Source organism: Alteraquisediminimonas sediminicola, assembly GCF_019740335.1.
Taxonomy (GTDB): domain Bacteria; phylum Pseudomonadota; class Alphaproteobacteria; order Sphingomonadales; family Sphingomonadaceae; genus Alteraquisediminimonas; species Alteraquisediminimonas sediminicola.
In genome coordinates this window covers 1,026,365-1,083,312 of sequence record NZ_JAHXZS010000001.1, presented here as the reverse complement: position 1 = coordinate 1,083,312, position 56,948 = coordinate 1,026,365, and the positions used below count along the sequence as shown (strand labels likewise).

Genomic DNA, 56,948 nt, shown 5'->3' with positions numbered 1-56,948 from the left:
CTCGATGAAAATGCGCAAGCCCATGGCAAGGATTTCTTCCGGCTGGGCGCGTTGGTCGTGTCGCCGGATGGGATGAAGCTGGCATGGACCTGCGACGATAGCGGGGCCGAGCGTTTTACCCTGCGGATTCGCGATCTTGCGACCGGGCAGGACAGCGCGACCGTGATCCCCGGCCTGTTGGGCGGCGTGGTCTGGTCGGCGCAATCGGATGCGGTGCTATATGGGCTGGTCAATGATCATTGGCGGATTGACCGGATCATGCGCCACCGGCTGGGCGACGATCCGGCGCAGGATCGTCTGGTCTATCAAGAGACCGACGAGCGTTTTCAGGCGGGGGTGGGGCGCACCCAATCGCGCCGGTTCCTGACGCTTTCCACCGGCAATCATGAAACTTCTGAATGTTGGTTGATCCCGGCGGATGATGTGGATGCTGCGCCCATATTAGTGTCGCCGCGCGTGGATGGGCGGCAATATGAGGTGGAGGAGCATGACAATACGCTGTTTATCCGCACTAATGATGCCCATGTGAATTTTCGCATCGTGACGGCCTCGCTCGATGCGCCGGGGGTGTGGCAAGAATGGCTGGCCGGATCGGAGCGCATCTATTTGCAGGACATCACCTGTTTTGCCGATCAGATGGTGTTGCAGGGGCGTGAGCAGGGCTTGGATCAGATCTGGATCACCGGTTACGCCGCGCCCGATCTTGCCCCCATCGCCTTTCCAGAGGCGAGCTATACCGCAGGGCTGGGCAGCAACCCCGAATATCGGGTTGGCACATTGCGGATCGGCTATCAGTCGATGGTCACGCCCGCGACCGTGTTTGATTATGATCTGGCGACGGGTGCGTTGGACACGCTGAAGGTCCAGACGATCCCGTCCGGCTATGATGCCCGCCAATATCGCACCGAACGGGTGATGATCGAGGCGAGAGACGGGAAGATGATCCCGGCGTCCATCGTCTATCGCACGGATTATCCGAAAGACGGCAGCCAACCGCTCCATCTCTATGGCTATGGCGCTTATGGCATTGCGATCCCGCCCGGTTTTTCAACCGTGCGGTTGAGCCTGCTGGATCGTGGCTTTGCCTATGCCATCGCCCATATTCGGGGCGGGGACGATCTCGGCTATCAATATTATCTCGACGGCAAGTTGGAAAAGCGCACCAACAGCTTCAACGATTTCGTCGATGTGACCAAGGGCCTTATCGCGCGCGGCTTTGGCGCGGCGGGCAAGGTCTCGATTTCCGGCGGATCGGCGGGTGGCGAATTAATGGGGGCGGTGATCAATCAGGCGCCCGCCCTTTATGGCGCGGTGGTGGCGCATGTGCCGTTCGTCGATGTGCTGAACACGATGCTGGACGCGAGCCTGCCGCTCACCCCCGGCGAATGGCCGGAATGGGGCAATCCGATCGAGGATGCGGCGGCGTTCGATCTGATCCGATCCTATTCGCCTTATGATAATGTGACGGCGCAGGCCTATCCGCCGATGTTGGTGACCGCCGGGCTGCATGATCCGCGTGTGACCTATTGGGAGCCTGCGAAATGGGTCGCTAAATTGCGGGTGACCAAGACCGACGACAATGCGCTGTTGCTCAAGACCAATATGGCGGCGGGGCATGGCGGCAAATCGGGGCGCTATGAATCGCTGCATGAGGACGCGGAGGAACAGGCGTTTATCCTGACGCAATTGGCGGGTTAGGTTCGGCGAGGAGAATAGTCCCGCCATCGTTGGCCGTGCGTCAGACAACAAAAAAGGGCCGCCGAAGCGACCCTGTTCCTGTCCCGACCGAATCGGTCAGAAAAGCCAGATTACTTGATCTTGGCTTCTTTGAAATCGACATGCTTGCGCACGACGGGATCGTACTTGCGGAACGACAGCTTTTCGGTCTGGGTCCGCGGATTCTTCTTGGTGACGTAGAAAAACCCGGTGTTTTCCGAGCTCACCAGCTTGATTTTCACTGTGGTCGGCTTCGCCATGACCCAATTCCTTGCTTCAAACGGTTGTGGCGCGCCCCAATCGAATCGCGCTAAAAAATCAAAGGACGGCCCGAAGACCGCCCGTTCGTGCAGCGCATTTGCCGATTGCGCCTGTAAAAGTCAAGGGCATGGGCGCAGCCTTTGCCTTGACGCATTTTCAAGCTAGAGCCGTCCCGCTTCTTTTACATGATTCCGGAAAGATACGCATCATGATCACCGTTTCCGCCTTGCAGCTTGCCCTTGGGGGCAATGTGGACGCCAATATCGCTGCCGTGTCCGCTTTAGTGCGGGAAGCCGCGGGTGATGGGGCACAGGTGATCTTGCCGCCGGAATTGTTCGAAGGGCCGTATTTCTGCCAGACGCAGGATGAACGCTGGTTCGAAACCGCGCGCCCGACAGCCGTGCATCCCTCGGTGCAGGCGATGCAGGCGCTGGCGGCGGAGCTGAAAATCTACATCCCGACCAGCTTTTTCGAACGTGACGGCCAGCATTATTACAACAGCCTCGCGATGATTGATGACGGTGGCAATATCATGGGCGTCTATCGCAAGAGCCATATTCCGGATGGCCCCGGCTATACCGAGAAATTCTATTTCCGCCCCGGCAATACCGGCTTCAAAGTCTGGCCGACCAAGCATGGCGTGATCGGTGTCGGGATTTGCTGGGACCAATGGTATCCAGAAACGGCCCGCGCGATGATGCTGATGGGGGCGGATATCTTGATGTACCCGACCGCGATTGGCGATGAACCGGCGTCCGAGGATCTCGATACCTCGCGTTTGTGGCGGCGCGCGATGGTTGGCCATGCGGTGTCGAATGTCGTGCCGGTGGTCGCCGCCAATCGGATTGGCACCGAAGGCGAGCAGAGTTTTTACGGCCATAGCTTCATCTGCGATGAGCGCGGGGACATGGTGGCCGATTATGTCGATGGCGTGACGGGCGTGCTGACCGCCAGCTTCGATCTGGAAAAGATCCGCAAGCATCGCGCGACCTTTGGCTTTTTCCGCGACCGCAGGCCCGATCTCTACGGGCGGCTGGTCGAGGATGTTTGAGGCTTGACCTTCACCGCGCAGATATTGACGCTCTATCCGGAGATGTTCCCCGGCCCATTGGGCACGTCCTTGGCGGGGCGTGCGCTGGCCGAGGGCAAATGGGCGTGCAATCCCATTCAGATGCGCGACTTTGCGACCGACAAGCATCGCAGCGTCGACGATACGCCCGCAGGCGGCGGGGCCGGGATGGTGTTGAAGCCGGATATTCTCGGCCTTGCGGTCGATCATGCGCTGGCGCTGGCGCCCCAAGCCCCGGTGATCGCGATGACGCCGCGCGGCAAGCCATTGACGCAAAAGCTGGTGCGGGAACTGGCGCAAGGCCCGGGGGTCACGATTTTATGTGGCCGATTCGAAGGATTTGACGAGCGGATCTTCGCTGCGCGACCCATTATCGAGGTCTCGATTGGCGATTATATCCTGTCCGGTGGCGAGATGGGCGCGCTTGTTTTGCTCGACGCTTGCATTCGGTTGCTGCCCGGCGTAATGGGCGCGGCTTCTAGCGGTGATGACGAGAGCTTCGAATCGGGGCTTTTGGAATATCCGCAATATACCCGACCTGTTGAATGGGAAGGGCGGATGATCCCTGAAGTGTTGCGATCGGGGGATCATGCGAAAATCGATGCGTGGCGGAAACGTCAGGCGGAAGATGACACACGGCTACGGAGGCCGGACCTTTGGGAGCGCCATATTGGCGCTCGGGTTCAACCTCCCTCTGGTGCGCGACGACAGACGAAGGAAAAGAGGCATGAACCTCATTCAGACGATTGAAGCGGAACAGATTGCAAAGCTGACCGCAGACAAGAAAATTCCGGAATTCCGTCCGGGTGACACGTTGAAGGTCGGTGTGCGCGTTGTTGAAGGCGAACGCACCCGTATTCAGAATTACGAAGGCGTGTGCATCGCCCGGTCCAACAAGGGCATGGGTTCGAACTTCACCGTCCGTAAGATGAGCTTTGGTGAAGGCGTTGAACGCGTATTCCCGCTCTATTCGCCGAACGTCGAATCGATTGATGTGGTCCGCAAGGGCGTCGTCCGTCGCGCCAAGCTGTACTATCTGCGTGGCCGCACCGGTAAACGCGCGCGTATTGCAGAACGTCGTGACAATCGTCCGGCTTCGGAAGCCGCAAAGGGCTAAGCCTCACCGCTTCAGCTTCAAGCTTTCGAAAAGGCCGGGACCGCAACAGGTTCCGGCCTTTTCTATTTTACCTCATATCAGATCACAGGAAACATCATCATGGGTTATCGTGTCGTTGTTGCGGGTGCCACGGGCAATGTGGGCCGCGAAATGCTCAACATCCTTGCCGAGCGTGAATTCCCGATTGACGAATTGGCGGTATTGGCCTCGGCCCGCAGCCAGGGCGACGAAATCGATTTCGGCGAAACCGGCAAGAAGTACAAAGTCCAGAATATCGACAATTTCGATTTCACCGGCTGGGACATGGCCCTGTTCGCCATCGGTTCGGATGCGACCAAGATCCACGCCCCGCGCGCGGCGGCAGCAGGTTGCGTCGTGATCGACAACAGCTCGCTCTATCGCATGGACCCGGATGTGCCGTTGATCGTGCCGGAAGTGAACCCGGACGCAATCGATGGCTACAAGGTCCGCAACATCATCGCCAATCCGAACTGCTCGACCGCGCAGATGGTGGTCGCGCTGAAGCCGATCCATGATGCCGCCACGATCAAGCGCGTCGTCGTCGCCACCTATCAATCGGTGTCGGGCGCGGGCAAGGCCGGGATGGACGAATTGTTCGAACAGTCGCGTAACATTTTCGTGGGCGACAGCGTCGAGCCGCACAAGTTCACCAAGCAGATCGCGTTCAACGTGATCCCGCATATCGACAGCTTCCTTGACGATGGCTCGACCAAGGAAGAATGGAAAATGGTCGCCGAAACCAAGAAGATCCTCGATCCGAAGATCAAGCTGACCGCGACCTGCGTGCGCGTGCCGGTGTTCGTGGGCCATTCGGAAGCCATCAACATCGAAATGGAAAATGAACTGTCCGCCGAAGATGCGCAGAAGTTGCTGCGTGAAGCGCCGGGCATCATGCTGGTCGATAAGCGTGAAGATGGTGGCTATGTCACCCCGATCGAATGCGTCGGTGATTATGCGACCTTTATCAGCCGCGTCCGTGACGATTCGACCGTGGAAAACGGCCTGTCGCTCTGGTGCGTGTCGGACAATCTGCGCAAGGGTGCTGCACTGAACGCAGTGCAGATTGCCGAATTGCTGGGCCGTCGCCACCTGAAAAAGGGCTGATAGGCTTTAGCCTCGATTGCATGAAAAGCCCTCGCGCAAGCGGGGGCTTTTTTGTATCCGTCTCAGGCATCGGCGCGGGCATACGTCCGCTAAGGTTTTCCTCGCCCAATAAGCTCGGGCGCGCGTTCGCGCTTGCGGCGACGATGTCGTCGTTGATGGTAATCTGTCAGCGGCTGGCGATTATTCTTCCGTCATCACCAGAACGAGTTCGCCGATCATCAAGAACAGCATGAACGGCGCCCAAGCGGCGAGCCAGCCCGGATAAGCGCCGAGATTGCCCATGGCGAGGGCGAAATTGTCGGCGACGAAATAGGCAAAGCCCAGCCCCATGCCGATCACCGCGCGCAGAAATAATTTGCCGGATCGGGCAAGGCCAAAGGCGGCGACGCCAGCCAGCAAGGGCATCAGGGTGATCGACAGCGGCCCGGAAATCTTGTGCCACAGACCGGCCCGTAGCGCGCTGGTGGGGCGTCCGGCGCGTTCCAGATTGTGGATAGCGCGGAGCAGGGGGCGGAAGGCGTTCTCATCGGCCTTGATGTTCGACAAGGCGAATTGATCCGGCGTAATGCCATCGCCAAAATGCGGCGTAGTGCGCGGCACCGGCACGCCTCGGATAACGTCGAAGCGATCCATCGCGCCCGTCAGTCGCCAGCCATTGCCATCGCGCACCGCGCCTTCGGCCTTGGTGGTCGCGATCAGTTCGCCGCCATTGCGCTCGAAAATCTCGATATGCGTGATGCGGGTGTTGTCGCCCCGACCCGTGACTGTCTCGGCATGAACGAGGTCGTCATTATCGCGGACCCAGATATTGTTGATGGTCAGGCTGCCGCGCGGCACCGGGCCATAATCGGCGGCCTCCCAGTCATTCAGCGCCTTGATCGAACGCACGACCACGCGATCGTTAAAGGCAAAGGCGATGATCGCGATGCCAAGGCTGGCCACGACCAACGGCGCCAGAATTTGATGGGCGGAAATCCCCGCGCCCTTCATCGCGATGATTTCGCTGTTCTGGTTGAGCGTGGCGAGCGTGATCAATGTGCTCAGCAGCACCGAAAATGGCAGGAATCGTGCGATGATCTGCGGCACGCGCAGGCCTGCATAACGCCATAATTCCGCATCGCCATTGCCTGCATAGGACAGGATTTTTCCGGATTCGCCCAACATGTCGAGGGTCTGGAGAATCAGGACCAGCCCGCCGAGCACCGCAATGGTGCGCACGATGAACAGCCGGGCCATGTACCAGCTGAGGGTGCGTGATGGAAAAAACTGTGTCTGTCCGGACATCAGCCATGATCCTTTTGCAATTTCGCGCGGACCCGCGCGGCAAACGAACGTAGCTTGCCGGAGATGATGGCGAACAACCGTTCCAGCGCGCCGATGGGCTGACCGCCGGGGTGATGGGCGAGGATGTGGTAAATCCACACAATCAGGCCCGAAAATGCGATGAACGGTAGCCACAAGGCGACCCATGGCGGCACCGTGCCGATGGAACCCAGCGCCTCGGCATATTCATTGACCTTGTGATAGGTCACAACGATGATGATCGAGAGAAAGACGCCCAGGGCCGATGACGAGCGCTTGGGCGGCACCGCGAGCGCGACCGCGAGCAGCGGCAACAGCATCATCATCGCCACTTCCACCAGTCGGAAGTGGAAATTGGCGAGGCTTTGGCGGCGCGTTTGCAGATCAGTCTTGGGATCATGTCCGACGCGCACCAGTTCCGGCATGGTGAGTTCCAGATCTCTGCCGCCGCGATGGCGGAAGGTTTCGACCTTGGGGAGGTCGATTGGAAGGTCATGGCTTTCAAACGCGAGCACGCGCGGCGCGCGATAATGGGGGTTGCCATGGACCAGTCGCCCATTTTTCAAACGCAGGATGATTGTGTCTGGATCGTCGGTGGCGAGGAACGTGCCGCGTTCGGCGGTGACCGCCAATGTCTTGCCATCCTTGCCGTCCGCCATCAGGAATATACCACGTAGGTCGCGCCCTTGATCCCGGCTTTGTTCGATCCTCAGGGTCATGTGCTTGCCAAGTTCGGTGAACTCACCAATCTTGATCGACGCGCCGAGCGCGCCAGAACGCAATTCGAAGCGCAGCCCTTCATAGGCGTAGCGGGAATAGGGTTGAATGAAGCCGACGATGGCGAGATTCAGCAACGCCAGACCGACGGCATACATATAGGGCACCCGCAACAGCCGGCCATAAGAATAGCCGACGGCGCGCAGCACATCCAATTCCGACGACAGCGCAATTTTTCTGAAAGCGAGCAAAATGCCGAGCATCAGGCCAATCGGGATGCCGAGGGACAGATATTCCGGCAACATATTCGCCAGCATCTTCCAGACGACATCTACAGGGCCACCTTCGCGCGCGACAAAGTCGAACAATCGCAACATTTTGTCGAGGACAAGCAGCATCGCGGCGATCGTCAGCGTCGCCATAAGCGGCACGGCAATCAACCTGGCCAGATAGCGATCGATGAGCTTCAGGTTGGTCAAGTCGCCGCCCATATTTTTAATTTTCACTATTCGCCGCTGCTTCACCATTTTTTGGCCTCAAAGCCAAACGATTTATAGCCTGTGGTCGCAGAATTTGACGAGTCAGATCACAAGTTGGCGTAGGTCGCATAAGGATCGGAAGAAAATGTCCATACAGAACATGTGGTTCGGTGGAATTTTGCATCATTTGGGTTTGGGTGGACGCAGTGCGTTGTCTGTCGCATTCTTGCCGGTTTTGCTGGTGGTGACGGCCTTGTTGGCGTCACCTGAGACGGCAGCTGCAAATGTGCTTGGTCCCCATGCCACCCGATGTGGGGCGGGTGCGACTTCTGCGGTGCTGGTCGAGGTCACAGGGTTGAAGGTGCGTCGCGGGTCATTGCGGGTCCAATCCTATGGCGGCAATCCGGCGACATATTTCGATAAGGGCGCTTGGCTTGAACGAATCGACGTGCCGGTCCCGGCGATGGGCGGTGTATCGATCTGCGTGCCGGTACCTAAGCCCGGCATCTATGCGATTTCGGTGCGTCACGATCTGAACGGCAATCACAAGTCGGACATGTCGGACGGGGGCGGCATGTCGGGCAATCCTGAAATCTCGCTGATGGACCTGATTATGAAGAGCAAGCCATCACCCAAGGATGTGGCGTTCAATGTTGGTCAAGGGACTCGGGTGATCACGGTGGTCATGAATTATGTGCAGGGCGGCTCTTTTCGCCCCGTGCGGGTCGTATCGAGATAATCCATGCTGATTAAGGTCGCACTCATCTCCAATCCCCGGTCCAGCGGCAACAAGGCGTTGCTGCCGCGCATCCGGCGTTATTGCGCCGATCACCCGGAGATTTTCCATTATGAGGTGGAGCATGTCGACCAGATCGCCGAAGCCATGGCGACGATTGCGCGGGTCAAGCCGCGCATCCTTGTCGTCAATGGCGGCGATGGCACAGTGCAGGCTGCGCTGACGGAATTGCATCTCGGCAATCATTTCGGAGATAATGTGCCGCCGGTGGCAGTGTTGCCTAATGGCAAAACCAATTTGATCGCGCTCGATCTCGGCGCGCATGGTGATGCGATTGCGGCGCTGGGCCGGATCATGGCGCTGGCCGATACCGATTTCGCCGATCATGTTGTCGCGCGCGAGCTGATCTCGTTGACGGATGGCCATGTCGGCACCCGTCCGGTGCTGGGCATGTTCCTTGGCGGGGCAGGGCTAGCCGATAGCATCCTTTATTGCCGTCACAAATTATACCCGACCGGCCTGCCCAATGGTCTGTGTCATTTGCTGACCTTCTTTGCGGTGCTGGCGTCGCTGATCCTGCGGGTGAAGGCCCGGTTCCTGCCGCCACAGCCAAGCCCGGTGCGCGTGTCATTGTTGCGCGATGGGCAGTTGCAGGGCAAATTCGCCTTTTTGATCGTGACCACGCTGGAAAAACTGTTGTTCGCCAGTGCGCCCAAGGCATCGGGTTCGATGCGTTTTCTCGCGATTGACCAAAGCCCGGTGGTGTTGGTGCGGGCCTTGTTTGCGGGCCTGTTCGGCAAGCTGGGGCGTGATCGCATGGCCGGGGTCTATGTCGAACGCGGCGACACGATTCAGATCGACGGCGATTGTTCCAGCGTGATTCTCGACGGCGAGATTTTTCAGGCGCGGCCCGGCTTCCCGATTGTGTTGCGCTCCACCGAACCCGTATCGTTCCTGCGCCTCGCGGCGTGAGTGGATTGCGCGCCCTTGTCGCGGCTGAGCTTGGCCAGCCGGTCGATCCGCGCGTCGTGGCGTTCGCGGCGGATATTGCGGGCCGTTATGGCGCAGCCGCCGAGGCGGTGCTGTTTTACGGCTCCTGCCTGCGCGAGACCAAGCTCGATGGGCTGATGCTCGATTTCTACCTGATCGTGAACGACTATCGCGCGGCCTATCCGCAGGGCTGGATGGCGGTTGCGAATCAGTTGGTGCCGCCCAATGTGTTTCCCGCCAGCCATGCCGGGCTGATCGCCAAATATGCGGTGCTGTCGGTGGAGGATTTCGCCCGATTGAACCGGCGCGAGACGTTGAACGTGTCGGTATGGGCGCGATTTGCCCAGCCGAGCCGCCTTGTCTGGCAGGCGAATGAGGCGGCGGGCGAGCGGGCGGTGGATGCCGTGGCGGAGGCTGCGCCGACCCTGTTGGCGGCGGCGTTGCCCTTAACGGCACAAGATGATGGCGATCCGCTGGCGATTTGGCGGATGGCCTTTGCGCTCACCTATGGCGCGGAATTGCGCGCCGAGCGCAAGACGCGGGCGGGGTCGGTCGTGGATGCCGATCCGGCGCGTTATCTGCTTTTCACCCCGGACGTGCTGGCGTCGGCGCGATTGGGACGGCTGGATAGCCCGGTGGCGGCGCGGCGGCGCTGGCGACTGCGGCGGCTGCAAGGTAAGTCGTTGACGGTGCTGCGGCTGTTGAAGGCGAGCCTGACCTATGCGGGCGGGATTGATTATCTCGCGTGGAAGATCAGCCGTCATAGCGGCCATGCCATCGTGATCCGCCCTTGGCAGCGTCGCTGGCCGATCCTTGGCGCAATCACGCTGTTGCCGCGCCTCGTGAAGCACGGCGCGGTGCGTTAAGCACCGGCCCACAAAGGCACGCGGTGCGTTCAGTGCCAGCCTTCAAGGCTTCGCGCTCAATCCTTGATCCATTTGCCGCTGTCGCGATATTTTTCGACAATGTTGGACTCTGGTGTCCATTGGCTCGCGACCGATGCAGGTGTCGGGGCGGGCGCGGGTGTGTGCTGGGTCAAGGCCGGATAGGCGGTGCCTGTGAACAACGGATCGACGGGCGGGGTTGGGTCGACGGCGCGGGGATGCGGGATGGGGAGCGGTTCCAGCCCAGTGTAGTGCGCATTAAACGCGGCGGCCTCGCCCGGCTGTCCCGGCCAGCGATAGAAAATATGCGCGCCGATGATCCCGGCCTTCCTGAGACTGTTGCCCCAATAAGGCGCGACGGCCAGCGTGTGATAATGGGTCGCCAGCCCGATGGGCGTATAGACATAGCCATTCAATGCCTCCATCGCATGGCGGCGCGCGCGCGCCCAAGGGGTGCTCACCGGCACACGGGCGGTTGAGCCATCGCAACTGAAGGTGAATTGGCAGCCGGTCGCGCGTTCGGACCCTTGATACACGACATCGCAAACATTGTGGGGGTAAGCGGGGTGGCGCACACGGTTGAGCACGACCTGTGCGATAGCGCGCTGGCCATCATCGGGTTCGTTCGCGGCTTCATAATAAATGGCGCTGGTCAGGCACAAGGTGGCGCGAAAACGGGTCAGGGCGGACATGCCCCGCATCGAAAATGCCGCCGCCGCTGGGCCGGGATCGAAACCGCTTTGCGATATGAAGGCAGCGGGTTGCGGACTGTGAGCGGCAGGGCTGTCGGGCGCGTTGTCCGCAGTCAGGCTGCGACCGTTCAAATCACTGGCAGAAAGCCGGTGCGGTTCGGCGTGCAAACCATAGGTCAGTTGCAGGGCAATCAGGCACAGACAGACCAGTGCCGCCGCAAAGCGCCGCTGCAATTTGCGCCGTCTGCGATAATATTGGATCGGCTGACGCCGTTTGATGGTCCAACTCGTGCTGATCAACGCAACTTACTCAATCTCTATTATGACGCAGGTTTTACAGGATAAACTTCCCGTTGGCTCCCCCTATTTTGCACCTGTCCCTTTGTGAGACGAGAGAGGGGGCTGACACTTAGTGCTGCGGCCACATGGGGTTGGCGGCGCTGGAGATAAGGTGCGCCACTTCTCTCATTATCTCGTCATCCCCGCTCAGGCGGGGATGACGATAAGAGATACGGTCGGCACAGCCGCAAGTGCCATCGACAGCACGGACGAGCGCAACAATGTGCGGGGCATCTAAAGAATAAGGATCAGGCGGCGTCGCCCGCTGCTTCCTTGTCCTTTTTGGCATAAACCAGCACCGGTTCCTTGCGATTTTCGGCGACATCCTTGTCGATGATGACTTCATCAATGTCGTTGTTGCCGGGCAGATCGAACATGGTGTCGAGCAAGATCAGTTCGAGAATCGAACGCAGACCTCGCGCGCCGGTTTTGCGTTCGATTGCCTTTTTCGCGATGGCCGACAGCGCATCCTCGGTGAAGGTGAGCTTGGCCTCCTCCATTTCAAACAATTTCTGATATTGTTTGACGAGGGCGTTTTTCGGCTCCGACAGGATCTTGACCAAGGCCGGCTCATCCAGATCTTCCAGCGTCGCGATGACGGGCAGACGACCGACGAATTCGGGGATCAGGCCGAATTTCAGCAAATCTTCCGGTTCGCACTGGCGCAACACTTCGCCCGCACGGCGTTCGTCCGGTCCGGCGACATGCGCGCCAAAGCCGATCGACTTGCCCTGCATGCGATCACCGATGATCTTTTCCAACCCGGCGAACGCGCCGCCGCAGATGAAGAGGATATTGGTGGTATCGACCTGCAGGAATTCCTGTTGCGGATGCTTGCGCCCGCCCTGTGGCGGGACGGAGGCGACGGTGCCTTCCATCATCTTGAGCAGGGCCTGTTGCACGCCTTCGCCCGAAACGTCGCGGGTGATCGACGGGTTTTCGGCCTTGCGGCTGATTTTGTCGATTTCGTCGATATAGACGATGCCGCGTTGGGCGCGTTCGACATTGTAATCCGATGCCTGCAACAGCTTCAGAATGATGTTTTCGACGTCTTCGCCGACATAGCCGGCTTCGGTCAGAGTCGTGGCATCGGCCATGGTGAACGGCACATCGAGGATACGGGCGAGGGTCTGGGCAAGCAAGGTCTTGCCGCAGCCGGTCGGCCCAACGAGCAGGATGTTCGACTTGGCCAGTTCGACGTCGGCACCCTTGCCGCCGTGATTCAACCGCTTGTAATGGTTATGCACCGCGACCGAGAGAACGCGCTTCGCCTTGGACTGGCCGATCACATAATCGTCCAATACCTTGCAGATCTCCTGCGGCGTCGGCACGCTGCCGTCACGTTTCGCCGCGAGACCACCTTTGGTTTCCTCGCGAATGATATCGTTGCACAGCTCGACGCATTCATCGCAGATGAACACCGTCGGCCCGGCAATCAGCTTGCGGACCTCATGCTGGGACTTCCCGCAAAAGGAACAGTAGAGCGTGCTCTTACTGTCACTGCCGCTCAATTTCGTCATGCCGTCTTCCTTGTGGTATAAGGACTGTCTCGCCCTCAAGTTTCACCTTAACCCGGCTTTATAACTGAGGACAATGAGCAAAATGTCACCTTTCCGTCATTTTCGATGCAGGACGTTGATATGGATGCTTTAGACAAAGCAGTAACACAGATGTTGCGCCATGTGGCGGAGCGGATCATCCTGCCCCGGTTCAGGACGCTCGCAAGCCATGAAATCAGCGAAAAAACGCCGGGTGAGGTAGTGACTATCGCCGATCGCGAGTCGGAAGAATGGCTGACGGAACAGCTCGCTACGCTCATTCCGGGTGCGCGGGTGGTGGGCGAAGAGGCCTGCGAATTTCAACCCGAATTGATGACGAAACTCGATAAAGGCACGGTCTGGCTGGTCGATCCGCTGGATGGGACTCGGAATTTTGCGGCGGGCCTGCCGCATTTTGCGGTGATGATCGCATTGGTGGCGGAGGGCGAGACGCAGGGCGGCTGGATTCTGGATCCGGTCACCGCGCGGACGTGCCGGGCGCGGCTGGGGCGCGGGGCCTATATCGATGGGGTGCAGGTCAATGCGAGGCCCACCGGGCGACCGGGCTTGGTCGGGGCGTTGCCCAATCGCTATGCCGATGTGGCGGGTCGGGCGCGGCTGGAGCGGCTGGCGGATGAGCTGGAACAGGCTTTGCCCGGCCTGATGTGCGCGGGGGCCGATTATCCGCGCTGCGTCGATGGCACGCAGGATTTCGCGATGTTCTGGCGCAGTCTGCCCTGGGACCATGCGGCGGGCGCGTTGTTCCTCGAAGAAGCGGGCGGCAAGATCGCCTGGCCGGATGGGCGGGCGTATCGGGTGGGCGATACCAGCCCTGGCCTCATGGCGGCGGCGTCGCCTGCGATCTGGGAACAGGCGGCGCGGATGGCAGAGGGGTGAGGGGCTGATAAAACTCTCTATCACCCCACTGGATGATAAAAATCATACACGATCCCCGCGACGGTGGCGGAGATGCCGGGGACGCGTTGGAGTTCTTCCAACGTCGCTTCGCGCACTGAGCGGGCCGAGCCGAAGTGGAGCATCAGCGCCTTTTTGCGCGCCGGGCCGATGCCGGGGACTTCATCCAACGGATTGGTGATCTGGGCCTTGGTGCGCTTGGCGCGATGGGTGCCGATGGCGAAGCGATGGGCCTCGTCGCGCAGGCGTTGAAGGTGGAACAGCACCGGGTTGTTGACCGGCAGCGTTAATTCGCGGCCGTCGGGGAAGTGAAAGATTTCGCGTCCGGCATTGCGGTCCGGTCCTTTCGATACGCCGATCAGCGCGACATCTTCGATGCCGAGTTCGTCCATCACCGATTTGACCGCGCTCACCTGTCCCTTGCCGCCGTCGATCAGCAGCAGGTCCGGCCATTGGCCCGCCGAGCCTTGCTTGGCCTCGCGGTCCGGGTCTTCGTCGTTGAGGCGGCGGAAGCGGCGTTCGAGCACTTCGCGCATCATCGCGAAATCATCGCCGGGGGCGGTGTCGGCGCGTTTGATGTTGAATTTGCGATAAGCGTTTTTGCGAAAGCCCTCTGGTCCCGCGACGACCATCGCGCCGATGGCATTGGTGCCTTGGATGTGGCTGTTGTCGTACACCTCGATCCGGTCGGGCGGGCCGTCGAGCGCGAACAGATCGGCCAGTTCCTCGAAAATACGGGCCTGTGTCGCGGATTCGGCCATGTGGCGATCAAGCGCATCGACCGCATTCCGGCTGGCTTGGGCCACAAGCTGGACCTGATCGCCGCGCTGGGGCTTGCGGAGCGTGACCTTGCGGCCTGCGCGTTCGGTCAGGGCGTCGGCGATCAGCACGGCATCCTCCAGCGCGCGATCCAGCAGGATCAGGCGCGGCGGTTCGGCCTGTTGATAGAATTGCATCAGGAAACCGGCGAGGATCTCATCTTCCGCCACATCCGATACATGGGCGGGGAAATAGCTTTTATGGCCGCGATGCAGGCCGTCGCGGATGAAAAAGGCCTGAATCGTGACCTTGCCGCTTTTGCTGGCGAGGGCGAAGATGTCGGCATCTTCCATGCCCTGAAAGCCGATGCTCTGCCCGGCCTGCACATGATTGAGCGCGCGCAGCCGGTCGCGATAGAGCGCGGCCATTTCATATTCCATGTCCGTTGATGCCCGTTCCATCTGGCGGGCGAGCTTTTGCTGGACGCTGGCGGATTTGCCGGAGAGAAAGGCGATGGCGTCATCGACGCTGGCGGCATAATCGGCCTTGCTGATCCGCTCGACACAGGGGGCCGAGCAGCGCTTGATCTGATAGAGCATGCACGGGCGGGAGCGATTGGCGAAAAAACCGTCGCTGCAAGAGCGCAGCTGGAAGATTTTTTGCAGCGCATTGAGCGTCTGGGTGACGGCGGCGGTGCTGGCGAACGGGCCGAAATAGCGCCCCTTGGTCCGCCGTGCGCCACGATGTTTGAGGATTTGCGGGAAATCATGATCTTCCCGCACCAGAATATGGGGAAAGCCTTTGTCATCGCGCAGCAGCACGTTGAACGGCGGGCGATAATGTTTGATGAGCTGGGCTTCGAGCAATAACGCCGCGCGTTCATTCTCGGTGGTGACGATCATCATCGACCGGGTCTGCGCGATCATCCGCTGGATGCGTTTCGTCAGGCCATTCAATTGGGTGTAATTGGTGACGCGGTTTTTCAGCGCCTTGGCCTTGCCGACGTACAGAACCTCGCCCTTGGCATCGAGCATCCGATACACGCCGGGGGCAAGCGGCAATGTCCGAACCATGTCGCGGATCACCGCCAGCCCGGCTTCGATGTCGGGCTGGTCGCTACCGCGCACAAGGCCTGCGGACTTTTCTTCTTGGAAGCGGTCTGGATGCTGATCGGATGACATAGAGCATTCTCCATGCCGCAACCTGTAGCGACGCACCAGCCCTTGAGGGGAAAGGGATACGCAAAGCAACGAAAACGCGCTTGGAGGGATGCTACGCTACGTCAATTCTTGAGACGCCGGCGTTGGGCAACCGGCGCTCTATCTTCATCTTCAGCAGCGATTGTCCGAGCGGTCGATGGCGCGTCCGGCGACAGCGCCAATGCCTGCGCCAAGGATCATGCCCAAGGTGCGATCACCGCCACGACCGGCGAGTTCATGACCGGCGAGGCCACCTGCGACCGCGCCGATCACGGTGCCGCCCGTGCCTTTGTCGCAGCCATTATAGCTATAGCCACGGCCCCGGCTGCGACCATAATAGCGCCGGTCGCCGCGATATTCGCGATAACGCCGATCATCCCGGTCGCCATAATAGCGGTCGCCATCATAATAATTGCCGACCTGATAGGGGCGATAGTCGCGATAGCCGCGATCACCATGAGCAAGGGCCGGTGCGGTCGCAGTGGCCGTCAGGGCGATGGCAGCGATCATGGTGGAATTGAGTATCTGCTTGAGCATGGTCCCGGCTCCTGTTCTGTCTGTTGGGCGGGAGGCGGGAGGTCCGTCTCTACATCCGATGCCCCCTTATGCAATCAGCGGGTTGATCTATTGCTGAACATCGCTGTTATCTGGCGTTCATCTGGCTTTTGGGGGTGAAGAAGATTTCCCTTGTTTTTCAGTCATACGCCTTGTTCAAGAGAGGGCGTATCGGTTAGGATCGGCACATGATGCGATTATTGCTTTCGTTCATGTTGATGCTCAGCCTGTCCGCATCGGCCCCGTGGTCGGTGGCGGATCATTATGGCCAGATCCGAATCGAATCGGTGGTGACGCCGCTCGATCTCACCAACCCTTCCCGGCAACAGGTGGGCGCGCTGCAATTTCGCGGGGCTTGGGAGCTGCGCGCGCGTGATCCGGCTTTTGGCGGCGTGTCGAGCCTGCGCGGGACGCAGCATGGCTTTATGGCGGTGGGCGATGCGGGCATGTTATTGCGATTTGCGATGGGTCCCGGCGGCGCGATCTATCAAGCGCGGCTGGATCAAATCGCCATTGGCGCGGGGCGCTCGGATGAAAAGCGCGAGCGCGATGCGGAGTCGCTGGTGGTGGATGAAACAGGCGGGCGTTATTGGGTCGGCTTTGAATTTACCAATATGATCCGCCGTTATGACCTTGCGACCGGGAAGATCACGGCGCAGGTCGCCCCGAAATTGATGAAGGACTGGCCCCCCAATGCCGGGACGGAGGCGATGGTCCGTCTGGATGATGGCCGGTTTCTGGTCTTGTCGGAAGATGGCGGAGACGTGAAGCATTTGTCGTCGGCGCTGCTGTTTTCAGGCGATCCGACAACACCCGGCACGACTGCCATCGGGTTCAATTATCGCCCCCCGGCAGGGTATCTCGTGACCGATGCAGCGCAATTGCCGGATGGCCGATTGCTGCTGCTGCATCGGCGCTTCACGATATTGGATGGCGTGTCGGCAATCTTGTCGCTGGCCGATCCCAAGTCGATCAGGCGCGGCAAAATCTGGACAGCCCAGCCCATTGCCCATTTGGCCCCGCCACTGGCGGTCGATAATATGGAGGGGGTCGAGGTGACGCAGGCGCGCGGGGAGACGTTGGTCTGGCTGATGTCGGACGATAATTTCAGCCCGTTGCAACGTACGTTGCTGATGAAATTTGCCCTCAACCTGAAAGGCAGAGGGGTGACAAAAGGGCGTTAAGCCAGTGCTTGATCAATAGGATGCATCACAACGAAAAACGCCGGACGTTGCCGCCCGGCGTTTTGAAATTCAGCAAGAAACCGGCCCAATCAGGCAGCGGTGACTTCGCCCTTCTTCGCGATTTCGCGCTTGAGGCGACGCGCACGCAGGCTCAGCTTTTCGTCATTGGTCTTCAGCAACCAATTATCGAGGCCGCCGACATGTTCAACCGAACGCAGACCGTTGGTCGACACGCGCAGCTTGACGCCACGAGCGAGTGAATCGGACAGCAGGGTCACATTCTGCAGGTTCGGCAGAAAGGTCCGCTTGGTCTTGTTGTTCGCATGGGAAACGTTGTTCCCAACCAGCCGACCCTTGCCGGTCAGTTCGCAAATGCGCGCCATGATCTTTAATCCCGTCGAATTTTGCGGCGTATAGCCGAATGAAGTGCCGGTCGGTTATCCGATCGATATAGATTCGTCAACCGTTGATGTTTGACGCTTTAGGCAGATGCTAGCCTGCACGACATCTATATCCTACATCTATATAAAGACGGCGCTTGCTGAATTACGCCGTTATCCGTATATGAGGCTCTATGCAATGGCCGCTCCCGTATTGGGGCGGCCCTTTTATTGTCTGGAGAATTCGCAACATGGCTCAGCCTTTGATGCCGCATGCAACCGCCTCATGGCTGGTGGACAACACATCGCTCAGCTTCGTGCAAATTGCCGAGTTCTGCGGTCTGCATATCCTTGAAATTCAGGCCATCGCCGATGATGCCGCCGCGACCAAGCTGACGGGCCGCGATCCGGTGCGCGCACATGAAGTGACGATGGAAGAAATCGAAAAGGGTCAGGCCAATCCGAATTACCGTCTGGTAATGCAGAAAGGGCCGGAACCGGTCCGTCGCACCAAGGGGCCGCGTTATACCCCGGTGTCGAAGCGTCAGGACAAGCCGGATGGCATTGCGTGGATTCTGCGCAACCACCCGGAAGTGTCGGATGGCATGATTTCCAAGCTGATCGGTACGACTCGCACCACCATCGCCGCGATCCGCGATCGTTCGCACTGGAACATCGTCAACATCGTGCCGAAAGACCCGGTGACCTTGGGCCTGTGTTCGCAGCGTGAACTCGATGCGCTGATCAGCAAGGCCGCAAAGCGCGCCGGGATCGAAGCCCAGCCAGATGAAAGCCTGGAAGGCGATCGTGAAGCGCTGATCGAAGAACTGCGCGCCAACCGCGCGGCTTCGGCAGCAGCTGCCGATAAGGCGATTACGCCGGTGGAATATACGTCGGAGACGTTGTTCAAGCACTGATGTGTTATAGAACTCAAACGCCGGGCGACTATGAATGTTGTCGCCCGGCGACTGAGGCTTAACAAAAATGCACATCCAATGCCCGGCCATTATCTGCGGTATTCGTCATCATGGCGAACATGGCGTGATATTGCGGGCGATGACGCCGGATGATGGGTTGGTCGCGGGCTATGTGCAGGCCGGGCGATCAACCGCGATGCGGCCCGTGCTGCAACCGGGCAATCAGGTCGTCATCGATTGCCATGCCCGGTCCGAAACGCAATTGCCGTCGATGCGGGTTGAACTTCATCACAGTCGCGGCCCTTTATTTGCCGAGCCATTGGCGGCGGCCGGGTTGCAATGGCTGACGGCGCTGACTGCCCGTGCGTTGCCGGAGCAGCAGCCCTTTCCTTCTCTGTATCAGGCGCTCGATGCCGCATTGGCGGCGATTGAGGCCGCGCCGAGCGCGCGCGGTTGGGTTGTGGCGCTGGTGCGATATGAATTGCTGACCCTGATTGAATTGGGCTTTGGCCTTGATCTGGAGCGGTGCGCGGTCACGGATGCGGTCGATGACCTGATCTATGTCAGCCCGAAAACGGGCCGGGCGGTGTCGCGGGTGGCGGGCGAGGGCTATCGCGACCGATTGCTGCCATTGCCGGCGTTTCTGCGGGGTGAAGAGGTGCCGGACCTTTCGGCATTGCTGGAGGGGTTGAAGCTGACCGGCCATTTCATTGCGCGGGATGTGCTGCATGGAACGGGGCATGCGTCCGGCCAATCCTCGGGCCAATCTTTGATGGCCGCGCGGGCGCGGTTGGTGGAGCGATTGAACAAGATGGTTGCGTGATACGCTTGCTCAAGGCATGGGCGAGGGCGATTATTATTGACGGAGTTTCCCATGCTGATTGCCCTTTTGCCCGGTGACGGGATCGGTCCCGAAGTCATCGCTGAAGCCCGCCGCGTGCTGGACGCGCTCGCGATTCCCGGCCTGACATTCGAAGAAGCCCCGGTTGGCGGCGCTGCTTATAAGGCATCGGGCCACCCGCTGCCCCAAGCCACGCTCGATCTCGCCAAGCGCGCCGATGCGATCTTGTTCGGTGCGGTCGGCGATCCTGATTGTGACAGCTTGGAACGCCATTTGCGGCCCGAACAGGCGATTCTTGGCCTGCGCAAGGAATTGAGCCTGTTTGCCAATTTGCGTCCGGCGACCTTGTTCAAGGAACTGGCCGATGCATCGGCTTTGCGTCCGGAAGTGGCAACCCAGATCGACATGGTGATCGTGCGCGAATTGAACGGCGATGTCTATTTCGGTGAAAAGGGCATGCGCACGACCAAGGATGGCAAGCGCGAAGGCTATGATGTCATGTCCTATAATGAGGACGAAGTGCGCCGGATCGCACGGGTCGGGTTTGAAACGGCGCGGGCGCGTCGGGGCAAATTATGCTCGGTCGACAAGGCGAATGTGCTCGAAACCTCGCAATTGTGGCGTGATGTCGTGATCGAGACGCATGCGGAATATCCCGATGTCGAACTTAGCCATATGTATGTCGATAATGCCGCGATGCAGCTTGTCCGCAATCCGGGCCAGTTTGACGTGATCGTGACCGGCAATTTGTTCGGCGATATTTTGTCGGATCAGGCGAGCATGTGCGCCGGTTCGATCGGCATGCTGCCATCGGCCTCGCTCGATGCGAACCAGAAGGGGCTGTATGAGCCGATCCATGGTTCCGCCCCGGACATCGCCGGGCAGGGCAAGGCGAACCCGCTGGCGACGATCCTGTCGGCGGCGATGATGCTGCGTTATTCGCTCGGTCAGGCGGAAATCGCCGACAAGATCGATGCGGCGGTGGCCACGGCCTTGGCCAATGGTGCGCGTTCTGCCGATCTTGGTGGCACGATGACCACCACCCAAATGGGCGATGCGGTGCTGGCGGCATTATAAGCGCGGGCAAAATTTGAAGACGGCGCGGGGAGCGAGACCCGCGCCGCGTTAGGTTATTCCTGCACCCCGTCATTCCCGCGTAGGCGGGAATCCAGAATCACTATCAGATCGAAGGGTGCGCAACCGCGTCGGTTCGTCCTGTCTGGATTCCCGCCTTCGCGGGAATGACGACATTGGGATGTCGGCCATCATCATCGAAAATGCGTGGATGATCTTATCCATCCCCAGATTTTTTATCGCTTTGACGCAATCAGCCCTTGCCCAATAGGGGCATGGCTCGTTATGCGAATCCTCCCATGGCCCGGTATATTTTCATCACTGGCGGCGTGGTTTCCTCGCTTGGCAAAGGTTTGATGGCAGCGTCGCTCGCTGCCCTTTTGCAGGCGCGTGGTTACCGCGTGCGCATCCGCAAGTTCGACCCGTATCTCAACGTAGATCCGGGCACGATGTCCCCCTATCAGCATGGTGAGGTCTATGTGACCGATGACGGGGCGGAAACCGACCTCGACCTCGGCCATTATGAACGCTTTACCGGCGTTGCGGCGCGGCAATCGGACAATGTGACCTCTGGCCGCATTTATCAGCAGATCATCGCCAAGGAACGTCGTGGCGATTATCTTGGCGCGACGGTGCAGGTCATTCCGCATGTCACCGATGCGATCAAGGAGTTCGCGCAGGCCGATACCGAAGGGCTGGATTTCGTCTTGTGCGAAATCGGCGGGACGGTGGGCGATATCGAATCGCTGCCGTTCATGGAGGCGATCCGCCAGCTGCGTAACGACATCGGGCGCGAGAACACGGTGTTCATTCACGTGACGTTGGTGCCGTATATTGCGGCGGCGGGCGAATTGAAGACCAAGCCGACCCAGCACAGCGTGCGCGACCTCACCAGCCTTGGCATTCAGCCGGACATTTTACTGTGCCGTTGCGAAAAGCCGCTGCCGGAAACCGAACGCGCGAAAATCGCGTTGTTCTGCAATGTGCGCAAAGAGGCGGTTATTCAGGCGCTCGATGCATCGAGCATCTATGCGGTGCCGCTGCAATATCACGCCGAAGGGCTGGATAATGAAGTGCTGCGCGCCTTCGGGATCGAGGCGAAGGGCGAACCGGATCTTTCCCGCTGGGACGATATTATCGACCGTCAGACCAACCCGGAAGGCGAAGTGACCATCGGCGTCGTCGGCAAATATGTCGGATTGCAGGATGCGTATAAGTCGCTGCATGAGGCGTTGGTCCATGGCGGGCTGGCGAACCGGGTCAAGGTCAATGTCAAATGGCTCGACGCGGAAGTATTTGAACAAGACGAGGCTGGCCTTGCGGCGAAGCTGGAACCGATGGACGGGATTCTCGTCCCCGGCGGCTTTGGCGAGCGCGGTTCGGAAGGCAAGATCGCGGCCGTGACCTTTGCGCGTGAACATAAGGTGCCGTTCTTCGGTATTTGTCTGGGGATGCAGATGGCCTGCATCGAAGGCGCGCGCAACACGGCGGGCATCAAGCACGCATCGACGACCGAATTCGGCGAGACGACCGAGCCGGTGGTCGGCCTGATTACCGAGTGGATGACGGCGGAAGGCCGCCAGAAGCGCGAAGAAGGCGGCGATCTTGGCGGCACGATGCGGCTTGGCGCTTATGCGGCGAAGCTGACGGGCAACAGCCATGTTGCGGCGATCTATGGCGGCAATGATATTTCCGAGCGCCATCGCCATCGTTATGAGGTGAACGTCCATTATCGCCAGCCGCTGGAAGAAGGCGGTCTGGTGTTCAGCGGCATGTCGCCCGATGGCCAATTGCCGGAAATCGTCGAACGTCCGGACCATCCGTGGTTCATCGGTGTGCAGTTCCACCCGGAATTGAAATCGAAGCCGTTCGATCCGCATCCATTGTTCAAGAGCTTCATTGAAGCCGCGGTGCGTCAAAGCCGGTTGGTGTGATCCGCACCTAGCTAATTGTCCTGCTGGTTATGTCCTGCCGACTGGTTACACAGGTGGCAGAACATAATCTGAGGATGAAGACGCCCCCATGGACATCAGTGAAAAATTATTCGCCATCGAAGAAATCAAGCAGCTCAAGGGCCGCTATTTCCGGTTGATGGATACCAAGCAATGGGACGCGCTTCGGTCCGTTTTTTGCGATGATGCGACTTTCGATGCGCGCGCCTCGCTCAGCATCGATGGCGCAGGCGAGTCCGGTCGCGCTGCCGAGAGCAATGACTGGGTCTATCAAGGCGGCGACAATATTATCGCCTTCATTCGCGGCGCGATTGGCAATTCGCGGACCATCCATCATGGCCATTGCCATGAAGTGGAAATCCTCGCCGATGATGAAGCGTGCGGCGTGATCGCGATGGAAGACCAGATCTTGACCGAAGACGGGAGCGTCCTGACGCTGCATGGTTGCGGTCATTATCATGAAACCTATCGCCGGGTGAACGGGGCGTGGCGCATCCATACCTCACGCATCACCCGGCTTCAGGTCAATTTGGGCTAAGTCTTAACGGCAGCGGATGTCGCCACGGTCGATCGCGCGACCGACCAACGCGCCACCCGCTGCGCCGATGATCATGCCGACAGTGGCATCTTCGCCGCGCGACAATTCACGACCGAGCAGGGCACCGGCGGCTGCGCCGATGATCAGGCCGGTCGAGCCATTGTCGCGCTTGCAATAATAACGCCCATCGCGGCCGCGCCAGATGCGTTCATCATAAGACAGGCGGCGAGGGTCGTAATAACGGCCATAACGATCATATAGGTTGCGCTCCTGCGCGCGGCGGCCATGGGCGGGCGCCCAAGGCGGCGGATCTGCCAGCACGGGCATTGCGGTTGCGGTGACTGTGGCAAGGGCCAAGGCCATGATGAGTTTGCGCATCGCAAAAGTCCTTTTCATTGATGCCGATAAGGCATGACGGGAAAAGATGTAGCAGGCACTGGCTTAACCGCAGGCTAATGAAGCGCAATATTTTAATAAATTAAGGTGTGCAGGGCGTTGTCCTTGGTGTGGCTTGCCCGCCATTTCTGCGCATTGATGAATATAGAGGAGTGGCATTGCTTCCCTGTTGTGTCGTTGAGCGCTAAGGCGATGCCATGCGCTTCATTCTCGCCCGTCATGCCGAAACCGTTTATAATGCCAGCGCCCGGATGCAGGGCCATTTGGGGCATACGCCGCTTACCCGCGATGGGATCGCGCAGGCCGAGGCGATGGGCGCGGGGTTGTTGGCTGCGTTGGGCCATGCGCCGGATGTGGATTTATGGACCTCGCCTGCGGGTCGGACGATGCAGACAGCTGCCATTATCGCCGAGCATCTGGAACGCGACTTTTTCGACTTTCGTCATGATCTACGTTTGCTGGAAATCGATGTCGGCGATTGGACCGGGCGTCATTATGCCGAGATCGTGGCGGATATTGGCCCGATCACCTGCCCCGAACGGCGCGTTTTCACTGTGCCACCGCCCGGTGGCGAATGGTTTCCGGCGATTGCGGCGCGGTTGCAATCATGGCTGGCCGATCTTGATCCGGCGCGCGATGTGCTGGTGATCAGCCATGGTGTCACGCTACGGGTATTGCGCGGCCTGTTGGCGGGTGGCGATCCATATGAAGGGGTGCTGCTGGCCCCTGATGCGCCCCAAGGCACGGTGTTCGACATCCACGATGGGGTGGAAACGGTGTTGCATCAGGGCACAGGCAAGCACAGCATGCGGAGCGTGTGAGGGCTGGAGGTGTTTGTCTGATGGTGCGGCTGCAGGCATCGAAAAGTATTTATAAGATATTGATATAATATTATAATGTTTTAATATATTTGCAATGTACCCCCAAATATACCCCCATACTGCTATCGCTACCCCCTAAACCCATGTGTTTCCCCCTCGCGCGCGCGGGCGAGAAATCTGTATTAGCACACCCTTTAGTGAGTTTAGTCGGTCCCTATATTGTTCCGTGCAGGGATCAATGCCCCCCCCATGCACTGAATCGCGGATGAGGGAAGTTTCGATCATGTGCGGTCCTTTAGCCGGCCGTCTATGGGATTAACCCACCCCTCTGCATTATTGCATACAATGCGACCGCACATTCGGCGTCGAGTTCCTGATAGCGGGCCAGATGACGGTCATAGGTGCGCTGCCACATGCCTTTGGGGCGCGTTGGCCAATTGTCATAGCCTTGCTGGCACCCCAGTTTCTTTTGCAGCCTGAACAGCCTGTCAAAGGGTCGGTCGCGTTCGGAGCTACGTTGCGACTGATAGCCCAATCGCCATGCCGTGCGCGACGCAAACCGGTCCCCGCCACTGGGCTTGTATAGCTTGCTGACCCGAATGCCGTGATAGGGGCAGATCATCCACCATCGTTTCCCGCCATAATGCGGTTCAGTGCAGGTCAGGCGGACTTTCTGCCGGACGCTTTCCTTATTCTCACCAGAACCGTGTGTGTAAGTCAGGAGCAGCTTGGCATTGTGACAGTCTGACATATCAGCCTGATAGCTGATCGAGCCCGCTGGATTATCCCTGCCATAACTCCAACTTAGGGTGCCGGACATAAGCGAGCCGGGGATGGCGTGCCCTGTACGGATCATCCATGCGATATCGACCCGCAGACTTAAATCAGCCGTTGGCCGCCCGTATTGTCGCCCCGATCCATAGCCACCCATGCGCCGATCCTATCCACCCTGATTTACCTAAATCAATAGCAGAATCGGAACATAAAGTGAATCCAATGCCAGCACATCAATCCAGAGGGAGATTGATTTCCTTCATGATTCTGTCGGTTTCAGACAAGATTTTGATGATTTTCTGATAATGACGAATATCATCCCATGATAGTTCGTGGCCCTTGCGGTCTTTTAGCCATTTTTGCGCGGGTTGATAGCCGCCGATGTGAAAGTCCCATGCAATCGCGGGCACGCCATCGAAATACTGGTCGGCATTGACCCAGACTTGCCCGTTCTCATAGCGCGGCTTGTCTAACACGCTGTTGCCGTCTCCGTGGAAGATATAGGGGGTTTCGCCGATGGCGGCGTCTTCCATCAGGTGAAGGCGGCGCAGGGCTTCGCCTGCCTCGCTGATCACGCGGAACGATTCGGGCGAGGCCGGGAAGGGAATGCGGGGGAAGTTGCTTTTCAGGAAATCGGCATAGGTGGCGCGGTAGGCAGGGCAATGCAGTACGCCATAGATGTAATCGAACACTTGCACCTCATCGGGGCGGGTATCGCCGGTCGCCTCGCGGAAGGTGTTTGTCCCATCGGGCGCAGGGGAGGCGAACAGGCCAGCCGCTTTGCGGATTTGGGTGTATAGCTTGGGATCGAAATTGACGCGGATGGTTTGGTCAAGAGTGCTTTCCTCCGGGTAAAGGTAGAGGGGCAAATTGTAGGTGATGTCAAAACCACTGAAAGCTTTGTGTCCCGCGATATTGTTAGATACCAATCCGCCCACTTCATCTTTCGTCTGACCTGTCAGCATCAAATTGATATTGTTGTGGTTGAATAGGTGCTGCATCACGCGGTCGCGGCGATGCACTGCAACATGGGAATTGTAGACGGTATAACGTGTGTCGAATGGTCGATAGGCAATTGGCGTAATGGCCTGCCGCCAAGTACCATCAGCCAGTGCCACCTTCGCCGCCGCATAGTTCCATTGGTTTTGAGAGCATAGCCGAAAAAGCTGGCGCGCTTCTGACTCATCTGCGGTTGCTAGTAGACGCTCCACCTTATCGACTGCCTCTGCCGCGCTCCATGAAATCGCAAATTCGTCATGTGTTGTGACTATACCCGGCGCGGGCCTCCCGTTCGGGGAAAACAGGTCTGCTACGGAAAAGCCCGCCTGATAGATAGCTTCTAGCGCTCTGTCGGTTGGCTTGAAGCGCCAAGGCGTTGCTTCGGGAGAAACGTCATCGAGCATCAATGCGTCGGTCGTGCCATCACACAGTTGCTGATACTTGCTGTCGCGGTCGCCCCACAATTCACCGTGTAGCACTTGGGCGAGTGGCTTTGTGCCTGCACCTTGCCGTCGCTTGACCGCCACGATTATTGCCACACCCTGCTGGATGTCGAATACATTCTTGTCGGGTGAACCGTCGGGGCAGACTTCCTTCTTTTTGGAATTTCCGTGCAGGTCGAGCACATAGATTCGGTCAAAGGTCTGTCGCAAATGGTGGCGCATATCCATAAAGGTTGGGTTGTCGAGATAACCGTGGTTGGTGATGAAGCCCAGCACGCCCTCGCCATTTTGTTCGATCATGTGTTCGGCAAAGCGAAGAAACTTCACATAGTCATCAGACAGCCACTTGGCTTGCGCAGGGCGCTTGAGTTCGGGGCTAACCTTGTAGTCACCCATTAACTTTTCGATCCACGCGCCCTTATTGGATGAGTGGCCCGAATAGGGCGGGTTGCCGATTACGCACATGATGGGAGTCTGGCGCTTGATGTCGCTGGCGGCCTTGGCCTCATTGGCTATAGCGCGAGACAGGCCGAATAGAGTCTGCTCCACACGTTCGCCTTCTTCAAGGCTGTTGGTGAGATAAACCCCAAGGCGCGGCGGGTTGGCTGATGGCTTGTAGCCAAGCCGGGTCAGGATCATGTCCAGCTTCATGTGGCACATGGCATAGCTGGCCATCAGCAGTTCGAATCCATGCAGACGCGGGATTAGATCGCGCTCGATATAGGCCGATAGCTGGCCGGGGGCGACGTCCTTGATCCGTTCGGAAACCAGTTTGACCACTTCGGCCAGAAACGTTCCGGTGCCGGTGGCGGGGTCTAGAATCTGGACGCGGTGGACTTCCTTCTTGATATGCGCGGGTTTGCCGGTCCTGGGATCGTTCTGGCCGGTGTCCCAATCGATGGTGATTTTGGAGGTGTCCGCCAAACCGTCTGGCAGGCCGAATTCTGTTTTTAGCACCTCGTCCACCGCGCGCACGATAAAATTCACTACCGGCTCGGGCGTATACCACACACCGCGCGCCTTGCGCTTGGCGGGGTTATATTCGGCCAGAAAGTTTTCATAGAAATGCAGGAAGGGGTCTTGTCGCGCGGTGATCTTGCCGAAATTGCGCAGCACCTTGTCCATGTCGGTGGCGCAGAACACATTGCATAGCTCATCGATCACTCGGCGCAGACGCTCGTCTAGATTTGGTCCGGCGATGTAGATGAACAGTTCTCGCAGGAATGGGTTGGTCTTAGGCAGCAAGTCCAGCGCTTCGGCACGGGTAAAGGATTCGGGCGTTTCATCATGCAGTCGCGCGGCGAACAGGCCGTAGGCGATGGTTTCGGCATAGATGTCGGCAAATTCCTCCGCCGAGATGTCATGGATCAAGCTTGCCTTGAACGCCTCATACTGGCCGATCAGGTCGGTTGCCGTGCCGGTGGCATCCTTGGCCTTCATATCCGCCACAAGGGCGCGGCCCATGATGTCCTTTATGATTGCGGCCTTGCCCGCCATCATTTCGGCCAGCCGTTTGGATGACGTGATGCTGAGAGGGGTAACATGCACGAAATCGCGCAGCCGGTTTTCCAGCAGGGGGAAATTGCCCGTCCGTGCGGGCAGCGTTGGGATCAGGTCCGCAATGGAAATAAAATCCACCACATCGCCTTCGCGGATGAACTCGAAATCTAGCCCGTTGGTGTAGATCAGGTTGGGCAAGCCCTTGCGGTAGCGGTCTTTCTGGCCCTTGCTGTAGTCATTCGCGGCGAACTTCCGGACATCCTTGCCGATGTCCTTGGCTTCGCACCAGCCAATGGCAACATCCCCGCGTTGGAAAACAAAGTCGGGCGCGCCAACATCAGTAATATGCTTTGGCTCATTGATCACAGTCAGCGCGGAATCAATGGATGTAAACAGCTTGGCCAAGGCTGGACGAAAGCTGTGTTCGGTTGTCTGGCCACTTGCGTAGAGCGCACGAATTTCGTTTACATAACCCTGAATATCAACAGCCATAACGCCCCCTGAATGGTGTTAATGGGCATATCGACTTGTAGTCACTTCGCCAACATTTTCCTAAATTATCTAGCTATTTCATTTTTGCCACCGTCCGGACCGCTTGCCATAAATAAGGCTGGACTGCCCCCAAGGCTCATTCCCATAGCCAACCAGACCCAGCTTCATTTCCAACGCCGGATCAGCCGCTTTCATCATGTAACGTAGTCGCCCCATGACATCATAATGATAGAGGGCGCTCGTAATGCCGTTATAGGCCTTGGCGCCTCGGATGCGTTTGGTCTCCACTGCACCATCGAGATAGCCTTGGGGTAATAGTCTCGCCACCCAGCGTCTGGGCATCACGCGGAACAACGGATCAAGCCTTGGCGGTACATGTAGCAGGATATGAACATGCGCCCCATTGGTTGCGCCCCATTCATGCGTCCATGCCCAGTACAACGGGCCATCTTTAGGGCGCATCCAGTCACTTGCCAGTTTGATGAAGTCGCCGGTGGCGATGACGGCTTTACGCTCATCAATGCCGCCATGCTGCCAAAGTATGGTGATGAAGCGATTGAATGGCTTTCCCAGCGCCATGGCCTGATTGGATGCAGACAACAGGGCAAGACAATGCCGCTCTTGCAATGTGTCGCTTGATACATACGGCTGCCGACGTGCCCCGCCATGGGGTAGCAACCGGAAGCGTCTGTTATCAGGGCCAGCTATCATGGAAAGAATGCACCTATAATAGAGGGTGTCCGGTAGTTTTAATCAAGGCACTGATTTATAATTATAATATATGAATTAGGGCTGGCCATCAGCGAACGGCGATGAACGGAGCGTCGCAAGTTTCAAGTGGGCATTGGCGAATATTGACGGCCGGTTCAGGACTACGGGCAAAAGAGAGGGCGAGCCACAATGCAGCCCGCCCTCAATTTATGTCACTTCATTTCCAGCCTTCAATGCCACCCGCTGATTACGAAAGTCGCAATCAGATCGGTTGCAGCGAATCAGGAAATATGCGTTATGCGTAAGTGTCGCCTGCTAGGGATAGACGCTTTCGGGCCTTGAAGCGGTTGCTGCCGTTTTGAGGCCCTTTGCATTTCGCAAAGGTTATCAGGCGTGATTATCGTTGTCGTTGGTTTTGGCTTCAATGAGTGCCTTGATACTCGCGATAGTTACCAACCGACGACGACCGATTGAAAATGCCTCAAGTGCACCTGTCTGCATCAGGCCGTAAATTGTGGTCCTTCCTAATCCAAGTATTTCCCCGGCATCCTTGATAGAACAGGTCAATTGTTGTCCAAATTTCATTAATTCAAACTCCCTTCTGTAATTCATGGGGATTCGCGATCATTCGCAAAGTTTAGGGTGCCGCCCCCTGAGCGACACCACCTAACTTGGCGGAATTCACTTCCCACACAAGAGGGTATTTTAAAAAATACGGGCGTTACTGTGCGTACAGATGGAGTGGAGCCAATTTCGCTGGGATTACCCTGCTTTGAACAGTGGAATGATGTCTGCACCGGCTTTGAGTGTATCAAGGAAGTCGCTCCACCATTGTGCCATTGCCACCCGCTCATCCCAATAGGGGGTGCGATTATATGCGCGGCGCGATTGGCTTTTCTCAGCATGTGAAAGGGCGCGCTCAATGGCGTCTGGATTCCACTTGCCGCTTTCGTTTAACAACGAACTGGCAGTGGTGCGGAAGCCGTGCGCTGTCATTTCGTCGTTGGCATAACCTAGCCGCCGCAAAGCTGCATTGACGGTATTTTCAGACATAGGACGTGCAAGTGAACGGATAGACGGAAAGACATATTGTCCCGATCCGGTCAAAGATTTCATATCCTGCAAGATCGATACCGCTTGCCGCGACAAAGGAACGAAATGCGGCTGACGCTTTTTCATCTGCTCGGCGGGTATTGCCCAGACGGCGTTGTCCAGATCAATATCTGCCCAGCGCGCTTTTCTAACTTCACCGGGCCGCTGGAAAATGTGGGGCGTAAGTTGTAGCGCCTTAATAGTGGCGGGATGGCCTTCATATCCATCAATCGCTCGCAATAGCGCTCCAACCTCTTTGGGATCAATCAACGCGGCGTGATGCTTCACCACTGGCGTCAACAGCGCCCCCTTCAATAAGGCTGCAGGATCATGCGAAGCCCTTGCTGTTGCAACAGCGTAGCGGAATGTCCTGCCTGCCAAGGCGCGGGCCCTCCCAGCGGATTCAAGATTGCCACGCCGCTCAATCTTTTTCAAAGTCTCTAACAACTCTTGAGGAGTAATCTCGCTAATAGGACGCTTACCTAAAGCCGGTTCCAGCAATGATAGAAGCCAACGCGATTTCCGTATTGTCGCATCTGCCCTGCCTTCATTTTCGGTCTTGTCGATATATTCGTGGGCCACGCTGCCAAAGGTGGTGGCGGCACTGATCGCAGCCGCGACTGCGGCACGCCTTTTTTCTGCACTTGGATCAATGCCATCTGCCAGCAGGGTACGTGCATCATCACGTCTCGCCCTTGCTGTCGCCAATCCAACTTCGGGATAGCTACCTAATGCCAGCAGCTTCTCCTTGCCCTGATAGCGATACTTAAAGCGCCATAGCTTAGAGCCGGACTTTGTGTGGAGAAGAAACAGCCCTTTTTCATCGGCAATTTTGGTGTCGCGTTCAGGCTTTTTCAAAGTGCGTATTTTGACGTCGGATAAAGCCATTTGGGGGTATCCTTCCTTTGGCCCGGATACCGTACCCCAATTTATACCCCTATTTGGGGGTATCTGCTGGCACACATGGGGAAACATCCCCGGACATTGAAGGGAAGTATTTATCAGATTTTCAGGGATTTTCTAGTCATTGGCGGATGATGATGGATGCCAATATGGTGCCGGCTGCAGGAATCGAACCCGCGACCCCCTGATTACAAATCAGGTGCTCTACCAACTGAGCTAAGCCGGCCCTGTGTCGGGCATGTGCCGACAGGCTTGCTGCCTATTGGGGCAAGCCTGTGCGAATCTCAAGCCAAAAAGGGCGGGACATTGCTGGCCCGCCCCTTTCTTATCTGCGTGATGTTGCCCAAGCGGCGTTATTTATGGTCTTCGAGCCATTTCGCGAGAACCTTGGCAGCGGCTTCGCGGCCGCCGATGCCGAAGGCCAAGGCGCAGGCGATCGAGACCGAGCCGAGAATCAGGCCAAAGGCGAGGTTCACGATTTCATTCGCAAGGCCCATGAAACGCAGGCCCATCGCTACCGCCAGCGCGATGATCGCATAGCGCAAGACCGCGACGGCCATGCTGTCATGGCCCGATGAATTGGCGACAAGACCCGCAACGATATTGGCCAGTACCGCGCCCACCGCGATGATCGCGCTGCCGAACAACACCCGTCCGCCAAGATCGGTGATCTGGACGAGGATGATCGTCAGTTCGTCGAATTCGAGCATTTGCGTGGCTTCGATCGCGGCGAAGATCATGATCGCGGTCAGCGCCAATTTGCCAACTACCGCCGATGGCGTGGTGGTCGACGGGACAACGTTCAGCGATTGCAGCGCCTGATCAAAGCCGAGCGACGGCAGGATCGTGGTGGTGAGGTTCGATACCCAGCGGCCAATGAAATAGGCGATGGCGAGCAGCACCGCCGCCGCAATCAGGCGGGGAATGGCGTTGGAGACGGTGGTCAGCACATTGACCGCCGGTTCGGTGATCGAGGAAATGCCAAGGGTTTGCAACGCGGCAATGCTGAACAGAATCATCACCACGGCGCACAGCAATGTGCCGATCGTCTTGGTGATGCCGCCTGTGCGACGACCATCATCGCCGGTGATCTGCTGCAGCCCGGCCTTGGCGGCCCAGCCGTCGAGATCGGCCGTTGCGAGCGTGGTTTCCGTGATCTGGCCGACAATACGCGCGACCACGGTGCCGATGAAGAAGATTACCACCGCGCCGACGATTTGCGGCACAAAGGCAAATGTCTGATCGACCAATGTCTGCAATGGCGCGATCACCCGATTGAGGCAGAGCTGTTGCAGCACCGCGATCAGGCCGAGCAGCCAGATCAGCAGAGAGACAATCTTGCCAAGCGACAGGCCGACGGATTCACCCGAACCGGAGGTGCGGCGCAACAGGGGAATGCCGTCGACCAGCTTGGCAAAGCCCCATTTGCAGGCGGTTGCGCCACCCCAGGTCACGATCAAAATACCAAGGACGCTGAGGCCGACAACGGCCATGCGCTGAGCCTCGACCCAGTCGATCAATGAAGTGGAATTGGTCAGGTCCATGGCAATACTCCCCGGAAATCTCGTTAAAGAGAGCGGGAATCCTAGTCAGGAACCTTGGCAATTGCGAGATAAATCTTGGAAGGCCGTGGCGCATCCAGCCAATCGGAAAATCGCTGGCATGCGCCGACCTGTGAGGTTTGAGCCTGTGAGACTCATCCCTGTCAGGCTCGAGCGAGCTCTTCCTTGATGACGAGCTTTTCCTTTTTCCATCGCTGGATTTGGAAATCGTCGGGATTGGGGCGTTGCATTTCCCGGCTGATATTTTCCTGTAGCCGGTTATGTTTATTGAGCAGTGCGTGCGGACGTGATTGCGCCATTGCGAGTCGCTCCTTTGCTATGCAAGTTGACAGCGGTTAGAGAGTGCATCGCATCTTATGCCTTGGCAATCCGCTTCGCGGTGAACCGAAGGTAAACAGAGATCAGCCCAAAGCGTATAGGGATAGCTTCATGCAGGAATGCGAAATCGTAGAACGGCTGTCGATCTTGCGGATCGAGCATCGCGATCTTGATGCAGCGATTGAGGTGATGTGCCTGACGGAATCCTTCGATCAGTTACAATTGGCCCGGATGAAGAAGCGCAAATTGCGGCTGAAGGACGAAATCCTACAAATCGAAAGCCAGTTGATCCCGGATATTATCGCTTGAGAGGGAGGGCTCATTGTGGGCCGTTTACCTTCTTGCATGGTTTCCAAAAAGTTTATGCCATGGCAGTGATGATGGAATGTTGAAGATTGATCCCGTTTCCCCAATTGCCCCCCGGCTGGTGTCGTCACTGTACACCGAAGCGCTGGTGATGATGGACGAATCGCGTTCCTATTTCGAGGCGGATACGCTGGCTGAGCGCGATACGCTTGGCCCGGTGGCGCGGGTGGCCTTTGCGTGTGAGTCGTTGCGGGTGACAACACGGTTGATGCATATCGTCGCGTGGTTGATGGCGCGGCGGATGCCGGAACAGGGCTTGGCCCGGTTGAACGATGCCGGTGCATTGATGTCGCCTTTGCCCGTGATTGCACCAAGCGAGGACGCGCATCTGGCTTTGTTGCCGCCTATCGGCCAGCAGATCGTCCGCGCGAGCATGGACCTGTATGAACGGGTGCGCCGGTTGGACGATGAGGCGCAAGACGATGCACTGCCCCTAACGCGCACCAGTCCGGCCCGCAGCCTGATGCAGCGCCTGCAACGAGTATATTGATGACCGTTTGACCGCAGGCGGGTTGCACAGGTAAAGCATCCCCCCATGTCATCCATCCGTCCTTGGCGCGATATCGCCCGCCGCAAATCCCGTCAGATCATGGTCGGCAATGTGCCAGTGGGTGGCGACGCCCCGGTCTCGGTCCAGACCATGACCAATACGCTCACCTCCGATCCGGTGGCGACGATTGATCAGATCCGCCGTTGCGAAGAGGCGGGGGTGGATATTATCCGCGTGTCCTGCCCGGATGAAGAATCGACCAAGGCGTTGAAACAGATCGTCCGCGCCGCCCGGGTGCCGATCGTGGCGGATATTCATTTTCATTATAAGCGCGCGTTGGAAGCGGCGGATGCGGGCGCGGCGTGTTTGCGGATCAACCCCGGCAATATCGGGTCGAACGACCGGGTGCGCGAGGTGGTGCAGGCAGCCAAGGCCAATGGCTGCGCGATCCGCATTGGCGTGAACGCCGGGTCGTTGGAAAAGGATTTGCTGGAGAAATATGGCGAGCCTTGCCCCGAGGCCTTGGTTGAAAGCGCGCTCGATCATATCAAACTGCTGCAAGACCATGACTTTCACGAATATAAGGTCGCGGTGAAGGCATCGGATGTGTTCCTTGCGGTCGCGGCCTATCAGGGGCTGGCGGATGCAGTCGATTGCCCGTTGCACCTCGGGATTACCGAGGCGGGCGGATTGATCGGTGGCACGGTCAAATCGGCGATTGGCATCGGCAATCTGCTATGGGCCGGGATTGGCGATACGATCCGGGTGTCTTTGTCTGCCGAGCCGGAAGAAGAAGTGCGCGTCGGCTATGAAATTCTGAAAAGCCTTGGCATTCGCAGCCGGGGCGTCAGGGTGGTGAGTTGCCCCAGTTGCGCGCGTCAGGGCTTTGATGTGATCCGCACGGTGCAGGCGCTGGAAGAACGGTTGCAGCATATTCACACGCCCTTGTCTTTATCGGTGCTGGGCTGTGTCGTGAATGGCCCGGGCGAGGCGCGCGAGACCGACATCGGCGTGACCGGCGGCGGCAATGGCAAGCATATGGTCTATCTGTCGGGGGTGACCGATCATCATGTCCAAGACCCGGATTTGATCGAACATATCGTCAAATTGGTCGAGGCCAAGGCCGCGGAGATTGAGGCCGCGACCAGCGATGCGGGCGTTGTTGCCGGGGGTGCGGGGCATTGAGCATGATTGACCGGGCGCATTGGCGCATCTTGTTTGCGTCCATGGTCGGCACGGCCATCGAATTTTACGATTTCTATATTTATGCGACGGCGGCTGCCTTGGTGTTTGGGCCGCTGTTCTTTCCCTCCCATGATCCGGCGCTGCAATTGCTCTCGGCTTATGCGAGCTTTGGCATCGCCTTTGTCGCGCGGCCTGTCGGTTCGGTGGTGTTCGGGCATTTCGGGGACCGGATCGGGCGCAAGTCGACCTTGGTTGCCTCGTTGATGCTGATGGGCCTGTCGACGTTCCTCATCGCCTTTTTGCCGACCTATCAGATGGTCGGTTGGGTCGCGCCTGTTTTGCTGTGTGTGCTGCGCTTTGGTCAGGGCTTGGGCCTTGGTGGCGAATGGGGCGGGGCGGCGCTGCTGGCGGTGGAGAATGCGCCCAAGGGCTGGAAAGGCCGTTATGGCACGGCGCCGCAATTCGGCGCGCCGGTCGGGTTCATCGCCGCCAATGGCCTGTTTCTGTTGATCGGCCTGTGTCTTAGTCAGCAGCAATTCCTCGATTGGGGCTGGCGCATTCCGTTTTTGTTGAGCGCGGGGCTGGTGATCATCGGCCTTTGGGTGCGGCTACGCTTGACGGAAACGCCGGATTTTCTCGCGGTGAAGGCCGAGCACAAGACAGAGCATGTGCCGATTGCGGCCTTGTTCCGCAATCATAAATGGGCGACATTTTGCGGTATCTTTGCGGCGGTCGCCTGTTTTGCGTTATTCTATATCGCCACGGCCTTTGCCCTTGGCCATGGGACGAGCGTGCAGGGCCATAGCCGCAATGCCTATCTGTCGATCCAATTGGTCGCGATCCTGTTTCTGGCACTGGGCATTTTGGTGTCGGGTATCTGGTCGGACAAATCGAGCCCGGGCCGGGTGCTGGTGATCGGCAGCGTGGCAACCATCATTATCGGCCTGTTGATGGGCGTGATGATGGGAGCGGGCGGATTGTTGCCGACCTTTATCTATCTGTCAGCGGCACTGTTTGTGATGGGATTGGTCTATGGCCCGCTGGGCGCGTGGTTGCCGGGGCTGTTCCCGGCGCGGCTGCGGTATACCGGGGCATCGGTTGCCTTTAACGCGGCGGGCATATTGGGCGGGGCGATGGCCCCGATTGCGGCGCAATATCTGGCCGATCATGGCGGGCTGGGGATGGTCGGCCTGTATCTGTCGACTGCCGGGTTGTTGAGCCTGATTGGCCTGATGGGATTGCGTAAACGCGGATAAGGGATTTTGCGCCCTTGCGCATCTGCGGGGCTGGGCCAATATCTCTCCTATAAGGAGAGATATATGCCCCAATATACCCCGCCGTTGCGCGATACGCGGTTCGTGCTCGATCATGTGGTTGGCCTGTCGAACTATGCGGACCTGCCCGGTTTTGCGCAGGCGACGCCCGATCTTGTGGCGGCTGTGCTGGAAGGCGGCGGGCAAATTGCGGCGGAGATACTGTTTCCCCTCAATCAGATCGGCGACAAACAAGGCTGTACCCGTCATGAAGATGGCCGGGTGACGACCCCGGACGGGTTCAAAACGGCCTATGATCAATATGTCGCGGGCGGTTGGACCACGCTTGAATGTCCGGAAATTTATGGCGGGCAGGGCTTGCCCAAGGTCATTGCCACTGCATTTGGCGAATATGTATTATCGGCCAATCAGGCGTTTGAAATGTATCCGGGCCTGACTGGCGGGGCGATTGCGGCGATCCTTGTGAAGGGGAGCGAGGCGCAAAAATCGACCTATCTGCCGTCGATGGTGGCGGGCAAATGGTCCGGCACGATGAACCTGACCGAACCGCATTGCGGCACTGATCTCGGCCTGATCCGCACCAAAGCCGTACCGCAGCCGGATGGCAGCTATCGCATCACCGGGACCAAGATTTTCATTTCGGCGGGCGAGCATGATCTGACCGAAAATATCATCCATCTCGTGCTGGCGAAGACACCGGATGCGCCGGACAATGTGAAGGGCATTTCCTTGTTCATCGTGCCGAAGTTTCTCGTCAATCCAGATGGGAGTTTGGGCGCGCGTAATGAGGTTAGCTGTGGCGCGATCGAGCATAAAATGGGGATCAATGGTAGCGCAACCTGCGTCATGAATTATGACGGGGCGACCGGCTATTTGATCGGCGAGGAGAATAAGGGCCTTGCCGCGATGTTCATCATGATGAACTCGGCGCGGCTGTCGGTGGGCTTGCAAGGGTTGGGACAGGCAGAAATCGCGTATCAGAACGCGGTTCATTACGCCAAGGACCGCCGTCAGGGCCGGGCGTTGACCGGCCCGAAGGACCCCATGGAAAAGGCCGATCCGTTGATCGTCCATCCGGATGTGCGCCGGATGTTGATGGAGGCCAAGGCCTTGACCGAGGGCTTGCGCGCCTTGTGCCTGTGGGGGGCGTTGCAGGTCGATCTGGTGGAAAAGGCGGCCAATGAGGAAGCCCGTGTCGCGGCGGATGATATAATCTCGCTGTTGACCCCGGTGATCAAGGGCTATGGCACGGACAAGGGGTTTGAGGTCGCGGTCAATTGCCAGCAGATCTGGGGCGGCCATGGCTATATTCGCGAAAATGGTATGGACCAATATGTCCGCGATGCGCGTATCGCCCAGATTTACGAGGGCGCGAACGGGGTGCAGGCGATGGACCTTGTCGGGCGCAAATTGGCGATGAACGGCGGGCGGGCGATCCGCGCGTTTTTCGCACTGGTCGATCATGAGGCGAGCGCGGCCAAGGCGGAAGCCAATGGTCAGGCGGCGATCACCGATCTCGCGACCCGGCTGGAAAAGGCGAATGGCGAATTAAAGGCCGCGACGATGTGGTTGATGCAAAACGCCATGGGTAATCCCGACAATGCCGGGGCGGGGGCGATGGCCTATCTGCATCTGATGGGGATTGTTGCGGTCGGGTTGATGTGGCTGCGGATGGCGCGGGCCGCCGCCGGGCTGTTGGCGAAGGGCGAGGGGGATCGGGCCTATCTTGAGGCGAAGCTGATCACCGCGCAGTTTTTTGGGGAACGCTTCATGCCGGATGCGGGCGCATTGCGGCGCAAGCTGGAGGCCGGGGCCGGCACGATGATGGCGATGCCTGCTGATAGTTTTTAGGCCGATAGTTTTTAGGTGTTGGCCTGTGCCTCATCCCCGGCCAAGGATCGCGCGGCGCTTTCCAGCAAGAGCAAGACAATGGGGATGAGCGCGAAGCTCGATAACAAGGCGGTGCCGAGCGACCCGGTCGCATCGCTGATCAGGCCGACGAGATAGGGGCCAAGGCCAAGGCCGATCAAATTGACCCCGAGCAATTGCACGGACGTTGCCGTGCCGCGCAGATGGGCGGGGACAAGGTCCTGACAACTGGCGGATACCGGGCCGAGCCACATGATCATCAGGCTGTTGGTGACGCATAACAGGATCAGGAACAGCGCGTAATTGTCGGTCTGATATTGCCACAGGCCGGAGATGGTCGCGCATAGCACCGCGAGCTGGACCAAGCGCACCCGGCCATCGGGGCGGATTTTCTTCGCCCAATCGCCGATGATCCCGCCGGAAATCGTGCCGAATGCGCCGGTCAATGTCATGATCACGCCGATAGTGAGGCCGGTTTCCGGGCCTTTGGCAAAATGCGCCTGCACATAGGCAAAGAGAAATGCGTTGATCGAATAGCCGATGCACGAGATCAGCCCGCCTGCAATCGCCAGCCGTGCAAAGCTGCGAGAGGCGAGGCGGCGGAAATTGTCGGGCGCGGCACAACGCAGGGACTGAAGCCAGCTTGCGGCGGCATAGCTGCCCAGCGCCATCGCCGTCCATTGTACGCCATTGGTGGTGATGTGGAGGCCGAATATGTGCCCGATGACCGGGCGTTTGGCGGCGGAAAGCCATGGATTGGTCAGCGCAAACATCCCGATGCCGCCGCCAAGGCAGGTCAGCAAAATCGCGAGGTTCGCGCGCAATTGGCCGTTGCGGTGATGGTGGAAAGGGATCATCCGCGCCAATTCGCCCCATACCAAACGCAGCGGCGAGATTGCGGGCAGGGTGCGGGGTGGTTCCTTGATCGTCAATTTGGCCAAGAGCGCGAGCAATATCCCCGGCAGGCCAAAGGCGATAAAGGTCGCCTGCCACCCGGCCAGCCCCAAGGGTGCCGCGCTGGAAATGAAATGATGGTCCCAATAAGTGATGATCGATCCGCCGATCACCAATGCGAGGCCGGAGCCGATATAAATCCCGCTCGAATAGAGCGACAGCGCAGTGGCGCGTTGTTTTTTCGGGAAATAATCCTGCAACAGCGAAAAGGCGGCGGGCGAGACGCTCGCTTCCCCCACGCCCACGCCGATGCGGGCGAGCGATAATTGGGTGAAATTGCCCGACAGGCCGGACAAGGCCGTCATCCCTGACCAAAAGCCAAGGCCGATGGCAATGGTCGACACCCGGTTCCAGCTATCCGCCAGCCGTGCGAGCGACAGGCCCATCAGGCCGTAGAACAACGCAAAGGCCGTGCCGAACAACAGGCCAAGCTGGGCATCTGTCAGGGACATGGCGCTTTTCAATGACGGCGCAAGGATCGAGATCACCTGCCGATCAAGGAAATTGACCGCATAGATCAGCATCAACAGCCCCAGCACATAGGCGCGATAGCGGCCGGAAAAATGCGGTGTTGGGCTCGGCCTTGATGTTGTCACGCTGGTTCGGCCTCTTTCCCTTGATCGCGGCGCATGGCATGGCGGCCAAAATCGCGATAGAGTGTTGCGATACCTCGTCGCGCCGGAGAAGAAAATGCCCGACATGCCAGCCGTGCTCTTTGTCTGTCTTGGGAATATTTGCCGCTCGCCCTTGGCCGAAGCGGCATTTCGCGCCGAAGTCGCGCGGCAAGGGCTGGATGTGCAGATCGACAGCGCCGGGACCGGGGATTGGCACCTTGGCCATGCCCCCGATCCGCGCGCGCAGGCGCAGGCGCAACAACATGGGATCGACATCAGCGGTTATCGCGCCCGATTGGTCGAGCCGGATGACTTCCACCGGTTCACCCATGTGTTTGCGCTGGACGAGAAGAATTTGGCCGACCTTGAGGCGTTGCGGCCCGACACCGGCACGGCGGTCTTGTCGTTATTGCTCGATCATGTGCCGGGCAAAGAGGGCACGTCCGTTGCCGACCCTTATTATGCCGATGCCGCCGCGTTTGCGGTGACATGGGATGAAGTGACCGATGCCGCCCGGCGGATCGTGGAAGGGATGACTGCCGGGCGGTTGTGACAAACTGTTATTGCGGCGCGTTGGGGGCTGCTGGCAATGGGGCCGGCGCAGGCGCAACGGCGGGTAAGTCGTCGTCCATCGGATCGATCAATGCCGCCGTTTCGATCCGGTCGAGCGCGTTATGGGCCTGCACATAATTGCGGGCGGCAGTCATCCAGTTGAGGGCTTGCCCCCGTTCCGGCAGGCGGTTGACCTCGATCAGCGCCTGATTGATGTCGCCATCCGCAATCTGCTCGCGCACGCGTTCGACCACTTCGTCCGGGCGGCTGGACGGCTCATTGCCCCGGCGCACGATGATCAGCGCGGACAGTTCATGTTTGAAATTGTCCCACATGCCGCGCTTGATGCCATCGCCTTGCAATTGCGGGGCGATTTTTTCGAAGCTCGCGCTCAGGCTGTCGAGCGTGATTCGCGCACGCGCGCCAGCGATGATCGCGGCCACGGCCTGTGGCTGGCTGTCGCCAAAGCGTTCGCGCAGCAGCGATTCAAGATAGCCCAATTGCACCCCCCGTTCGAGCGCGCGCCGCGCGGCAAAGGCGATCAGCATGCCCTCTGCCCGATTGGCATTGCCGCTGGTCGCGCTGGCTTGCGCGCTGACTCGGTCGAGCCGTTCTTCCAGCGCCTGTATCCGGGCGTGCAGCACCTCTGGTTCGACATTCGGGGTGTTGGTCGTGACAGTGAACTGAGGGGGCAGGCCATGGCCGCTGCCGGTTGCGACGCCCAGTTTTTGGGGGCTGTCTACCAGCCCAAGAAAATGCGCGGCGCGGGGCCATTGATGCAGGCCATAGCCCATCGCACCCATGCCAATGCCAAAGGCGATCAGCGGAAAGGCCAGCTTTCGCGCAAGGCTGCGCCGCTTTTGCGGGCTGCTATCGACATCAACATAGGGTTCACTCACTTGGCGCTTCCTCCAGTACCGGCTTCCTTATTGGCACAGTTGTCGGACGACTGCCAGCATCCCGTCATCATCCGGTTGTGGTGCGATTTTCATGGCATTCCAGCCGGTTCCTGCCGCCGTTGCCGCCGCCGCGCTGATCGCGATGGCCGTGATATGGTGGCGGGCCAGCCCTTGGGCGGTTGCCAGATGGTCGAGCAGCGCACTGCTGCGCGGACTATGGAGGAGGATGAGGTCGAGATCCGGCCATGCTGTGATCAGCGCGGTGCTCAACTGCGAGGCCGGGGCGGCGCGATAGATGATCTGGCGGTCGATCTGAATGCCCATCGGATCGAGCGGGCGCACCTCCGCGCCGCAGAGATGCAGCAGGTGATGGATGTGATCGGTTTTGGCGCGCGCGATCAGCGATTGGCCATTGCCTTCGGGGGCCAAATGGATCGGCTGGTCCGTCAATTCGGTCAAGGCGCGGGCGGTGGCGGGGCCGACGGCGTAAATCGGCAGGTTCGGATATTGGCGGATGGTCTCAGCGCCATGACGCACGGCATTGGCGCTGGTGATCATCAGCGCGTCCGGCTGGGCATCGTTTGATGTATTTGATGTGACCGGTTCAATCGTGAATAACGGCGCGACCACCGGGTCCAGCCCCAGATCGCGCAGATGATCGGCAGTCCTGCTGGCCCCCGGTTCGGGGCGGAGGACGGCGACCTTTCGCGTCATGCCCCGAACAGCGCCCGCAATTCCATGCTGGCGGCGGCAAGCAATTGCTGTGCCATTAAATGGCAGCCATCGGCATCGCCGCGTTGGATGCCGACGCCAAGCGCGACCCGTTCGCTACCATCTTCCGACATGATTTCGGCGCGCAGCAGCAGGCCTTCTTCGCGCCCTTCACCTTCGCGAACAGTCGCATAAGCGGCGACCGGGCTGTGGCACCCGGCGTTCAGCCCGGCGAGCAAATAGCGTTCGGCCATCACGCAATCGAACGTGTCGCGATCATTGATGGCGCTCAAGAGATCGAGAATGTCCTGCCGGTCCGAACGGGCTTCGATCCCGATCGCGCCCTGGCTGGCGGCGGGGAGCATCTCCTCCACCGCAATTGGCGTGCCGACATCGAATCGGCCAAGGCGGACCAGGCCGGCGGCGGCAAGCAGGGTCGCATCGGCCTCACCCTCGGCCAATTTACGCAGGCGGGTGTCGACATTGCCCCGGAACATGACGATGTTGAGATCGGGCCGGATGTGCCGCATCTGCGCGGCGCGGCGCGGCGAGCTGGTGCCGATCCGCGCGCCATGGGGCAGCGCAATGATCGATTCCGCGCCGATCAGCCGATCCCGCACATCGGCGCGGGGCAGCATGGCGGCGATGGTCAGGGCATCGGGACGGATCGTTTCCACGTCCTTCATCGAATGGACGGCAAAATCGATATTGCCGTTCATGATGTCGATATCGAGTTCCTTGGTCCACAGGGCCTTGCCGCCGATATCGGCCAAGGGGCGATCCAAGATTTTGTCGCCGCTGGCCGTGACCGGACAAATTTCAATCGCGTCGCGCGTCCAGCCATGCGCGAGGCATAGGGAATCCGCGACCATATGGGCCTGTGCCATGGCCAAAGGGGAGGCGCGGGTGCCGAGGCGGAGCGGTGCGGATCGTTTCTCAGTCATCTTGCGCTTGCTCTAAACGCGTTCGCGATTAGAGGGAAGGGTGATGACACTGATCCTTGGTCTTGAATCCAGTTGCGATGAAACGGCGGCGGCGCTGGTCGATGACCTGCGCGTTATCCGCGCCCATCGTCTGGCGGGGCAAGAGGCCGCGCATGCGCCTTATGGCGGGGTGGTGCCGGAGATCGCGGCGCGCGCCCATGCCGAGATGATGATGCCGTTGGTTGAGGCCGCATTAAAGGATGCGGGCGTGACACTGAATGATGTCGATGCGATTGCCGCGACGGCCGGGCCGGGCCTGATCGGCGGGGTGATGGTTGGGCTGGTGACCGGCAAGGCGCTGGCGATGGCGGCGAACAAGCCGTTGATCGCGGTCAACCATCTGGAGGGCCATGCATTGTCGCCCCGGCTGGATAATCCGGATTTGCAATTTCCCTATTTGCTGCTGCTCGCATCGGGCGGGCATTGCCAATTATTGCTGGTGTCGGGTGTCGGCCAATATCGGCGGCTGGCGACGACCATCGACGATGCGGCGGGCGAGGCATTTGACAAGACCGCGAAATTATTGCGCCTTGGCATGCCGGGCGGGCCGAAGGTCGAGGCATTGGCGCGGGAGGGCAATCCCAAGGCGGTGAAGCTGCCGCGCCCGTTGTTGAACACGGATGAACCGCATTTTTCCTTTGCGGGCCTGAAAAGCGCGGTGCTGCGCGCGCATCAATCGGGGCTGTATCAGCCTGCGGACCTGTGCGCCTCGTTCCAGCAGGCGGTGGTTGATTGTCTGGTGGATCGCACGCGCCGGGCGTTGGCGGTCGCGGTTGAGGCGACGGCCTTGGTCGTGGCGGGCGGGGTCGCGGCCAATCAATCGATTCGCGCGGCGCTGATGACGCTGGCGGCGGATCATGGCCTGCCATTTCATGCGCCGCCGCTCTGGCTTTGCACGGATAATGCGGCCATGATCGCATGGGCGGGGCAAGAACGTTTTGCCTTGGGCATGACCGATGGGCTGGATGTACCGGCGCGACCGCGTTGGCCATTGGATGCACAAGCCGAAAAGGCGCGGGGAGCGGGAGTAAAGGCATGAAGCTGGGGGTGATTGGCGCGGGCGCATGGGGTACGGCCTTGGCGCAAGTCGCGGCGAACAGCAGCAAGGGCGAGATTGTCCGGCTGTGGGCGCTGGAGCCGGAGGTGACGGCTGCCGTTAATCAGCGCCATGAAAATCCGCTCTATTTGCCGAATATCTCCTTGTCCGACCGGATCGTTGCGACGTCGTTGCTGGAGGATCTGGCCGATTGCGATGCGTTGCTGGTCGTGACCCCGGCGCAGCATTTGCGGACGTCGATTGTCCGATTGCCGGTGCGTGATGTCCCGTTGGTCCTGTGTTCCAAGGGGATCGAGGCCGGGACGATGAAATTGATGTCCGAGGTCGTCGCAGATGTGATGCCCGATGCGCCGATTGCGGTGTTGTCTGGCCCGACTTTCGCGCATGAGGTGGCCAAGGGCTTGCCGACGGCGGTGACGCTTGCCTGTGCCGATCTGGCGTTGCAGCGGCGGCTGGCCGAACGGCTGGCCCAGCCGACGTTCCGCACCTATCAATCGGATGATGTGACCGGCGCGGAAATCGGCGGCGCGGTGAAGAATGTGCTGGCGATTGCCTGTGGCGTGGTCGCGGGGATGCAGCTTGGCCAAAACGCCAATGCGGCGTTGATCAGCCGGGGCTTTGTCGAAATGACCCGCTTTGGCCTTGCGCGCGGGGCGCGGGCGGAAACGCTGTCGGGCCTGTCGGGGCTGGGCGATCTGGTGTTGACTTGCACCTCGACCGCATCGCGTAATTTCTCATTGGGCAAGGGATTGGGCGAAGGGCGCAGCGCGCAGGAATTGATGGCGGACCGCCGCACGGTCGCGGAAGGGGCGTTCACCGCCCCGGTGTTGCAGGCGGCAGGCCGCGCGATCAATGTGCCGATCCCGATTACGGATGCGGTGTGCGGGATGCTCGATGGCTCGCTGACTGCGCGGCAAGCGGTGGATCAGCTCTTGGCGCGGCCTATCGGGTCGGAATTATAAGCGGAGATTTTTTTGTTTGGTCCCTCAAGCGCCGGGCGCGGGCATCCGCCCGCTTGGCTACGCGCCAATAAGGCGCGGCGGCCGTTCGGCCTTGCGGCGCTAAAGCGCCGTTGGTGGCACTATTCGTGGTTTCCCAACCCTCAACAATCCCCATCCCGCCAACGCGGAGAGTGCGGAACCCGCGAACACCCCGAATTTCACCTGTTGGATGAGCGCGGGGTCGTGGAATGCCAGCCCGCCGATGAACAGGCTCATGGTGAAACCGATCCCGCATAATAAGGCGACGCCATAGATTTGCGGCCAGTTCGCATGGGTCAGGCCCGCCGAGAGTTTCAGCCGGACGCACAGCCAGACGCCCGATAAGATGCCCAATTGCTTGCCAAGGAACAGGCCGAGCAACACGCCGAGCGGCAGCGGTTGGAGCAGGGCTGATAATGAGAAACCGCTAAAACTCACCCCCGCATTGGCAAGGGCGAAGAGCGGCAAAATGGCATAAGACACATAAGGGTTCAGCCGATGTTCGATCCGGAGCAGCGTGGAAGTGGACGCATCCGGCGCGCCGGGGGAAGGGGTGAGCGGGATCATCAGCGCCGCCAGCACGCCCGCGATGGTCGCATGCACGCCGGAGTGATGGATCGCCAACCACAGCCCGACTGCACAGAGGATGAAGGGCCATATCTGCGCGATCCGCGCCTTGTTCATCCCCCACATCACGGCCAGCATGACGAGTGCCGCCAATAAGGCGAGGCCGTTGAGATGGGCGGTATAGACCAAGGCGATGATCGCGACCGCGACCATGTCATCGACGATGGCGACGGTGGTCAGGAACAATTTCAACGACGTCGGCACGCGCCGCCCCAATAAGGCCAGCACGCCGAGCGCAAAGGCGATGTCGGTCGCGGTCGGGATGGCCCAGCCGCGCTGCAAGGCCGGTTCTGCCCGGGTGATGAACAGATAGATGAGCGCGGGGACCGCGACTCCACATCCGGCGGCGACCACCGGCAACAGTCGATCATGCCATGTCGATAAATGGCCGTCGACAAATTCGCGTTTGATCTCCAGCCCGACGAGGAAGAAGAAGATCGCCATCAGCACATCATTGACCCAATGCAGCACCGACAACGGGCCGATAGGGCGGTCCAATATCTCGAAATAGGCATCGGCCAGCGGGCTGTTGGCGATGATCAGCGCGGCGATGGTGGCGAGCATCAGGAGAATGCCGCCGCTTGCCTCATAAGCGATGAAGCTGCGCAACGCGGAGATCGGGCGGGTCGGCATCGGGTACGTTAGGATTTTGGCGGGTAGCTGATGGCGATGATCTCATAATCCTTCACCCCCACCGGCAAGCGCACCTGACGCGTATCGCCAATCGCCGCGCCGCGTACTGCGCGTGCGAGTGGGGCATTGAAGCTGATCCGTCCGGCGGTGGCGTCGGCTTCGTCCTCGCCGACAAGGGTGATGACGCGTTGATTGTCGTCTTCATCCGCAATCGTCACGGTCGCGCCGAACCAGACGCGGCTGCGGTCTTCTTGTTGGGCCGGGTCGACGATTTTCGCGATCTTCAATCTTTTGGCGAGATGGGTCAGTTCGCGGTCGATCTCGCGCAATTTCTTGCGACCATAGATATAATCGCCATTTTCCGACCGGTCGCCATTGCCCGCGGCCCAGCTGATGACCTCGACCAATTTGGGCCGGTCGTCGGACAGCAATTGGTGATAACGCGCCTTCATCGCGTTAAAGCCTTGCGGCGTGATGAAGAGCGGCGGGCGTTCGCCTGTGTCGGGTTTATGGCTGGGGCGCATCTGGGATCAGCCCGGTGTCTGCTTGCCGAGATAGCGCGATAGCGGCGTCTTGGGCATCTCGCCGCGCCGGTCGGGGTGGAGCGCATCATAGATGACCGCATTTTCCAGCACCCGATAGACATAGCCGCGCGTTTCGGACAGCGGGATCGCCTCGATCCATTGGAGAATGTCGAGGCTGCCTGTGCGCGGATCGCCATTTTGGGCGATGAACTTGCGGACATTGCCCGGCCCCGCATTATAGGCCGCGACCGCCAGCACATGATTGCCGCCATACATGTTCAGCAAATTGTTGAAATAGGTCGATCCCAACAGGATATTATATTCCGGATCGTTGGTGAGCCGGTTGAAATCATATTCGACCCCGACCTTGCCCGCCGTTTCCCGCGCGGTGGCGGGCATCAACTGCATCAGCCCGCGCGCGCCTGCGCTGCTGATGATTTGCCGGTCGAATTGGCTTTCCTGCCGGGCAATGGCGTGGATCATCGTCCAGCGCGGGCGCAATTGCATCGGCACCGGCAGCTTGGGGAAGCCATAATCAAGATAGGCGCCGCTGCCCCGGTCATCGACCTTGCGCGCCGCCATGACGCCGAGATCAGGCCGGTTCAATTCACGCGACAGCGTGGCAAGCGGGGCCGGATTGGCCCCTTCATCGACCGCATTGGCCAGCGCGCGCAGGAACAAGGACTGGGTTGGCCATGCGCCAAGCTGGCCCAACATGCGGGCGGCTTCCATCATTTGTGGATTGACCTGCCGATTGCCGATCAAGGTCGGATCATTGGTGGGGGTGGGCAGGACAATCGGGCGGCCCAGCCGTTCAAGCGCCAATTGGCCGTGGAAATGATCGAAATAACGCGCGGCAGCTTCATAATAGGCAAGGCCTGCGGCCTTGCCGCTTTCCCGTTCCGCCATGCGACCGGCCCAATAATAGCCCTTGGCGCGCGTTTGCGCGGTGCGGGCGGCATCGCCATAACGCGCATAAAAGCCAGTCGCATCGCCGAATTTATACAGGCGTTCGGCGGCTCTGCCGCCAAGCCACATCAGACTGGTATAATCATCGCGTTCATCCAAGGGCTGATTGCGGATGACAATGTCAGCCGGATAGGCGTCATCGCCGCGCAGCGCGATGGCGGAGACATAGGCATAATTACCTGCAGCGGCTGCTGCTTGTGCGGTTTGCAGCAGATTATCGAGAAAGACCGCTGGGTCTGCCGGGGCGGTATAGGGCTTTTCCGCCGAGGCGACGAGCCGTTGCGCGCTCAACATATCATTGGCGTTGCGATAATAACGGATGCGGTCGATCACCATGCCGGAATCATGACCGGCTTCCTCGCCAATCGCATCGACCTTAGCGAGCGCATCGGGCGCGTTGGTGAGGAGCGCAATTCGGGCCTCAAACATCGGGCGGCGGGCGGCACTCGCATAGCCGAGCAAGCGGGTGGCGGCGGTGGTGTTACGTTGCCACAACAGTCGGTCCAGCCGTTTGTCATAATCCCGCGCATCGAACAGGCCGGGGAAACGGGCGAGCAAGCGGCTTTCTTCATCGCTGGCAAGTGTCCCGCCTGCCCATGCGGCACGCGCGGCGGTTTTCGCCTCTGCCACCCGTCCGAGATCGAGCAAGGCCAAGGCCTGTGCGGTCCGACCCCGGTTGGTTTTCGGCGGATAGGCATCGAAGAAGCGGGCAATTTCGGTCGGCGAATAGCTGTTGACGCTGATCTTCTCTTCCGCCGCCTTGCGCATGACGCTGCTATTTGGCCATTCGCGGTTGGTCAGCAGGAAATTGACGAGGTCGGAAAAACTCGCGGTCTGCGGCTGGCGCAACCGGTCCCAACGCAAGATCGTTTCTGCAAGCGGATTTGGCGTGACGGGCGCAATGGCAATGATCGGCGGGGCGGGCATCGGGCCAGTGCCGGGCGTTTGACCGGTGGTGGGTGGGGTAACAGGCCCAGTAACAGCGGGCATCCCAGAGGGGGCGACAGGCGAAACGACCGGCGGCGCAATAGGCGCGCCCGCGACCCCCAAACGCGCCCGATACCAGACAATCTGCGCCGGGGTGAGCGACGCAGACCATGACGGGGCAGATAACATCATCAGCAAGGCCGGAAATAAGTGTCGTCGCATGCTGGACATGATAGGGGTCGTCTCCTTATCAGACGCTGAATTTATACCCGGCGGTACCGAGTCATATTGGGGTCTTTGGGTATAGAAACTATATTATTGATGAAGCCTATGGCCGATTCTGGTGCCGAGGTGAAGGAGAAGCACATGTTTAGCGGGTCGATTCCTGCTCTGGTGACGCCGTTTCGCGACGGACAGTTTGATGAAGGCGCTTTTCGTCGCCTTGTCGATTGGCAAATCGAATCCGGCAGCAAGGCCCTTGTGCCCTGCGGCACCACGGGTGAAAGCGCGACGCTCAGCAACGCCGAACATCATCGCGTGATCGAAGTCTGCATCGAGCAGGCGGCGGGCCGCGTGCCGATTATTGCCGGTTGCGGATCGAATGACACGACCAACGCGCTGCTGCACATGAATTTCTCCAAGAAGTGCGGGGCCGATGCCGCGTTGGTGGTGGCGCCTTATTATAATCGCCCCAATCAATTGGGCATCATCGCCCATTTCGAATATCTGGCCGCGCATAATGATCTGCCGATCGTCATGTATAATGTGCCGGGCCGTACTGTCACCGACATGGTGCCGGACACGGTGGCCCAGCTTGCCAGCCTGCCGAGCATCATCGGCATCAAGGACGCGAGCGGCAATATTGCGCGCGTCACGCAGCATCGCCGCAGTTGTGGCGAGATATTCTGCCAATTGTCCGGCAATGACGAGACGGCGCTCGCGTTCAACGTATCGGGCGGGGTTGGCTGTATTTCGGTAACGGCCAATGTCGCGCCCAAGCAATGCGCCGAGTTCCAACAGGCCTGTGCGGACAAGGATTGGGATCGCGCGCGCGACCTCAATGACCGGTTGTTCCCGCTGCATCTCGCGCTGTTTTCCGATGCCTCGCCGGGGCCGGTTAAATATGCGTTGAGCCGTGTCATGGCGGATGTGACCGAAGAATTGCGCTTGCCGATGACCCCAGCGTCCGAGGCGAGCCGCAAGGCCGTCGATGCGGCGCTGGAGATTGCGGGCTTGATCTAATTTATGGCCCGTCCGCGTCACGCCAGTTTCGACAAGAAGAAGACGGTCGCCGAGAACCGGCGGGCGCGTTACGACTATGCGATCGACGAAGTGTTCGAGGCGGGCATCGCGCTCACCGGCACCGAGGTCAAGGCGTTGCGTTTTGGCGAGGGGTCGATTGCCGAGAGCTATGCTGAGGTCAAGGGAGAGGAGGTGTGGCTGATCAACAGCAACATCCCCGAATTCAGCCATGGTAATCGCTTCAACCATGAGCCCAAGCGCCCGCGCAAATTGCTGCTGAACCATCGCGAGATTGCCAAGATGTTCGGCGGGGTGTCGCGTCAGGGCATGACCTTGGTCCCGCTGTCGGTCTATTTCAATTCCCGGGGCCGTGCCAAGGTCGAGCTGGCATTGGCGAAGGGCAAGAAATTGCACGACAAGCGCGAGTCCGAAAAGACCCGCGATTGGAAGCGCGAAGCTGCCCGGATCATGCGAGATCGCGGGTGAAACGTCGGGAAACACGCGTTGCCAAATGGGTTCGGTCGCAGGCGCCGACGCGGGAGTCATTCGAGAAAAGCCGTTTTCTCAATCGCTTTGCCCATCGCGTGTTCGCGCCCGAATTATGGCGTTTTACCCGCCGTTCGGTGCCGCGCGGGGTCGCCTTGGGGCTGTTGGTCGGGATTTTCCTGCTGATACCCGGCTTGCAAATCGTCGGCGCGGCGCTGTTTGCCCTGCCGTTTCGCGCAAATATCCCGATTGCGGCGGCGATGACGTTTCTCAGCAATCCGCTCACCACCCCGTTCATCCTCGCGGCGTCGCTGTTTGTAGGCGAGGGGATATTGCAGCTTGGTTCTGATCCGGGCAAGTTGATGGTGATGATGGATCGCGGCGCGTCCTGGTATGATTGGCTGAGCTGGACCTTTTCGGAAGGTGCGCCTGCGTTGCTCGCGGGCCTTGCCACTATTTCGATTGTCACGGCGGCGGTCGGCTATGTGCTGGCGGTTGTGTTGTGGCGGTGGTGGATCAGTCGCAAATGGCGTCGCCGCGGCCATGAATGGATACATCCCGGCGCATGAGCGAGGTCGGCGCCATTCATTCCCACCCGCCTGCTAGCGCATCTGCGGCAAACGGCGCGGACAGGATCATTATATCGCTGGTGCTGTTGCTGGGCCTGATGACGGCTGGCGGTATTTTATGGGTGCTGGATGAAGTGGTGGTCGCGGCGGGCTTTGCGGCGGCGTTTATCACGGCGATGGCGTTGATCGTGCTGCTGCGTCAGGTACGCCCCCGTGCGACGGCGGTGGCGGCGGCAGTGCCCGATATCGCGCTGGTCCACGACCTGATTGCGGTGAGCGATTTTCCGATTGCGCTGACGGATCGTTCGGGCCGGTTGGTGGCGGCGAACGATGGCTATGCGCGGGTGATGACGGGTTATCCGGTGCCGCCAGCGCTCGGCCTGTCGGAGACGGATCAGGTGCGCTTGACCGAGGCCGGGCGCAAGGCATGGCGCGATGGCCGCGCTTTTGTGCCGGGGCTGATGCTGTCTGCGGGCTATTATAATGCCCGCATCCAGCGGATCGGCGCGGCGGACGATCATCTCCACTGGCTGTTCGTGCAGGAACAAGGTGACAACCGGGTCGAGGTCGCGCGGCAGTTGCTGCAAGGCGAACATGGTGAGCGACTGGGCCGCGCCGGGGTGATGGCGGCCTTGGTCACGCCCGAGGGCATGTTGATCGGCGCCAATCCGGTCTTTGCGTTGCGCGCGGGGCTTACGGGCGGCCTGGCGGGAAGTGCGCTGACCGTGCCGTTCGCCAATCTGCTGGAACCGGGCGAGGATGATTATATCCGCTTTCGCGCCGAGGGCGATGCGGGCGAGCCGATCCGATTGGTGCAGGTGCCGATCGGGCCGGAGGAAGAGCAATTGCCGACGCTGGTGCTCGCGCTCGACGATGCGGTTGGCGTGGTGCGCGCGGGCGTGTCTGGCGGGGCGGGGACGTCTGCGGTCAATGTCCATGCGCTGCTGGAACGCTTGCCTTTGGGGCTGGCGCTGGCGGATCGCAACGGACGGTTTATCTTCATCAACCCGGCCTTTGCCCGTGGTGCCGGGGTCGAGGGCAAGACCCTGCCGGTATTCCCAGGCGATCTGGTGATCCGCGAGGACAAGGCGGCGGTGGCGGATGCTGTGCGGCGCTTTGCGATGGGCGGCCAGCATATGGGCAGCGTGGCGGTGCGGCTCGCCAGCCGCCCAAATGATGTGATTGCTCTCACTATCGCGGGCGCGCGCGGCTTGGGCGAGGCATCGGTGTTGTTGTCGTTGAAGGACAATAGCGAGGAAGACCGGCTCAAGAACCAGATCGCGCAGGCGACCAAGATGCAGGCGGTGGGCCAGCTCGCGGGCGGTGTCGCGCATGATTTCAACAATATTCTGACCGCGATTATCGGCCATTGCGACCTGATGCTGATGCGCCATACGCCGGGCGACAGCGACTATGACGATATTCAGCAGATCAAGAGCAACTCCAACCGCGCGGCCAGCCTGACGCGACAATTGCTCGCTTTCTCGCGCCAGCAGACGCTGCGGCCACAGGTGCTGGAACTGGCGGATGTGATTGCGGAAGTGTCGAACCTGCTGCGTCGCCTGTTGGGCGAACGGATTTCGCTGTCGGTCGAACATGATCGCAATGTCGGGCTGGTGCGGGCCGATCCGGGGCAGTTGGAACAGGTGATCGTCAATCTGGCGGTCAATGCGCGCGATGCAATGCCGCAAGGCGGGCAGTTGACCATCCACACCTATTCGCCTGACGAGGCCGAAATTCGCGGGCGTGGACCGCAATTGATGCCGCCCGTCGATTATGCGGCGTTCAGCGTGGCCGATACCGGCACCGGCATCGATCCGATGATCCTGGGAAAGATTTTCGAACCGTTTTTCACCACCAAGGAAGTGGGCAAGGGAACGGGGCTTGGCCTGTCCACCGTGTACGGGATCGTCAAGCAATCGGGCGGGTTCATCTTTGCCGATTCGGTCATCGACAAGGGGACGCGCTTCTGCGTCTATCTGCCGGTCCATCGCTCGAGCGGCGATGAGGCCCCGCGTCCGGCCAGCCTGATCGATGCGCCGAAGGGCGAAATGTGGGGCACCGGCACGGTGCTGGTGATCGAGGATGAGGACATGGTCCGCGCCGTCGCGGAACGCGCGCTTGCCCGCCATGGCTATACGGTGTTGACCGCCAGCAATGGCGAAGAGGCAATTGAAATTGCCGAACGCGACGAACAGATCGATCTGATCGTCTCCGATGTCGTGATGCCGGGGATGGATGGCCCGACAACGGTACGGCGCATTCGCCAGCAACGGCCAGAGGTCCCCGTATTGTTCATGTCCGGCTATGCCGAGGAGCAATTGCGGGAGTCGATCAACATCGAGGATGTGTCCTTCCTGCCCAAGCCATTTTCGGTGCAGCAATTGATCGAAGCCGTGGGCCGGATCGTCGCGACCACTGCCGAGGAAAAATAGTTCCCCACTTGTTCTTTTAGAACAAATGGAATACGAAATGATTCGAACAGCCCCTTTGGGCGCTTCGAAGCTTGTATCCAGGGAAGGATTTCGGCATGGCTGCACAACTCAAACTTATTGGTGCGGAACAGGAAAAAGCGAATATGGACAGGCAGAAGGCGCTTGAAGCGGCACTGGCGCAAATTGATCGCGCCTTCGGCAAGGGATCGGCGATGCGGCTCGGTTCGCGTGAGGCGATGGAGGTCGAGGCGATCTCCAGCGGTTCGCTCGGTCTCGACATCGCGCTTGGCATTGGCGGCCTGCCGCGCGGGCGCGTCGTGGAAATTTACGGTCCGGAAAGCTCGGGCAAGACCACGCTGGCGCTGCATGTGATTGCCGAGGCGCAAAAGGGCGGCGGTACGGCGGCATTCGTCGATGCGGAACATGCGCTTGACCCGGCTTATGCCAAGAAATTGGGCGTCGATGTCAACAATCTGATCGTCAGCCAGCCGGATACCGGCGAACAGGCGCTGGAAATCGTCGACACGCTGGTACGCTCGAACGCGATTGACGTGCTGGTGGTCGACTCGGTTGCAGCACTGGTGCCGCGCGCGGAAATCGAGGGTGAAATGGGCGACAGTCATGTCGGCTTGCAGGCCCGTTTGATGAGCCAGGCCTTGCGTAAATTGACAGGGTCTATCAGCCGTTCGCGCTGCATCGTGATTTTCATCAATCAGGTGCGCATGAAAATCGGCGTGATGTATGGCAATCCGGAAACGACCACGGGCGGCAATGCGCTGAAATTTTATGCGAGCGTCCGTCTCGACATTCGTCGCACCGGCCAGATCAAAAATGGCGAAGACATTGTCGGCAATGCGACGCGCGTGAAGGTCGTGAAGAACAAGGTCGCACCGCCGTTCAAGCAGGTCGAATTCGATATCATGTATGGCGAGGGCATTTCCAAGATCGGCGAAATTCTCGACCTTGGCGTAAAGGCCGGGCTGGTGGAGAAATCGGGCGCATGGTTCTCTTATGACTCGGTTCGCCTTGGTCAGGGGCGCGAAAATGCCAAGATCTTCCTGCGCGAAAACCCGGAAATCCGCGACCGCATCGAATCCGCGATCCGGGGCAAGACCGAAGAAGTGGCAGAAGGCCTGATGGTCGGCCCGGATTCGGATGACGACGTTGATGGCGATGCCTGATTCACATCCCCCGCACGCCAATTTGGCCCGCATCGCCTATCTGGAGTTGCAGGTTGGTGATGCGGGGGAGAGTCGCACATTCTTCGAAGCGGCTTTTGGATGGACGCTGACAAGTTTTGGCCCGGATTATGCCGCAACGTTGGGGGCTGGCACGGATCTGGGTCTTGATGCCAGTGGTGTGGATGCGGGTAAGCCCCCGTTGGCGGGGATCGAGGTTGTCGATCTTGAAGCTGCGCTTGCGGCTGTGGAAAAAGCGGGCGGCAGGATCTCAAGGCCGATTTTTGCCTTTCCCGGCGGGCGGCGCTTTCATTTCAGGGAGCCCGGCGGGAATGAACTGGCGGTGTTCGTCAACGAGCCGGACGCCGCCTGAGGCGGATATGAAAATGGTGTCTGGCCTGAAGGTAGCAGCAGGTTAGACCATCTTTTATTTGATCTTTACCATCGCCAAATCAGCCTGTGTGATCCCTGCTGTCTTGGCCGTGTTTGCCAATCCTATGGAACATAAGATCGTATCGTCCGATGTTGCAGTGATGACCCCTCGCAACTCTGCGATGTTCTCGACGGATGGAACGCAGACATTGATCATGTCTTGCAATCGACTGGCAGTGAATGCGCGATTTTTATATTCATTTTCACAGATTTTGACGGTTTTTGACAGGCTTTCATGCACCTTTCTGCCTAGGCTTGTCGGTATTTTCAGCCTTTCAATAGTGGCATAGGTCGCTGTGCAGGCCACCTCCATCGCATGTGCGGCATAATATGCATCGCCAAGGTCATCTGAGCTAGAAGTGGCGATAAGGGTGGCGTTGGATTGATCACATTGGTTGATCATCATTGTAAGGATATAATAAATGGCGGTGGCATCCGTTTTGCCTGTTGCTGATGGTTTTTCTGGGAGCGGAGGTGCGGGGCTATCACTCATCACCCATGTGGTGACGAAAACGAACAACACCAAAACAAGCGCGCCGATATTGAAGGCGTTAAATTCGAATTGAGAATTATCGAATGTTGTGGCGGTGAATGCCGTTTCACATTTTGAGCAAAATTTCTTGCGAAGTGACATTATTTCTTTGCAATTCGGGCAAGCGGCATATGTCATTGAATCACCCTTTTGCTCAACGCTATATGATGCGAATAAGGGCTGTTATTTAGTTCTGAAAAGTTAAGCCATTGGTATATATCGAATTATATGATCCATTTCATAGCCGGATATGACTATCATAATGACGCTGGTGTGGGGGGCTTGTCTGGAGGAACGTGTTTGGCTGCGTCGGCCTTTGGGGCAGCATCTGTCACAGCGCGTGGAAGAGATACTGCCCCAAAGGCCCGTGCAGCTAAACAAGTTCAGCATGACGAAAGTGGGGAAAGCCAACGGTGGCATGGCTGCCGCAAGAGCGAAAGCCTGCCGCGATTTATTGGCGCACACGCCTAAGCGGATGAATGCTCGCCCCCGGCGCTTGAGGCTGAAACAAAGAGGCGGGGCTAATCAATCACGCGTCGATGGCGTCTTCGTCCACATAAGCGGCATTGGCCTGAATGAAGGCGAAGCGGTGTTCCGGGTGTTTGCCCATCAACCGATCGACAAGATCGCGGACCCCGGCACGTTCTTCATATTCCACCGGCAAGGTCACGCGCAGCAGGGTGCGGGATTTGGGGTCCATTGTCGTTTCGCGTAATTGCTGCGGGTTCATCTCGCCAAGGCCTTTGAAGCGCGAGACTTCGATCTTGCGGCCCTTTAAGGGGCCAGCCTCGATTTCGGCGCGATGGGCGTCGTCCTTGGCGTAATAGCTCTTGTTGCTCGCGGTCAGGCGATAGAGCGGGGGCTGGGCGAGGAAGAGATGGCCGCGCCGGACCAGTTCGGGCATTTCCTGAAAGAAAAAGGTCATCAGCAAGGTGGCGATGTGCGCACCGTCGACATCGGCATCGGTCATGATGATGACGCGTTCATAGCGCAGGGTTTCGGGCGAGAATTTGTCGCGCACGCCACAGCCCAAGGCCTGCGTAATGTCGCTGATTTCCTGATTGGCGCGGATCTTGTCGGCAGTGGCGGAGGCGACGTTCAGGATCTTGCCGCGCAATGGCAGGATCGCCTGTGTCTTGCGGTCGCGCGCCTGTTTCGCAGAGCCGCCCG

General features: G+C 59.3%; 56 protein-coding genes and 1 tRNA gene (2 of these 57 running past the window's edge). 31 read left to right on the top strand and 26 right to left on the bottom strand.

Annotation, left to right across the window (positions count from 1 at the left end):
- A protein-coding gene (locus tag K6117_RS05355) for a S9 family peptidase (protein WP_221792920.1) crosses the window boundary here: on the top strand, positions 1-1,698 show its 3' portion. It extends 363 nt beyond the left edge of the window; the window shows 1,698 of its 2,061 coding nt (coding positions 364-2,061); its start codon lies off the left edge, out of view; it ends in the stop codon at positions 1,696-1,698.
- Positions 1,699-1,808: 110 nt separating this feature from the next.
- Here K6117_RS05355 and rpmG read toward each other — a convergent pair whose 3' ends face one another.
- Positions 1,809-1,976, bottom strand: coding sequence for a 50S ribosomal protein L33 (rpmG, locus tag K6117_RS05350; protein WP_221792648.1), 168 nt, complete (start codon positions 1,974-1,976; stop codon positions 1,809-1,811).
- A 209-nt stretch (positions 1,977-2,185) separates the two neighbouring features.
- Here rpmG and aguB point away from each other — a divergent pair, with 209 nt between their 5' ends.
- From aguB to K6117_RS05330, 4 genes are all read left to right on the top strand, one after another.
- Positions 2,186-3,028 (top strand): N-carbamoylputrescine amidase, encoded by an 843-nt coding sequence (gene aguB / locus K6117_RS05345; RefSeq protein ID WP_221792647.1) that lies wholly within the window; start codon positions 2,186-2,188, stop codon positions 3,026-3,028.
- Between the two features lie 3 nt (positions 3,029-3,031).
- Complete coding sequence (trmD, locus tag K6117_RS05340) at positions 3,032-3,796, top strand: tRNA (guanosine(37)-N1)-methyltransferase TrmD (protein ID WP_221792646.1); 765 nt, start codon at positions 3,032-3,034, stop codon at positions 3,794-3,796.
- Positions 3,774-4,163 (top strand): 50S ribosomal protein L19, encoded by a 390-nt coding sequence (gene rplS / locus K6117_RS05335; RefSeq protein WP_221792645.1) that lies wholly within the window; start codon positions 3,774-3,776, stop codon positions 4,161-4,163. Before trmD ends, rplS begins: the two co-directional genes overlap by 23 nt.
- 99 nt (positions 4,164-4,262) lie before the next feature.
- Positions 4,263-5,288 (top strand): aspartate-semialdehyde dehydrogenase, encoded by a 1,026-nt coding sequence (locus tag K6117_RS05330; RefSeq protein ID WP_221792644.1) that lies wholly within the window; start codon positions 4,263-4,265, stop codon positions 5,286-5,288.
- 180 nt (positions 5,289-5,468) lie between these two features.
- Here the strand turns inward: K6117_RS05330 and lptG are convergent, their stop codons facing one another.
- Together lptG and lptF are read right to left on the bottom strand one after the other, a co-directional pair.
- The gene (gene lptG, locus K6117_RS05325) at positions 5,469-6,572 is read right to left on the bottom strand and encodes an LPS export ABC transporter permease LptG (RefSeq protein ID WP_221792643.1); all 1,104 of its coding nucleotides are present in this window, start codon (positions 6,570-6,572) and stop codon (positions 5,469-5,471) included.
- Positions 6,572-7,798 (bottom strand): LPS export ABC transporter permease LptF, encoded by a 1,227-nt coding sequence (gene lptF / locus K6117_RS05320; RefSeq protein WP_221792642.1) that lies wholly within the window; start codon positions 7,796-7,798, stop codon positions 6,572-6,574. The genes lptG and lptF overlap by 1 nt, the downstream gene beginning before the upstream one ends.
- Positions 7,799-7,931: 133 nt before the next feature.
- Between lptF and K6117_RS05315 the strand changes: the two genes are divergently transcribed.
- The 3 genes from K6117_RS05315 to K6117_RS05305 are packed head-to-tail and all read left to right on the top strand — an operon-like array spanning position 7,932 to position 10,378.
- Positions 7,932-8,525 (top strand): DUF2141 domain-containing protein, encoded by a 594-nt coding sequence (locus K6117_RS05315; RefSeq protein ID WP_246604819.1) that lies wholly within the window; start codon positions 7,932-7,934, stop codon positions 8,523-8,525.
- Positions 8,526-8,531: 6 nt separating this feature from the next.
- Entirely contained in the window at positions 8,532-9,494 is a 963-nt protein-coding gene (locus tag K6117_RS05310) for a diacylglycerol/lipid kinase family protein (protein WP_221792916.1), read from the top strand.
- The gene (locus K6117_RS05305) at positions 9,491-10,378 is read left to right on the top strand and encodes a hypothetical protein (protein ID WP_221792641.1); all 888 of its coding nucleotides are present in this window, start codon (positions 9,491-9,493) and stop codon (positions 10,376-10,378) included. Before K6117_RS05310 ends, K6117_RS05305 begins: the two co-directional genes overlap by 4 nt.
- 56 nt (positions 10,379-10,434) lie before the next feature.
- On the opposite strand, the gene K6117_RS05300 is transcribed toward K6117_RS05305, so the two are convergent.
- On the bottom strand, positions 10,435-11,388 hold the full coding sequence (locus K6117_RS05300) for a cell wall hydrolase (RefSeq protein ID WP_246604817.1): 954 nt from the start codon (positions 11,386-11,388) through the stop codon (positions 10,435-10,437).
- A 151-nt stretch (positions 11,389-11,539) separates the two neighbouring features.
- Here K6117_RS05300 and K6117_RS14540 point away from each other — a divergent pair, with 151 nt between their 5' ends.
- Positions 11,540-11,665: a hypothetical protein gene (locus tag K6117_RS14540; RefSeq protein WP_281422092.1), complete on the top strand. Its 126-nt coding sequence runs from the start codon at positions 11,540-11,542 to the stop codon at positions 11,663-11,665.
- Positions 11,666-11,675: 10 nt separating this feature from the next.
- Here the strand turns inward: K6117_RS14540 and clpX are convergent, their stop codons facing one another.
- On the bottom strand, positions 11,676-12,947 hold the full coding sequence (gene clpX, locus K6117_RS05295) for an ATP-dependent Clp protease ATP-binding subunit ClpX (RefSeq protein WP_221792640.1): 1,272 nt from the start codon (positions 12,945-12,947) through the stop codon (positions 11,676-11,678).
- A 120-nt stretch (positions 12,948-13,067) separates the two neighbouring features.
- On the opposite strand from clpX, the gene K6117_RS05290 reads away from it, so the two are divergent.
- Complete coding sequence (locus tag K6117_RS05290) at positions 13,068-13,862, top strand: inositol monophosphatase family protein (RefSeq protein ID WP_221792639.1); 795 nt, start codon at positions 13,068-13,070, stop codon at positions 13,860-13,862.
- 20 nt (positions 13,863-13,882) lie between these two features.
- On the opposite strand, the gene uvrC is transcribed toward K6117_RS05290, so the two are convergent.
- Both uvrC and K6117_RS05280 read right to left on the bottom strand, forming a co-directional pair.
- A complete protein-coding gene (uvrC, locus tag K6117_RS05285; protein ID WP_221792638.1) occupies positions 13,883-15,820 on the bottom strand; it encodes an excinuclease ABC subunit UvrC in 1,938 nt (645 codons plus the stop codon).
- A gap of 150 nt (positions 15,821-15,970) precedes the next feature.
- Complete coding sequence (locus K6117_RS05280; RefSeq protein ID WP_221792637.1) at positions 15,971-16,375, bottom strand: glycine zipper 2TM domain-containing protein; 405 nt, start codon at positions 16,373-16,375, stop codon at positions 15,971-15,973.
- Between the two features lie 206 nt (positions 16,376-16,581).
- Between K6117_RS05280 and K6117_RS05275 the strand changes: the two genes are divergently transcribed.
- Complete coding sequence (locus K6117_RS05275; protein WP_221792636.1) at positions 16,582-17,577, top strand: esterase-like activity of phytase family protein; 996 nt, start codon at positions 16,582-16,584, stop codon at positions 17,575-17,577.
- Between the two features lie 89 nt (positions 17,578-17,666).
- Here the strand turns inward: K6117_RS05275 and rpmB are convergent, their stop codons facing one another.
- Positions 17,667-17,960, bottom strand: a complete 294-nt coding sequence (rpmB, locus tag K6117_RS05270; protein WP_221792635.1) for a 50S ribosomal protein L28 — start codon at positions 17,958-17,960, stop codon at positions 17,667-17,669.
- A 248-nt stretch (positions 17,961-18,208) separates the two neighbouring features.
- Here rpmB and K6117_RS05265 point away from each other — a divergent pair, with 248 nt between their 5' ends.
- The 5 genes from K6117_RS05265 to K6117_RS05245 all read left to right on the top strand — a co-directional run bounded on the left by K6117_RS05265 (position 18,209) and on the right by K6117_RS05245 (position 23,279).
- Entirely contained in the window at positions 18,209-18,874 is a 666-nt protein-coding gene (locus tag K6117_RS05265) for a DUF1013 domain-containing protein (protein WP_221792634.1), read from the top strand.
- A gap of 67 nt (positions 18,875-18,941) precedes the next feature.
- Positions 18,942-19,697, top strand: a complete 756-nt coding sequence (gene recO / locus K6117_RS05260; RefSeq protein WP_221792633.1) for a DNA repair protein RecO — start codon at positions 18,942-18,944, stop codon at positions 19,695-19,697.
- Positions 19,698-19,748: 51 nt separating this feature from the next.
- Entirely contained in the window at positions 19,749-20,792 is a 1,044-nt protein-coding gene (gene leuB / locus K6117_RS05255) for a 3-isopropylmalate dehydrogenase (RefSeq protein WP_221792632.1), read from the top strand.
- Between the two features lie 296 nt (positions 20,793-21,088).
- Positions 21,089-22,723 (top strand): CTP synthase, encoded by a 1,635-nt coding sequence (gene pyrG / locus K6117_RS05250; protein WP_221792631.1) that lies wholly within the window; start codon positions 21,089-21,091, stop codon positions 22,721-22,723.
- An 88-nt stretch (positions 22,724-22,811) separates the two neighbouring features.
- Positions 22,812-23,279 carry a nuclear transport factor 2 family protein gene (locus tag K6117_RS05245; protein WP_221792630.1) on the top strand — a complete coding sequence of 156 codons (468 nt, stop codon included), beginning with the start codon at positions 22,812-22,814 and terminating at the stop codon, positions 23,277-23,279.
- A 3-nt stretch (positions 23,280-23,282) separates the two neighbouring features.
- Here K6117_RS05245 and K6117_RS05240 read toward each other — a convergent pair whose 3' ends face one another.
- The gene (locus tag K6117_RS05240) at positions 23,283-23,657 is read right to left on the bottom strand and encodes a glycine zipper 2TM domain-containing protein (protein ID WP_221792629.1); all 375 of its coding nucleotides are present in this window, start codon (positions 23,655-23,657) and stop codon (positions 23,283-23,285) included.
- 215 nt (positions 23,658-23,872) lie between these two features.
- Between K6117_RS05240 and K6117_RS05235 the strand changes: the two genes are divergently transcribed.
- Complete coding sequence (locus K6117_RS05235; protein WP_221792628.1) at positions 23,873-24,496, top strand: histidine phosphatase family protein; 624 nt, start codon at positions 23,873-23,875, stop codon at positions 24,494-24,496.
- 307 nt (positions 24,497-24,803) lie between these two features.
- Here the strand turns inward: K6117_RS05235 and K6117_RS05230 are convergent, their stop codons facing one another.
- From K6117_RS05230 to K6117_RS05195, 8 genes are all read right to left on the bottom strand, one after another.
- Positions 24,804-25,427 carry a hypothetical protein gene (locus tag K6117_RS05230; RefSeq protein ID WP_221792627.1) on the bottom strand — a complete coding sequence of 208 codons (624 nt, stop codon included), beginning with the start codon at positions 25,425-25,427 and terminating at the stop codon, positions 24,804-24,806.
- A gap of 76 nt (positions 25,428-25,503) precedes the next feature.
- Positions 25,504-28,704 carry a type ISP restriction/modification enzyme gene (locus K6117_RS05225; protein WP_221792626.1) on the bottom strand — a complete coding sequence of 1,067 codons (3,201 nt, stop codon included), beginning with the start codon at positions 28,702-28,704 and terminating at the stop codon, positions 25,504-25,506.
- Positions 28,705-28,782: 78 nt separating this feature from the next.
- Positions 28,783-29,304 (bottom strand): hypothetical protein, encoded by a 522-nt coding sequence (locus tag K6117_RS05220; protein WP_221792625.1) that lies wholly within the window; start codon positions 29,302-29,304, stop codon positions 28,783-28,785.
- A 498-nt stretch (positions 29,305-29,802) separates the two neighbouring features.
- Entirely contained in the window at positions 29,803-30,000 is a 198-nt protein-coding gene (locus K6117_RS05215) for a helix-turn-helix domain-containing protein (protein ID WP_221792624.1), read from the bottom strand.
- Between the two features lie 177 nt (positions 30,001-30,177).
- On the bottom strand, positions 30,178-31,395 hold the full coding sequence (locus tag K6117_RS05210) for a tyrosine-type recombinase/integrase (RefSeq protein WP_221792623.1): 1,218 nt from the start codon (positions 31,393-31,395) through the stop codon (positions 30,178-30,180).
- Between the two features lie 165 nt (positions 31,396-31,560).
- Positions 31,561-31,636: transfer RNA gene (locus K6117_RS05205), tRNA-Thr, on the bottom strand.
- 127 nt (positions 31,637-31,763) lie between these two features.
- Positions 31,764-32,954 (bottom strand): mechanosensitive ion channel, encoded by a 1,191-nt coding sequence (locus K6117_RS05200; RefSeq protein WP_221792622.1) that lies wholly within the window; start codon positions 32,952-32,954, stop codon positions 31,764-31,766.
- Positions 32,955-33,115: 161 nt separating this feature from the next.
- Positions 33,116-33,271, bottom strand: coding sequence for a YdcH family protein (locus K6117_RS05195; protein ID WP_221792621.1), 156 nt, complete (start codon positions 33,269-33,271; stop codon positions 33,116-33,118).
- A gap of 130 nt (positions 33,272-33,401) precedes the next feature.
- Between K6117_RS05195 and K6117_RS05190 the strand changes: the two genes are divergently transcribed.
- The 5 genes from K6117_RS05190 to K6117_RS05170 all read left to right on the top strand — a co-directional run bounded on the left by K6117_RS05190 (position 33,402) and on the right by K6117_RS05170 (position 38,456).
- Positions 33,402-33,599, top strand: a complete 198-nt coding sequence (locus tag K6117_RS05190; protein ID WP_221792620.1) for a YdcH family protein — start codon at positions 33,402-33,404, stop codon at positions 33,597-33,599.
- Between the two features lie 76 nt (positions 33,600-33,675).
- Complete coding sequence (locus K6117_RS05185; RefSeq protein ID WP_221792619.1) at positions 33,676-34,146, top strand: DUF1465 family protein; 471 nt, start codon at positions 33,676-33,678, stop codon at positions 34,144-34,146.
- Between the two features lie 45 nt (positions 34,147-34,191).
- Entirely contained in the window at positions 34,192-35,331 is a 1,140-nt protein-coding gene (gene ispG / locus K6117_RS05180) for a flavodoxin-dependent (E)-4-hydroxy-3-methylbut-2-enyl-diphosphate synthase (RefSeq protein WP_221792618.1), read from the top strand.
- Positions 35,332-35,333: 2 nt separating this feature from the next.
- The gene (locus K6117_RS05175; protein ID WP_221792617.1) at positions 35,334-36,587 is read left to right on the top strand and encodes an MFS transporter; all 1,254 of its coding nucleotides are present in this window, start codon (positions 35,334-35,336) and stop codon (positions 36,585-36,587) included.
- Between the two features lie 63 nt (positions 36,588-36,650).
- Positions 36,651-38,456 carry an acyl-CoA dehydrogenase C-terminal domain-containing protein gene (locus K6117_RS05170; RefSeq protein WP_221792616.1) on the top strand — a complete coding sequence of 602 codons (1,806 nt, stop codon included), beginning with the start codon at positions 36,651-36,653 and terminating at the stop codon, positions 38,454-38,456.
- Between the two features lie 11 nt (positions 38,457-38,467).
- Here K6117_RS05170 and K6117_RS05165 read toward each other — a convergent pair whose 3' ends face one another.
- Positions 38,468-40,024: a spinster family MFS transporter gene (locus K6117_RS05165; protein ID WP_221792615.1), complete on the bottom strand. Its 1,557-nt coding sequence runs from the start codon at positions 40,022-40,024 to the stop codon at positions 38,468-38,470.
- 103 nt (positions 40,025-40,127) lie between these two features.
- Here K6117_RS05165 and K6117_RS05160 point away from each other — a divergent pair, with 103 nt between their 5' ends.
- Entirely contained in the window at positions 40,128-40,595 is a 468-nt protein-coding gene (locus tag K6117_RS05160) for a low molecular weight protein-tyrosine-phosphatase (RefSeq protein ID WP_221792911.1), read from the top strand.
- Positions 40,596-40,602: 7 nt separating this feature from the next.
- Here the strand turns inward: K6117_RS05160 and K6117_RS05155 are convergent, their stop codons facing one another.
- From K6117_RS05155 to hemC, 3 genes are read right to left on the bottom strand one after another with little or no spacing between them, the layout of a single operon-like run.
- Positions 40,603-41,493, bottom strand: a complete 891-nt coding sequence (locus K6117_RS05155) for a COG4223 family protein (protein ID WP_221792614.1) — start codon at positions 41,491-41,493, stop codon at positions 40,603-40,605.
- Between the two features lie 27 nt (positions 41,494-41,520).
- Positions 41,521-42,207 (bottom strand): uroporphyrinogen-III synthase, encoded by a 687-nt coding sequence (locus K6117_RS05150; protein ID WP_221792613.1) that lies wholly within the window; start codon positions 42,205-42,207, stop codon positions 41,521-41,523.
- A complete protein-coding gene (gene hemC / locus K6117_RS05145) occupies positions 42,204-43,148 on the bottom strand; it encodes a hydroxymethylbilane synthase (RefSeq protein ID WP_221792612.1) in 945 nt (314 codons plus the stop codon). Before hemC ends, K6117_RS05150 begins: the two co-directional genes overlap by 4 nt.
- A gap of 43 nt (positions 43,149-43,191) precedes the next feature.
- On the opposite strand from hemC, the gene tsaD reads away from it, so the two are divergent.
- Positions 43,192-44,226, top strand: a complete 1,035-nt coding sequence (tsaD, locus tag K6117_RS05140) for a tRNA (adenosine(37)-N6)-threonylcarbamoyltransferase complex transferase subunit TsaD (protein ID WP_221792611.1) — start codon at positions 43,192-43,194, stop codon at positions 44,224-44,226.
- Positions 44,223-45,206: an NAD(P)H-dependent glycerol-3-phosphate dehydrogenase gene (locus tag K6117_RS05135; RefSeq protein WP_221792610.1), complete on the top strand. Its 984-nt coding sequence runs from the start codon at positions 44,223-44,225 to the stop codon at positions 45,204-45,206. Before tsaD ends, K6117_RS05135 begins: the two co-directional genes overlap by 4 nt.
- Positions 45,207-45,305: 99 nt before the next feature.
- On the opposite strand, the gene nhaA is transcribed toward K6117_RS05135, so the two are convergent.
- From nhaA to K6117_RS05120, 3 genes are read right to left on the bottom strand one after another with little or no spacing between them, the layout of a single operon-like run.
- A complete protein-coding gene (nhaA, locus tag K6117_RS05130) occupies positions 45,306-46,484 on the bottom strand; it encodes a Na+/H+ antiporter NhaA (RefSeq protein WP_221792609.1) in 1,179 nt (392 codons plus the stop codon).
- An 8-nt stretch (positions 46,485-46,492) separates the two neighbouring features.
- Positions 46,493-47,008 (bottom strand): GreA/GreB family elongation factor, encoded by a 516-nt coding sequence (locus tag K6117_RS05125; protein ID WP_221792608.1) that lies wholly within the window; start codon positions 47,006-47,008, stop codon positions 46,493-46,495.
- A 6-nt stretch (positions 47,009-47,014) separates the two neighbouring features.
- On the bottom strand, positions 47,015-49,096 hold the full coding sequence (locus K6117_RS05120) for a lytic transglycosylase domain-containing protein (RefSeq protein WP_221792607.1): 2,082 nt from the start codon (positions 49,094-49,096) through the stop codon (positions 47,015-47,017).
- Positions 49,097-49,270: 174 nt separating this feature from the next.
- On the opposite strand from K6117_RS05120, the gene dapA reads away from it, so the two are divergent.
- The 6 genes from dapA to K6117_RS05090 all read left to right on the top strand — a co-directional run bounded on the left by dapA (position 49,271) and on the right by K6117_RS05090 (position 55,187).
- Complete coding sequence (dapA, locus tag K6117_RS05115) at positions 49,271-50,146, top strand: 4-hydroxy-tetrahydrodipicolinate synthase (RefSeq protein WP_221792606.1); 876 nt, start codon at positions 49,271-49,273, stop codon at positions 50,144-50,146.
- Positions 50,147-50,149: 3 nt separating this feature from the next.
- On the top strand, positions 50,150-50,632 hold the full coding sequence (gene smpB / locus K6117_RS05110) for an SsrA-binding protein SmpB (RefSeq protein ID WP_221792605.1): 483 nt from the start codon (positions 50,150-50,152) through the stop codon (positions 50,630-50,632).
- Positions 50,629-51,201: a DUF2062 domain-containing protein gene (locus tag K6117_RS05105; RefSeq protein WP_221792604.1), complete on the top strand. Its 573-nt coding sequence runs from the start codon at positions 50,629-50,631 to the stop codon at positions 51,199-51,201. Before smpB ends, K6117_RS05105 begins: the two co-directional genes overlap by 4 nt.
- Positions 51,198-53,636: a hybrid sensor histidine kinase/response regulator gene (locus K6117_RS05100; RefSeq protein WP_221792603.1), complete on the top strand. Its 2,439-nt coding sequence runs from the start codon at positions 51,198-51,200 to the stop codon at positions 53,634-53,636. Before K6117_RS05105 ends, K6117_RS05100 begins: the two co-directional genes overlap by 4 nt.
- 95 nt (positions 53,637-53,731) lie before the next feature.
- Complete coding sequence (recA, locus tag K6117_RS05095; RefSeq protein WP_221792602.1) at positions 53,732-54,817, top strand: recombinase RecA; 1,086 nt, start codon at positions 53,732-53,734, stop codon at positions 54,815-54,817.
- Positions 54,810-55,187 carry a VOC family protein gene (locus K6117_RS05090; protein ID WP_246604816.1) on the top strand — a complete coding sequence of 126 codons (378 nt, stop codon included), beginning with the start codon at positions 54,810-54,812 and terminating at the stop codon, positions 55,185-55,187. The genes recA and K6117_RS05090 overlap by 8 nt, the downstream gene beginning before the upstream one ends.
- Positions 55,188-55,241: 54 nt before the next feature.
- Here K6117_RS05090 and K6117_RS05085 read toward each other — a convergent pair whose 3' ends face one another.
- Both K6117_RS05085 and parE read right to left on the bottom strand, forming a co-directional pair.
- A complete protein-coding gene (locus K6117_RS05085) occupies positions 55,242-55,880 on the bottom strand; it encodes a hypothetical protein (protein WP_221792601.1) in 639 nt (212 codons plus the stop codon).
- Positions 55,881-56,307: 427 nt separating this feature from the next.
- Positions 56,308-56,948: the 3' end of a DNA topoisomerase IV subunit B gene (parE, locus tag K6117_RS05080; protein ID WP_221792600.1), read on the bottom strand. The gene runs 1,342 nt beyond the window's last position; 641 of the gene's 1,983 nt are visible here — the last part of the coding sequence; its start codon lies off the right edge, out of view — the gene reads right to left on this strand; the stop codon is at positions 56,308-56,310.

Coding starts and splice junctions, on each gene's coding strand:
- rpmG (WP_221792648.1), bottom strand. CDS start 1,976: ATGGCGAAGCCGACCACAGTGAAAATCAAGCTGGTGAGCTCGGAAAAC.
- aguB (WP_221792647.1), top strand. CDS start 2,186: ATGATCACCGTTTCCGCCTTGCAGCTTGCCCTTGGGGGCAATGTGGAC.
- rplS (WP_221792645.1), top strand. CDS start 3,774: ATGAACCTCATTCAGACGATTGAAGCGGAACAGATTGCAAAGCTGACC.
- K6117_RS05330 (WP_221792644.1), top strand. CDS start 4,263: ATGGGTTATCGTGTCGTTGTTGCGGGTGCCACGGGCAATGTGGGCCGC.
- lptG (WP_221792643.1), bottom strand. CDS start 6,572: ATGTCCGGACAGACACAGTTTTTTCCATCACGCACCCTCAGCTGGTAC.
- lptF (WP_221792642.1), bottom strand. CDS start 7,798: ATGGGCGGCGACTTGACCAACCTGAAGCTCATCGATCGCTATCTGGCC.
- K6117_RS05315 (WP_246604819.1), top strand. CDS start 7,932: ATGTCCATACAGAACATGTGGTTCGGTGGAATTTTGCATCATTTGGGT.
- clpX (WP_221792640.1), bottom strand. CDS start 12,947: ATGACGAAATTGAGCGGCAGTGACAGTAAGAGCACGCTCTACTGTTCC.
- K6117_RS05290 (WP_221792639.1), top strand. CDS start 13,068: ATGGATGCTTTAGACAAAGCAGTAACACAGATGTTGCGCCATGTGGCG.
- uvrC (WP_221792638.1), bottom strand. CDS start 15,820: ATGTCATCCGATCAGCATCCAGACCGCTTCCAAGAAGAAAAGTCCGCA.
- K6117_RS05280 (WP_221792637.1), bottom strand. CDS start 16,375: ATGCTCAAGCAGATACTCAATTCCACCATGATCGCTGCCATCGCCCTG.
- K6117_RS05275 (WP_221792636.1), top strand. CDS start 16,582: ATGATGCGATTATTGCTTTCGTTCATGTTGATGCTCAGCCTGTCCGCA.
- rpmB (WP_221792635.1), bottom strand. CDS start 17,960: ATGGCGCGCATTTGCGAACTGACCGGCAAGGGTCGGCTGGTTGGGAAC.
- K6117_RS05265 (WP_221792634.1), top strand. CDS start 18,209: ATGGCTCAGCCTTTGATGCCGCATGCAACCGCCTCATGGCTGGTGGAC.
- recO (WP_221792633.1), top strand. CDS start 18,942: ATGCACATCCAATGCCCGGCCATTATCTGCGGTATTCGTCATCATGGC.
- leuB (WP_221792632.1), top strand. CDS start 19,749: ATGCTGATTGCCCTTTTGCCCGGTGACGGGATCGGTCCCGAAGTCATC.
- pyrG (WP_221792631.1), top strand. CDS start 21,089: ATGGCCCGGTATATTTTCATCACTGGCGGCGTGGTTTCCTCGCTTGGC.
- K6117_RS05245 (WP_221792630.1), top strand. CDS start 22,812: ATGGACATCAGTGAAAAATTATTCGCCATCGAAGAAATCAAGCAGCTC.
- K6117_RS05240 (WP_221792629.1), bottom strand. CDS start 23,657: ATGCGCAAACTCATCATGGCCTTGGCCCTTGCCACAGTCACCGCAACC.
- K6117_RS05235 (WP_221792628.1), top strand. CDS start 23,873: ATGCGCTTCATTCTCGCCCGTCATGCCGAAACCGTTTATAATGCCAGC.
- K6117_RS05230 (WP_221792627.1), bottom strand. CDS start 25,427: ATGGGTGGCTATGGATCGGGGCGACAATACGGGCGGCCAACGGCTGAT.
- K6117_RS05225 (WP_221792626.1), bottom strand. CDS start 28,704: ATGGCTGTTGATATTCAGGGTTATGTAAACGAAATTCGTGCGCTCTAC.
- K6117_RS05215 (WP_221792624.1), bottom strand. CDS start 30,000: ATGAAATTTGGACAACAATTGACCTGTTCTATCAAGGATGCCGGGGAA.
- K6117_RS05210 (WP_221792623.1), bottom strand. CDS start 31,395: ATGGCTTTATCCGACGTCAAAATACGCACTTTGAAAAAGCCTGAACGC.
- K6117_RS05200 (WP_221792622.1), bottom strand. CDS start 32,954: ATGGACCTGACCAATTCCACTTCATTGATCGACTGGGTCGAGGCTCAG.
- K6117_RS05195 (WP_221792621.1), bottom strand. CDS start 33,271: ATGGCGCAATCACGTCCGCACGCACTGCTCAATAAACATAACCGGCTA.
- K6117_RS05190 (WP_221792620.1), top strand. CDS start 33,402: ATGCAGGAATGCGAAATCGTAGAACGGCTGTCGATCTTGCGGATCGAG.
- K6117_RS05185 (WP_221792619.1), top strand. CDS start 33,676: ATGTTGAAGATTGATCCCGTTTCCCCAATTGCCCCCCGGCTGGTGTCG.
- ispG (WP_221792618.1), top strand. CDS start 34,192: ATGTCATCCATCCGTCCTTGGCGCGATATCGCCCGCCGCAAATCCCGT.
- K6117_RS05175 (WP_221792617.1), top strand. CDS start 35,334: ATGATTGACCGGGCGCATTGGCGCATCTTGTTTGCGTCCATGGTCGGC.
- K6117_RS05170 (WP_221792616.1), top strand. CDS start 36,651: ATGCCCCAATATACCCCGCCGTTGCGCGATACGCGGTTCGTGCTCGAT.
- K6117_RS05160 (WP_221792911.1), top strand. CDS start 40,128: ATGCCAGCCGTGCTCTTTGTCTGTCTTGGGAATATTTGCCGCTCGCCC.
- K6117_RS05150 (WP_221792613.1), bottom strand. CDS start 42,207: ATGACGCGAAAGGTCGCCGTCCTCCGCCCCGAACCGGGGGCCAGCAGG.
- hemC (WP_221792612.1), bottom strand. CDS start 43,148: ATGACTGAGAAACGATCCGCACCGCTCCGCCTCGGCACCCGCGCCTCC.
- tsaD (WP_221792611.1), top strand. CDS start 43,192: ATGACACTGATCCTTGGTCTTGAATCCAGTTGCGATGAAACGGCGGCG.
- K6117_RS05135 (WP_221792610.1), top strand. CDS start 44,223: ATGAAGCTGGGGGTGATTGGCGCGGGCGCATGGGGTACGGCCTTGGCG.
- nhaA (WP_221792609.1), bottom strand. CDS start 46,484: ATGCCGACCCGCCCGATCTCCGCGTTGCGCAGCTTCATCGCTTATGAG.
- K6117_RS05125 (WP_221792608.1), bottom strand. CDS start 47,008: ATGCGCCCCAGCCATAAACCCGACACAGGCGAACGCCCGCCGCTCTTC.
- K6117_RS05120 (WP_221792607.1), bottom strand. CDS start 49,096: ATGATGTTATCTGCCCCGTCATGGTCTGCGTCGCTCACCCCGGCGCAG.
- dapA (WP_221792606.1), top strand. CDS start 49,271: ATGTTTAGCGGGTCGATTCCTGCTCTGGTGACGCCGTTTCGCGACGGA.
- smpB (WP_221792605.1), top strand. CDS start 50,150: ATGGCCCGTCCGCGTCACGCCAGTTTCGACAAGAAGAAGACGGTCGCC.
- K6117_RS05100 (WP_221792603.1), top strand. CDS start 51,198: ATGAGCGAGGTCGGCGCCATTCATTCCCACCCGCCTGCTAGCGCATCT.
- recA (WP_221792602.1), top strand. CDS start 53,732: ATGGCTGCACAACTCAAACTTATTGGTGCGGAACAGGAAAAAGCGAAT.
- K6117_RS05090 (WP_246604816.1), top strand. CDS start 54,810: ATGCCTGATTCACATCCCCCGCACGCCAATTTGGCCCGCATCGCCTAT.
- K6117_RS05085 (WP_221792601.1), bottom strand. CDS start 55,880: ATGTCACTTCGCAAGAAATTTTGCTCAAAATGTGAAACGGCATTCACC.